The 57,377-nt window shown below is 72.5% G+C and carries 50 protein-coding genes (2 of these 50 cut by a window edge); 18 read left to right on the top strand and 32 right to left on the bottom strand.

Going from position 1 to position 57,377, the window contains the following annotated elements; translation table 11 throughout:
* The 4 genes from FHS29_RS32220 to FHS29_RS32205 form a co-directional block, all read right to left on the bottom strand.
* On the bottom strand, positions 1 to 172 hold the 5' portion of the coding sequence (locus FHS29_RS32220) for a succinate dehydrogenase/fumarate reductase iron-sulfur subunit (RefSeq protein ID WP_184697467.1). Its footprint begins 578 nt before the window's first position; the window shows 172 of its 750 coding nt (coding positions 1-172); the start codon lies at positions 170 to 172; its stop codon lies off the left edge, out of view.
* A 1-nt stretch (position 173) separates the two neighbouring features.
* On the bottom strand, positions 174 to 2,066 hold the full coding sequence (locus tag FHS29_RS32215) for a fumarate reductase/succinate dehydrogenase flavoprotein subunit (protein ID WP_184697464.1): 1,893 nt from the start codon (positions 2,064 to 2,066) through the stop codon (positions 174 to 176).
* A 10-nt stretch (positions 2,067 to 2,076) separates the two neighbouring features.
* The gene (gene sdhC / locus FHS29_RS32210) at positions 2,077 to 2,838 is read right to left on the bottom strand and encodes a succinate dehydrogenase subunit SdhC (protein WP_184697461.1); all 762 of its coding nucleotides are present in this window, start codon (positions 2,836 to 2,838) and stop codon (positions 2,077 to 2,079) included.
* Between the two features lie 188 nt (positions 2,839 to 3,026).
* Positions 3,027 to 3,317, bottom strand: a complete 291-nt coding sequence (locus tag FHS29_RS32205) for an Rv0250c family protein (protein WP_184697458.1) — start codon at positions 3,315 to 3,317, stop codon at positions 3,027 to 3,029.
* Between the two features lie 222 nt (positions 3,318 to 3,539).
* Here FHS29_RS32205 and edd point away from each other — a divergent pair, with 222 nt between their 5' ends.
* The 3 genes from edd to FHS29_RS32190 all read left to right on the top strand — a co-directional run bounded on the left by edd (position 3,540) and on the right by FHS29_RS32190 (position 6,842).
* On the top strand, positions 3,540 to 5,405 hold the full coding sequence (gene edd, locus FHS29_RS32200; RefSeq protein ID WP_184697455.1) for a phosphogluconate dehydratase: 1,866 nt from the start codon (positions 3,540 to 3,542) through the stop codon (positions 5,403 to 5,405).
* On the top strand, positions 5,402 to 6,022 hold the full coding sequence (eda, locus tag FHS29_RS32195; protein ID WP_184697453.1) for a bifunctional 4-hydroxy-2-oxoglutarate aldolase/2-dehydro-3-deoxy-phosphogluconate aldolase: 621 nt from the start codon (positions 5,402 to 5,404) through the stop codon (positions 6,020 to 6,022). The genes edd and eda overlap by 4 nt, the downstream gene beginning before the upstream one ends.
* A gap of 106 nt (positions 6,023 to 6,128) precedes the next feature.
* Complete coding sequence (locus tag FHS29_RS32190; protein ID WP_184697450.1) at positions 6,129 to 6,842, top strand: YqeB family protein; 714 nt, start codon at positions 6,129 to 6,131, stop codon at positions 6,840 to 6,842.
* A 121-nt stretch (positions 6,843 to 6,963) separates the two neighbouring features.
* Here FHS29_RS32190 and FHS29_RS32185 read toward each other — a convergent pair whose 3' ends face one another.
* The 4 genes from FHS29_RS32185 to FHS29_RS32170 form a co-directional block, all read right to left on the bottom strand.
* Complete coding sequence (locus FHS29_RS32185) at positions 6,964 to 7,497, bottom strand: regulatory protein RecX (protein ID WP_184697820.1); 534 nt, start codon at positions 7,495 to 7,497, stop codon at positions 6,964 to 6,966.
* Between the two features lie 851 nt (positions 7,498 to 8,348).
* Positions 8,349 to 9,389, bottom strand: coding sequence for a recombinase RecA (gene recA, locus FHS29_RS32180; protein WP_184697447.1), 1,041 nt, complete (start codon positions 9,387 to 9,389; stop codon positions 8,349 to 8,351).
* Between the two features lie 172 nt (positions 9,390 to 9,561).
* Positions 9,562 to 9,756 carry a DUF3046 domain-containing protein gene (locus tag FHS29_RS32175; RefSeq protein ID WP_184697444.1) on the bottom strand — a complete coding sequence of 65 codons (195 nt, stop codon included), beginning with the start codon at positions 9,754 to 9,756 and terminating at the stop codon, positions 9,562 to 9,564.
* Between the two features lie 10 nt (positions 9,757 to 9,766).
* On the bottom strand, positions 9,767 to 10,228 hold the full coding sequence (locus FHS29_RS32170; RefSeq protein ID WP_184697441.1) for a cupin domain-containing protein: 462 nt from the start codon (positions 10,226 to 10,228) through the stop codon (positions 9,767 to 9,769).
* 71 nt (positions 10,229 to 10,299) lie between these two features.
* Here FHS29_RS32170 and FHS29_RS32165 point away from each other — a divergent pair, with 71 nt between their 5' ends.
* Positions 10,300 to 11,154: a LysR family transcriptional regulator gene (locus FHS29_RS32165; protein ID WP_184697438.1), complete on the top strand. Its 855-nt coding sequence runs from the start codon at positions 10,300 to 10,302 to the stop codon at positions 11,152 to 11,154.
* Positions 11,155 to 11,263: 109 nt separating this feature from the next.
* Here FHS29_RS32165 and FHS29_RS32160 read toward each other — a convergent pair whose 3' ends face one another.
* A complete protein-coding gene (locus FHS29_RS32160) occupies positions 11,264 to 12,505 on the bottom strand; it encodes an MFS transporter (protein ID WP_246441084.1) in 1,242 nt (413 codons plus the stop codon).
* 49 nt (positions 12,506 to 12,554) lie between these two features.
* Complete coding sequence (locus FHS29_RS32155; RefSeq protein ID WP_184697435.1) at positions 12,555 to 14,459, bottom strand: Hsp70 family protein; 1,905 nt, start codon at positions 14,457 to 14,459, stop codon at positions 12,555 to 12,557.
* A 374-nt stretch (positions 14,460 to 14,833) separates the two neighbouring features.
* Here FHS29_RS32155 and FHS29_RS32150 point away from each other — a divergent pair, with 374 nt between their 5' ends.
* The gene (locus FHS29_RS32150; protein ID WP_184697432.1) at positions 14,834 to 19,405 is read left to right on the top strand and encodes an ATP-dependent helicase; all 4,572 of its coding nucleotides are present in this window, start codon (positions 14,834 to 14,836) and stop codon (positions 19,403 to 19,405) included.
* A 236-nt stretch (positions 19,406 to 19,641) separates the two neighbouring features.
* Here FHS29_RS32150 and FHS29_RS32145 read toward each other — a convergent pair whose 3' ends face one another.
* The 3 genes from FHS29_RS32145 to FHS29_RS32135 all read right to left on the bottom strand — a co-directional run bounded on the left by FHS29_RS32145 (position 19,642) and on the right by FHS29_RS32135 (position 22,089).
* On the bottom strand, positions 19,642 to 20,637 hold the full coding sequence (locus tag FHS29_RS32145) for a 1-aminocyclopropane-1-carboxylate deaminase (protein ID WP_184697429.1): 996 nt from the start codon (positions 20,635 to 20,637) through the stop codon (positions 19,642 to 19,644).
* Positions 20,624 to 21,277, bottom strand: coding sequence for a GntR family transcriptional regulator (locus tag FHS29_RS32140; RefSeq protein ID WP_184697426.1), 654 nt, complete (start codon positions 21,275 to 21,277; stop codon positions 20,624 to 20,626). Before FHS29_RS32140 ends, FHS29_RS32145 begins: the two co-directional genes overlap by 14 nt.
* A 101-nt stretch (positions 21,278 to 21,378) precedes the next feature.
* A complete protein-coding gene (locus FHS29_RS32135) occupies positions 21,379 to 22,089 on the bottom strand; it encodes a VOC family protein (protein WP_184697423.1) in 711 nt (236 codons plus the stop codon).
* A 24-nt stretch (positions 22,090 to 22,113) separates the two neighbouring features.
* Here FHS29_RS32135 and FHS29_RS32130 point away from each other — a divergent pair, with 24 nt between their 5' ends.
* Positions 22,114 to 23,700: an alkaline phosphatase D family protein gene (locus FHS29_RS32130; RefSeq protein WP_184697420.1), complete on the top strand. Its 1,587-nt coding sequence runs from the start codon at positions 22,114 to 22,116 to the stop codon at positions 23,698 to 23,700.
* Positions 23,701 to 23,704: 4 nt separating this feature from the next.
* Here FHS29_RS32130 and FHS29_RS32125 read toward each other — a convergent pair whose 3' ends face one another.
* Positions 23,705 to 24,466 (bottom strand): maleylpyruvate isomerase N-terminal domain-containing protein, encoded by a 762-nt coding sequence (locus FHS29_RS32125; RefSeq protein ID WP_184697417.1) that lies wholly within the window; start codon positions 24,464 to 24,466, stop codon positions 23,705 to 23,707.
* Positions 24,463 to 24,888: an SAV_6107 family HEPN domain-containing protein gene (locus FHS29_RS32120; RefSeq protein ID WP_184697414.1), complete on the bottom strand. Its 426-nt coding sequence runs from the start codon at positions 24,886 to 24,888 to the stop codon at positions 24,463 to 24,465. Before FHS29_RS32120 ends, FHS29_RS32125 begins: the two co-directional genes overlap by 4 nt.
* 181 nt (positions 24,889 to 25,069) lie before the next feature.
* Between FHS29_RS32120 and FHS29_RS32115 the strand changes: the two genes are divergently transcribed.
* The gene (locus FHS29_RS32115; RefSeq protein WP_184697411.1) at positions 25,070 to 25,570 is read left to right on the top strand and encodes a YbaK/EbsC family protein; all 501 of its coding nucleotides are present in this window, start codon (positions 25,070 to 25,072) and stop codon (positions 25,568 to 25,570) included.
* Complete coding sequence (locus FHS29_RS32110) at positions 25,567 to 26,127, top strand: GNAT family N-acetyltransferase (protein ID WP_184697408.1); 561 nt, start codon at positions 25,567 to 25,569, stop codon at positions 26,125 to 26,127. Before FHS29_RS32115 ends, FHS29_RS32110 begins: the two co-directional genes overlap by 4 nt.
* A 67-nt stretch (positions 26,128 to 26,194) precedes the next feature.
* Here the strand turns inward: FHS29_RS32110 and FHS29_RS32105 are convergent, their stop codons facing one another.
* Together FHS29_RS32105 and FHS29_RS32100 are read right to left on the bottom strand one after the other, a co-directional pair.
* Positions 26,195 to 26,818, bottom strand: coding sequence for a CHAP domain-containing protein (locus FHS29_RS32105; protein WP_184697405.1), 624 nt, complete (start codon positions 26,816 to 26,818; stop codon positions 26,195 to 26,197).
* Between the two features lie 98 nt (positions 26,819 to 26,916).
* Positions 26,917 to 28,623: a DUF885 domain-containing protein gene (locus tag FHS29_RS32100; RefSeq protein WP_184697400.1), complete on the bottom strand. Its 1,707-nt coding sequence runs from the start codon at positions 28,621 to 28,623 to the stop codon at positions 26,917 to 26,919.
* A 104-nt stretch (positions 28,624 to 28,727) separates the two neighbouring features.
* On the opposite strand from FHS29_RS32100, the gene FHS29_RS32095 reads away from it, so the two are divergent.
* Both FHS29_RS32095 and FHS29_RS32090 read left to right on the top strand, forming a co-directional pair.
* A complete protein-coding gene (locus FHS29_RS32095) occupies positions 28,728 to 29,378 on the top strand; it encodes an LppM family (lipo)protein (RefSeq protein ID WP_184697396.1) in 651 nt (216 codons plus the stop codon).
* 77 nt (positions 29,379 to 29,455) lie between these two features.
* Complete coding sequence (locus FHS29_RS32090; protein WP_184697393.1) at positions 29,456 to 29,890, top strand: carboxymuconolactone decarboxylase family protein; 435 nt, start codon at positions 29,456 to 29,458, stop codon at positions 29,888 to 29,890.
* Positions 29,891 to 29,932: 42 nt separating this feature from the next.
* Here the strand turns inward: FHS29_RS32090 and FHS29_RS32085 are convergent, their stop codons facing one another.
* On the bottom strand, positions 29,933 to 30,817 hold the full coding sequence (locus tag FHS29_RS32085) for a methylenetetrahydrofolate reductase (RefSeq protein ID WP_184697390.1): 885 nt from the start codon (positions 30,815 to 30,817) through the stop codon (positions 29,933 to 29,935).
* A gap of 105 nt (positions 30,818 to 30,922) precedes the next feature.
* On the opposite strand from FHS29_RS32085, the gene FHS29_RS32080 reads away from it, so the two are divergent.
* The 3 genes from FHS29_RS32080 (at position 30,923) to mptB (ending at position 35,300) form a co-directional block, all read left to right on the top strand.
* Entirely contained in the window at positions 30,923 to 31,993 is a 1,071-nt protein-coding gene (locus FHS29_RS32080; protein WP_184697387.1) for a polyprenyl synthetase family protein, read from the top strand.
* A 2-nt stretch (positions 31,994 to 31,995) separates the two neighbouring features.
* Positions 31,996 to 33,489, top strand: a complete 1,494-nt coding sequence (gene crtI / locus FHS29_RS32075; RefSeq protein ID WP_184697384.1) for a phytoene desaturase family protein — start codon at positions 31,996 to 31,998, stop codon at positions 33,487 to 33,489.
* 347 nt (positions 33,490 to 33,836) lie between these two features.
* Positions 33,837 to 35,300, top strand: coding sequence for a polyprenol phosphomannose-dependent alpha 1,6 mannosyltransferase MptB (mptB, locus tag FHS29_RS32070; RefSeq protein WP_184697381.1), 1,464 nt, complete (start codon positions 33,837 to 33,839; stop codon positions 35,298 to 35,300).
* 165 nt (positions 35,301 to 35,465) lie between these two features.
* Here the strand turns inward: mptB and FHS29_RS32065 are convergent, their stop codons facing one another.
* Positions 35,466 to 35,831, bottom strand: coding sequence for an Rv2175c family DNA-binding protein (locus FHS29_RS32065; RefSeq protein ID WP_184697815.1), 366 nt, complete (start codon positions 35,829 to 35,831; stop codon positions 35,466 to 35,468).
* 131 nt (positions 35,832 to 35,962) lie between these two features.
* Between FHS29_RS32065 and FHS29_RS32060 the strand changes: the two genes are divergently transcribed.
* Complete coding sequence (locus FHS29_RS32060) at positions 35,963 to 38,050, top strand: Stk1 family PASTA domain-containing Ser/Thr kinase (RefSeq protein WP_221456954.1); 2,088 nt, start codon at positions 35,963 to 35,965, stop codon at positions 38,048 to 38,050.
* 322 nt (positions 38,051 to 38,372) lie between these two features.
* Here the strand turns inward: FHS29_RS32060 and FHS29_RS32055 are convergent, their stop codons facing one another.
* Positions 38,373 to 39,761, bottom strand: a complete 1,389-nt coding sequence (locus FHS29_RS32055) for a class II 3-deoxy-7-phosphoheptulonate synthase (RefSeq protein ID WP_184697375.1) — start codon at positions 39,759 to 39,761, stop codon at positions 38,373 to 38,375.
* Positions 39,762 to 39,825: 64 nt separating this feature from the next.
* Here FHS29_RS32055 and FHS29_RS32050 point away from each other — a divergent pair, with 64 nt between their 5' ends.
* A complete protein-coding gene (locus FHS29_RS32050; protein ID WP_184697372.1) occupies positions 39,826 to 41,121 on the top strand; it encodes a DUF2891 domain-containing protein in 1,296 nt (431 codons plus the stop codon).
* Between the two features lie 209 nt (positions 41,122 to 41,330).
* On the opposite strand, the gene FHS29_RS32045 is transcribed toward FHS29_RS32050, so the two are convergent.
* From FHS29_RS32045 to FHS29_RS32035, 3 genes are all read right to left on the bottom strand, one after another.
* Entirely contained in the window at positions 41,331 to 42,356 is a 1,026-nt protein-coding gene (locus tag FHS29_RS32045; RefSeq protein ID WP_184697368.1) for a 6-phosphofructokinase, read from the bottom strand.
* 78 nt (positions 42,357 to 42,434) lie between these two features.
* The gene (locus FHS29_RS32040; protein WP_184697366.1) at positions 42,435 to 42,947 is read right to left on the bottom strand and encodes a polyadenylate-specific 3'-exoribonuclease AS; all 513 of its coding nucleotides are present in this window, start codon (positions 42,945 to 42,947) and stop codon (positions 42,435 to 42,437) included.
* 22 nt (positions 42,948 to 42,969) lie between these two features.
* A complete protein-coding gene (locus FHS29_RS32035; RefSeq protein WP_184697363.1) occupies positions 42,970 to 43,701 on the bottom strand; it encodes a lysophospholipid acyltransferase family protein in 732 nt (243 codons plus the stop codon).
* A gap of 202 nt (positions 43,702 to 43,903) precedes the next feature.
* On the opposite strand from FHS29_RS32035, the gene FHS29_RS32030 reads away from it, so the two are divergent.
* Complete coding sequence (locus FHS29_RS32030) at positions 43,904 to 44,371, top strand: hypothetical protein (RefSeq protein ID WP_184697360.1); 468 nt, start codon at positions 43,904 to 43,906, stop codon at positions 44,369 to 44,371.
* Between the two features lie 56 nt (positions 44,372 to 44,427).
* On the opposite strand, the gene FHS29_RS32025 is transcribed toward FHS29_RS32030, so the two are convergent.
* From FHS29_RS32025 to FHS29_RS32000, 6 genes are read right to left on the bottom strand one after another with little or no spacing between them, the layout of a single operon-like run.
* A complete protein-coding gene (locus FHS29_RS32025; protein ID WP_184697358.1) occupies positions 44,428 to 45,399 on the bottom strand; it encodes an ROK family protein in 972 nt (323 codons plus the stop codon).
* Positions 45,393 to 45,764 (bottom strand): hypothetical protein, encoded by a 372-nt coding sequence (locus tag FHS29_RS32020; protein ID WP_184697354.1) that lies wholly within the window; start codon positions 45,762 to 45,764, stop codon positions 45,393 to 45,395. The genes FHS29_RS32025 and FHS29_RS32020 overlap by 7 nt, the downstream gene beginning before the upstream one ends.
* Positions 45,765 to 45,769: 5 nt before the next feature.
* A complete protein-coding gene (locus tag FHS29_RS32015; RefSeq protein WP_184697351.1) occupies positions 45,770 to 46,960 on the bottom strand; it encodes an ArsA family ATPase in 1,191 nt (396 codons plus the stop codon).
* Complete coding sequence (locus FHS29_RS32010; RefSeq protein WP_184697348.1) at positions 46,957 to 47,394, bottom strand: SRPBCC family protein; 438 nt, start codon at positions 47,392 to 47,394, stop codon at positions 46,957 to 46,959. The genes FHS29_RS32015 and FHS29_RS32010 overlap by 4 nt, the downstream gene beginning before the upstream one ends.
* 27 nt (positions 47,395 to 47,421) lie before the next feature.
* Positions 47,422 to 48,210: a metallophosphoesterase family protein gene (locus FHS29_RS32005; RefSeq protein ID WP_184697345.1), complete on the bottom strand. Its 789-nt coding sequence runs from the start codon at positions 48,208 to 48,210 to the stop codon at positions 47,422 to 47,424.
* Between the two features lie 10 nt (positions 48,211 to 48,220).
* Entirely contained in the window at positions 48,221 to 48,637 is a 417-nt protein-coding gene (locus tag FHS29_RS32000) for a polyketide cyclase / dehydrase and lipid transport (RefSeq protein ID WP_184697342.1), read from the bottom strand.
* Between the two features lie 76 nt (positions 48,638 to 48,713).
* Here FHS29_RS32000 and FHS29_RS31995 point away from each other — a divergent pair, with 76 nt between their 5' ends.
* Positions 48,714 to 50,522 (top strand): AMP-dependent synthetase/ligase, encoded by a 1,809-nt coding sequence (locus FHS29_RS31995; RefSeq protein WP_184697339.1) that lies wholly within the window; start codon positions 48,714 to 48,716, stop codon positions 50,520 to 50,522.
* Between the two features lie 259 nt (positions 50,523 to 50,781).
* Positions 50,782 to 53,790 carry an AfsR/SARP family transcriptional regulator gene (locus FHS29_RS31990; protein WP_184697336.1) on the top strand — a complete coding sequence of 1,003 codons (3,009 nt, stop codon included), beginning with the start codon at positions 50,782 to 50,784 and terminating at the stop codon, positions 53,788 to 53,790.
* Between the two features lie 68 nt (positions 53,791 to 53,858).
* Here FHS29_RS31990 and FHS29_RS31985 read toward each other — a convergent pair whose 3' ends face one another.
* The 3 genes from FHS29_RS31985 to FHS29_RS38350 all read right to left on the bottom strand — a co-directional run.
* Entirely contained in the window at positions 53,859 to 54,989 is a 1,131-nt protein-coding gene (locus FHS29_RS31985) for a glycosyltransferase family 4 protein (RefSeq protein ID WP_184697333.1), read from the bottom strand.
* Positions 54,990 to 54,998: 9 nt separating this feature from the next.
* Positions 54,999 to 56,264 carry a hypothetical protein gene (locus FHS29_RS31980; RefSeq protein ID WP_184697330.1) on the bottom strand — a complete coding sequence of 422 codons (1,266 nt, stop codon included), beginning with the start codon at positions 56,262 to 56,264 and terminating at the stop codon, positions 54,999 to 55,001.
* 138 nt (positions 56,265 to 56,402) lie between these two features.
* On the bottom strand, positions 56,403 to 57,377 hold the 3' portion of the coding sequence (locus FHS29_RS38350; RefSeq protein ID WP_184697327.1) for a C40 family peptidase. It continues 57 nt past the right edge of the window; the window shows 975 of its 1,032 coding nt (coding positions 58-1,032); its start codon lies beyond the right edge, outside the window; its stop codon occupies positions 56,403 to 56,405.

Raw genomic sequence — 57,377 nt, 5'->3', positions numbered from 1 at the left:
ACTTGCCCGCCTTGCAGTTCCACCGCACGGCCAGATCCGCCGTCTGCGTCGCCTGGAGCCGGTGGATGATGTCGAGGACGACCTCGCCCTCGTTGACCTCCACGGTGAAGTCCTCCAGGCCTCCCCCGTCCGCATCACCGCGCCACACCCTGAAGTGCCCCTGGTAACCCATGTCAGCCCTCCAGCTCTTCGGCGGTCAGGTACTTCTGCAACTCGGTGAACTCGAACAGCTCCAGCAGGTCCGCGCGGATCGGGACCTGCGCCTCCTCCGCCACCGTCACGCCGTCACCGGAGGCCCTGCACACCAACAGCTTCCGCCGCCAGTCGGCCTCCATCCGCGGGTAGTCGTCGCGGGTGTGGCCGCCGCGCGACTCGGTGCGCAGCAGCGCCGCGCGGGCCACGCACTCGCTGACCAGCAGCATGTTCCGCAGGTCCAGCGCCAAGTGCCAGCCGGGGTTGAACTGGCGGTGCCCTTCCACGGTCAACGACCGCGCGCGGCGCTTCAGGTCGTCCAGCCGCTTCAGCGCCTGGTCCATCTCGTCCGCCCGGCGGATGATGCCGACCAGGTCGTTCATCGCCTGCTGCAACTCCATGTGCAGCGTGTAGGGGTTCTCGCCGCCGGTGCCCGAGAACGGTGCCAGCGCGACGCGTTCCGCTTCCACCACGGCCTCGTCCGAGCACGCCGGCCGTTCGGAGAGGCTCGTCACGTACACCGCGGCGCCCTCACCCGCGCGGCGCCCGAACACCAGCAGGTCGGACAACGAGTTGCCGCCCAGGCGGTTCGAGCCGTGCATGCCGCCGGACACCTCGCCGGCCGCGAACAGGCCCGGCACCGACGACGCCCCGGTGTCCGGGTCGACCTGCACACCGCCCATCACGTAGTGGCAGGTCGGCCCGACCTCCATGGGCTGCGCGGTGATGTCGACGTCCGCCAGCTCCTTGAACTGGTGGTGCATCGACGGCAGCCGGCGCTTGATCTCCTCCGCCGGCAGCCGGGTCGACACGTCCAGGAACACGCCGCCGTGCTCCGAACCGCGCCCCGCCTTGACCTCCGAGTTGATCGCCCGCGCCACCTCGTCGCGCGGCAGCAGCTCGGGTGGGCGGCGGTTGTTGTCCGGGTCGGCGTACCAGCGGTCGGCCTCGTCCTCGCTGTCCGCGTACTTGTCCTTGAACACCTCGGGGATGTAGTCGAACATGAACCGCTTGCCCTCGGAGTTGCGCAGCACCCCGCCGTCGCCGCGGACCGACTCGGTGACCAGGATCCCCTTCACCGACGGCGGCCACACCATGCCGGTCGGGTGGAACTGGATGAACTCCATGTTGATCAGCGACGCCCCGGCGCGCATCGCCAGCGCGTGGCCGTCCCCGGTGTACTCCCACGAGTTCGACGTCACCTTGAACGACTTGCCGATGCCGCCGGTCGCCAGCACCACCGCCGGGGCCTCGAACAGCACGAACCGCCCGGACTCGCGCCAGTAGCCGAACGCGCCGGCGACCTTGCCCGGTTTCCCTCCCGCGCCGCCCTCGCCCTGCACCAGGTCCGTGACGGTGAACTCCTGGAACACCTTCAGCCGCGACTCGTAGTCACCGGTGTCCGCGAAGTCCTCCTGTTGCAGCGAAACGACCTTCTGCTGCAACGACCGGATCAGCTCCAGCCCGGTGCGGTCGCCGACGTGCGCCAGGCGCGGGTACTCGTGGCCGCCGAAGTTGCGCTGGCTGATCCGCCCGTCCTTGGTCCGGTCGAACAGCGCGCCGTAGGTCTCCAGCTCCCACACCCGGTCCGGGGCCTCGCGGGCGTGCAGCTCGGCCATCCGCCAGTTGTTCAGGAACTTCCCGCCGCGCATGGTGTCCCGGAAGTGCACCTGCCAGTTGTCGCCCGCGTTGACGTTGCCCATGGCCGCGGCGATCCCGCCCTCGGCCATCACCGTGTGCGCCTTGCCGAACAACGACTTGCACAGCACCGCCGTGCGCATCCCGTGCTCCCTGGCCTCGATCGCCGCACGCAGGCCGGCGCCACCCGCGCCGATCACCAGCACGTCGAACGAATGCCGTTCCACCTCGGGCAAGTCCAGCTCCTCAGTTGATGATCCGGAGGTCGGTGATCGTCCCGGAGGCGACCAGCGCGACGTAGAGGTCGGTGACGCAGACGAAGATCAGCGACGCCCAGGCCAGCTGCATGTGGCGGGCGTTCAGCTTGGAGATCCGCGTCCACATCCAGTACCGCACCGGGTGCTTGGAGAAGTGCTTCAACCGCCCGCCCGCGATGTGCCGGCAGGAGTGGCAGGACAGCGTGTACGCGCCCAGCAGCGCCACGTTCACCAGCAGCACGATGTTGCCCAGCCCGACGCCGGTGCTGAACGCGTAGGCGGCGTCGTAGATGTTGATCAGCAACAGGATCGAGGCCGCGTAGAAGAAGTAGCGGTGCAGGTTCTGCGCGATCAGCGGGAAGCGGGTCTCACCGGTGTACTTGGCGTGCGGTTCGGCGACCGCGCACGCGGGCGGGGACAGCCACGCTGCCCGGTAGTACGCCTTGCGGTAGTAGTAGCAGGTCACCCGGAAGCCGAGCAGGAACGGGATGATGACCACCGGCGGGGTGAGGAACCCCGGCAGTTCGGGCAGCGGACGGCCGAAGTGCGCCGCCGCCGGGAGGCATTCCTCGCTCAGGCAGGGCGAGTACATGGGCGTCAGGTAGCGGTACTCGTCCACCCAGTAGTAATCGCCCATGAAGGTGCGCACCGCCGCGTAGATCGAGATCAGCAGCAGACCCGCGAACGTGACCAGCGGCGGTAGCCACCAGCGGTCCGTGCGCAACGTGCGCTGGGCGATCTGCGCCCTCATACCTCACCTCGGTTCCACTTCGTTGTGGTGGGAACGGTCGGGAAATCGTTGTGGCGGCCGGTCGGGGAGTCGTTGTGGTGGGGCGTTCGGGAGTCGGTCGGGGAGTCGTTGTGGCGGGAGCGGTCGAACCGCGCGGGAAAACCGAAACCGGCCCCCGCGTCGAGTCGCGGGGGCCGGCCTGCGGTCGTTCACGTGTGGCGGTAGCCGCCGAGACCTTCGTCGTCGGCGTCGTGCCAGAGCTTCGGGTCGTAGGGCGTGTCCGGGACGACGACGACCTCGCGTTCGACTCTGGGCGCCTCGCGCTGCCGTGGTGTGCTGTCCAGGTCGAGCAGCTCGGTCGCGTCGATGTCCATCCGCTCGACGTCGTTCGCCAGCCGCTGCACGGCGGCGACGTCGCCGTAGCGCGAGCGCAGGGAACCTACGCAGTGCCGAAGCTGGCCGAGCGTTCGACGCAGCTCCACGATCTCCGAGGACGTCATGGCAGCACCTCCCTTGGGGGTCCGTGTGCCGACTCTGCCTGTTCGGAGCGCTTGTGACAAGCACCACAGGTCTTCGCGTCGCGTCTCAGTGTCTGAATCGTTTTTGTGGCGATCATGCGTCGTGACATAGTGTGGGTGCTGTCACGTCCGTACGTGCGACGCCAGCGCTGTCGTCCCACCGGGCCCACCACGGCCCGTGATCACCACCGGAGACAGCGAACCATGAGCGTGCATCCCGTCGTCGCCGGAGTGACGGCTCGCATCGCCGCCCGCAGCGCCGCCCGCCGGTCCCACTACCTGGAACAACTCGCCGAAGCGCACGCCGAGGGCCCGGTCCGCCGCGACCTCGCGTGCAGCAACCTCGCGCACGGTTTCGCGGGGATGACCGGCGGCGACAAGGAAGCGCTGCGCGCGCTCCGTCGCCCGAACGTGGCGATCGTGTCCGCCTACAACGACATGCTGTCCGCCCACCAGCCGATGCACGAGTACCCGGCGTGGATCAAGGACGCGGCGCGCGCGGCGGGTGGCGTCGCCCAGTTCGCCGGCGGTGTGCCCGCGATGTGCGACGGCATCACGCAGGGCCGTGCGGGCATGGAGCTGTCCCTGTTCAGCCGGGACGTCATCGCCATGGCCACCGGCATCGCGCTGTCCCACGACATGTTCGACTCGACGCTGCTGCTCGGCGTGTGCGACAAGATCGTGCCGGGCCTGCTGATCGGCGCGCTGTCGTTCGGCCACCTGCCCGCGATCCTGGTGCCCGCCGGCCCCATGCACTCGGGGCTGCCGAACTCGGAGAAGGCCCGCGTGCGGCAGCTGTTCGCCGAGGGCAAGGCGTCCCGGGAGAACCTGCTGGAGGCCGAGGCCGCCTCGTACCACAGCCCCGGCACCTGCACGTTCTACGGCACGGCCAACTCCAACCAGCTCGTGGTGGAGGTGATGGGCCTGCACCTGCCGGGCGCGAGCTTCGTCCCGCCGGGCACCGCGCTGCGGCGCGCGCTGACCGAGGAGGCCGCGCGCCGGGCGGTGGCGATCAGCCGTGGCGACGAGTACACCCCGATCGGGCACGTGGTGGACGAGAAGTCCGTGGTCAACGGCGTGATCGCGCTGCTCGCGACCGGCGGCTCGACCAACCACAGCATGCACCTGGTGGCCGTCGCGTCGGCTGCGGGCATCGAGCTGAGCTGGGACGACTTCGCCGACCTGTCGTCGGTGGTGCCGCTGCTGGCCCGCGTCTACCCCAACGGCGGAGCGGACATCAACCACTTCCAGGCTGCCGGTGGCGTGCAGTTCCTGATCGGCACGCTGCTCGACGCGGGGCTGCTGCACGCCGACGTGCGCACCGTCGCCGGTGACGGGCTGGACCGCTACCGGCAGGAGCCGACGCTCGTGGAAGGCGTGCTGACCTGGCGGGACGGTCCGGGCCGCTCGCTGGACACGGACGTGCTGCGGCCGGCGTCGGACCCGTTCGCCGCCGACGGCGGGCTCCGCATGCTGTCCGGCAACCTGGGCCGCGCGGTGATCAAGGTGTCCGCGGTCAAGCCCGAGCACCGGGTGGTGCAGGCGCCCGCGCGGGTGTTCACCTCGCAGGAGGCGTTCAGCGCCGCGTTCCAGGCGGGCGAACTGGAGCGGGACGTCGTAGTCGTGGTGCGGCAGCAGGGCCCGCAGGCCAACGGCATGCCCGAACTGCACAAGCTGACGCCCGCGCTGGGCGTGCTGATGGACCGGGGGTTCCGGGTCGCGCTGGTCACCGACGGCCGGATGTCGGGTGCGTCGGGCAAGATCCCGGCCGCCATCCAGCTCACCCCGGAAGCCGCCGTCGGCGGTCCGCTGGCCCGCGTGCGCGACGGGGACGTGCTGCGGCTCGACGCCGAGACCGGCACGCTGGAGGCGTTGGTCGACCCGGCCGAACTCGCCTCCCGCGACCTGGTGGACTTCCCGCCGGACGCGCAGGCGTGGACCGGTACGGGACGCGAACTGTTCGCCGCCCTGCGCCGCTCGGTCGGTCCCGCCGACCGGGGCGCGAGCGTGTTCGGACCCATCGCGGCCTCGCACTTCGCGGGCCGCGCGAACCAGGAGGTAACCCGGTGACCACCAGCGCGGATCTGCTGGAGCTGTCCCCCGTCATCCCGGTCGTCGTGCTGGACGACGCCGATCAGGCCGTGCCGCTGGCGCGGGCGCTGCTGCGCGGGGGCATCCGCGTCATCGAACTGACCTTGCGCACGCCCGCCGCGACGGCCGCGATCGAGCGGATCGCCGCCGAGGTGCCAGACATCGTGCTCGGGGCGGGCACGGTGACCGCGCCGGAACACGCCGAGCAGGCGGCCAAGGCCGGGGCGGCGTTCCTGGTCACGCCCGGTTCGACGGATCGGGTGCTGAACGCGGTGGAGGACACCGGGCTGCCGTTCCTGCCGGGGGCGGCGACGGTGTCCGAGGCGATGCGCCTGGCCGAGCGCGGGCTGACGGCGCTGAAGTTCTTCCCGGCCGAGGCGGCGGGCGGCGTGGACTTCCTGAAGTCGGTCGGCGGCCCGCTGCCCGGCCTGCGCTTCTGCCCGACCGGCGGCATCTCGGTGCAGACCGCGCCGCGCTACCTGGCGCTGCCGAACGTGGGCTGCGTCGGCGGGTCCTGGCTGACGCCGAAGGACGCGCTGGCGGCAGGCGACTTCGACCGGATCGAGGCACTGGCCAGGGCTGCCTCCGCGCTCTGACGCTCAGTCCCCGGACCGCTCGGACCGCCCGCGCTGTGCTTCCGGGCGGTTCGGGCGCCGTCCTGGTGCGATAGGTTGACCGTCGCACTTGGGGAGGGTGTTGGGGATGAACGCGCGACGAACCACCGTCGTCACCGAGCCGGGCCGGCAGGTGGCGCTGGTGTGGGCCGGTCTCCCGGTGTTGGGCGCGGCCGTGCTGTGGGGTGTGCAGGCCGGCGCGGACTGGGTGGTGTCGCTGCCGTTCGCGCCACTGCACGGGCCGTTCGAACTGGTGGCGTCCATCCCGGAGCCGCAGGCGACGTTCGGTGCCATCGGCTTGGGCCTGCTGGTCGGGTTCGTGGTGGCGTTCATGGCTGCGGCAGAACGGCTTTCGGTCGAGATCGCCGACGAGTCGGTCATCCTCAACCGCGGCGGCACCGAACGCATGCTGGACCGCACGCAGGTGTCCGGGGTGTTCCTGGAGGGCAAGAAACTGGTGGTGCTCGGCCTGGGCACCGAGGAACTGGCGCGGGAGACCTCGGACCTGCGCGGCACCGACCTGGCGGACGCCTTCCAGCGGCACGGCTACCCGTGGCTGACCGAAGACCCGTACCGCGGCGAGTACCGGCGGTGGGTCGACGACATGCCCGGCCTGCCACCCGGTGGGAACGCGTTGCTGCGGGCTCGGGCCAAGGCGTTGAAGAAGAACGACACCGAGGACGCGAACCAACTGCGCACCGAACTGGCCCGGCTCGGCGTGGTGGTGCGCGAGGACCGCAAGCGCCAGTTCTGGCGACTCAGCAGCCACGACCAGGCGAGGATCGACCCAGACGGGCGTTAGGCAGGACCGGCCCGAGACAGCTCCGAGCAGCGTTAGGCAGGACCGGTCCAAGACAGCTCCGGGCGGCGGTGGGCAAGGCCGACCTGGGACAGGCCCGGGCGATACGCGGGGCCTTTCCGGTCTAGTCCGGCAGGTAGTCGTCCAGCGGCGACTCGATCTCCGCGTTGCGCAACTCTTCCCGCACCACCCGGTAGGCCATGCCTTCGGCGTAGCCCTTGCGCGCCAACGCCCCCACCAGCCGACGGATCTTCACCTGGTCCTCCAGCCCGGACATCGTCCGGAGCTTCTTGCGCACCAGCTCCCGCGCCCGCTCCTGCTCGGCCTCGTCGTCCACCGCGGCGACGGCCTCGGCCACCACCTCGTCCGCGACACCCTTGCGCCGCAGCTCCATCGCCAACGCCCGCCGCCCGAGCCCCTGGTACGTGTGCCTGGACCGGACCCAGACCTCGGCGAACGCGACGTCGTCGATCAGCCCGGCCCGGTCGAACTTGCCCAGCACCAGTTCGGCCGTCTCCTCGCGGATGCCCTTGCGCAACAAGGCGTCCTTGAGCTCGACGCGGGTCCGGGCACGCGCGGTGAGCAGGGCGTAGCAGATGTCGGCCGCCTTGCGCTGCTCCTTCGCGGGGTCGACCGGCTTGGCAGTCTCGGTGTCGATATCGGTGTCGGTGTGCTGATCGGCGTCGGTGTCGGTGCACCCGGCACGGTCGGCAGTCCGGGCAGAACCCCGCCGTCGACCACCGGACCTGCCCCGGCGGGCACCGCCCTCCGCACCGGCCCGCCCACGACGCCCCTCAGCCGCGAACGGATCCGCCGCCACCGGCGCACCACCACGCGCACCGGCCACCGGAACCGCTTCACCGGAAGCACCCCGGAGGTGGCCGAGTTCGCCGAACAGATCGCTCCCGGACCCGCCGTCGGCGAGATCACTCCCGGACTCGCTGTCAGCCGGAGTACCCGCACCCGGAGCGCTCTCGATCGGGGCGCTCTCGCCAGAAGCAATTCCACCCGAAGCGATTCCATCCGAAACGCGCCCGCCCACAGCGATCTCACCCGAAGCGGTCTCATCCGAAGCGGTCTCGTCCGGTGTGATCTCGTCCGGTGTCGTCTCGACTGGCGTGAAATCGGCCGGAGCGGTCTCGGTGGCCCGGCTTGTCGGCGCGACCGGCACGGCTTCACCGGAGGCGTTCCTGCGACGGCCCAGGGTCTCGAACGGATCGTCGTCCGCCGAGGCACCGGCGCGGCTGCCCTCCGAGACGACCCGGACGGCCTCGCCGGAAGCACTCCTGAGCCGGCCCCAGGCCTCGAACGGGTCCTCGTCCGCCGAGGCCTGTTCCGAAGCCGCCACCTGTTCCGGAGTGGCCGCCCGTTCCCGGTCCGCCTCCCTCGAAGCGGGCCGTTCCCGATCCACTTCCGCCGAAGCGGCGGCATCCCGGTCCACGGACTCGAACGGGTCGGCCGAAGGGTCGCGGGGTGTCCCGCGACCACGGCCGCCTTGCCCCGCCACTGCTAGAAGTCGACCGGCGCGGGTGCCGTGTCGTCGGCGTCGAGCGTCGCACCGATGCCGAGCTTGTCCTTGATCCGCTTCTCGATCTCGTTGGCCACGTCGGGGTTCTCGCGCAGGAACTTGCGCGCGTTCTCCTTGCCCTGGCCCAGCTGGTCGCCCTCGTAGGTGTACCAGGCGCCCGACTTGCGCAGGATGGCCTGGTCCACGCCCATGTCGATGAGCGAGCCCTCCCGGCTGATGCCGTGGCCGTAGAGGATGTCGAACTCCGCCTGCTTGAACGGCGGGGCGACCTTGTTCTTCACGACCTTGACCCTGGTCCGGTTGCCGACCGGCTCGCCGCCGTCCTTCAGCGTCTCGATCCGGCGCACGTCCAAGCGCACCGACGCGTAGAACTTCAGCGCCTTGCCACCCGTCGTGGTCTCCGGCGAGCCGAACATCACGCCGATCTTCTCGCGCAGCTGGTTGATGAAGATCGCGGTGGTGTTGGACGTGCTCAGCGCACCGGTGATCTTCCGCAGCGCCTGGCTCATCAGCCGCGCCTGGAGGCCCACGTGGTTGTCGCCCATCTCGCCCTCGATCTCGGCCCGGGGCACCAGCGCGGCCACCGAGTCGATCACCAGGATGTCCAGCGCGCCGGAGCGGACCAGCATGTCCGCGATCTCCAGCGCCTGCTCGCCGGTGTCCGGCTGGGACACCAGCAGCGCGTCGGTGTCGACGCCCAGCTTCTTCGCGTAGTCCGGGTCCAGCGCGTGCTCGGCGTCGATGAACGCCGCGATGCCGCCGTTGCGCTGCGCGTTGGCCACCGAGTGCAGCGCCACCGTGGTCTTACCGGACGACTCCGGGCCGTAGATCTCCACCACGCGGCCGCGCGGCAGGCCGCCGATGCCGAGCGCGACGTCGAGCGCGATCGCGCCGGTGGGGATCACCTCGATCGGGGCGCGGCCTTCCTCGCCGAGCCGCATGACCGAGCCCTTGCCGAACTGCTTGTCGATCTGGGCCAGGGCCAGTTCGAGGGCCTTGTCCCGGTCGGGTGCCTGTGCCATCTGGAGTCCACCTCGGTTTGTCTTCTGGGTCGCTGAGCGATGTCGGGGCCGACGTTACGGGCGGGGTACGACATTTCTCGGCGGGGATCGGGTCACCTGCGGGGTTTCGTCACCCGGTCGTGTCGGGGACTATAGCCGAACAGGTGTTCGACCACCGGGTCGACACGCCGGCTCACCGCCGGTGTTCCGGCACGTCGAACGCGTCGCAGACGGCCAGCCAGATCTCCTTGGCCGGCACGCCGTCCTCCAGCGCCTGGTCCGGGGTGCGCCCGCCGAGCGCGGACATCACGTGGTCCCTGGCCACCATCTCCGCCCTGACCTGGCCGAACTCGTTCGCCATCAGCTTGCGGAACACCGTATTGCGCATCGCGACCAGGCTAGCGCGCCGCTTTCCAGGCCGGGCTGTCGACGTAGTGGTTGTCGTAGAGGTCCTGCGACGCGCCGATCTCCGCCGGGTCGGCCAGGCCGCGCTGCACGCGGTCCAGCAGGCGGTAGTAGTCGAACCGGCCCATGCCGGGCGTGAAGACGAACAGGACGTCGGCGTCCGCGCCCTTCAACGCGCCGAACGCGTGCGGCACGCGGGGCGGCACCACGAGGAAGTCGCCGCGTTCCAGCGTGATCACGTCCTGGTCGAGCAGCACCTGGAGCGTCCCGTCGAGCACGAAGAACAGCTCCGACGCACGGGTGTGGAAGTGCGGCGGGGCGCCGTTCGCGCCGTCGAGGAAGGTGGAGCGGTTGCCGGTCAGCCCGTCCAGGTCGGCGAGCAGGGTGACGACGGCGGCGGGGTCGGCGGTGAGCTTCTCGGCCTTGTCGGCCCGCACGAGCAGTGTGTTTCCCATGAGTAAGACGATCGCTCGGATCAGCGCGCCCAACAACGACGGAGATCGTATCGAACGATAACCTGTGCGTTATGGAACGGCGGGACATCGAGATCTTCCTGGCCTTGGCCGAGGAGTTGCACTTCAGCCGCACCGCCGAGCGCCTGCACGTGTCGCAGGCGCGCGTCAGCCAGACCGTCAGGCAGCTGGAACGCCGCATCGGCGCGCCCCTGTTCGAACGCACCAGCCGCCGCGTCGCCCTCACCCCGATCGGCCGACGGCTCCGGGACGACATCGCCCCCGCCTACCAGCGCATCGTGGAAGGCGTCGAACGCGCCATCGCCGCGGGCAGAGGCACCGGACTGCTCCGGATCGGGTTCGCCGCCCCGGCCGTCGCCGACCTCATCACGGACGTCCTGGACCGTTACCGGAGCCGTCACCCCGATAGCGAGGTGCGCGTCCGCGAAGCCGCCTTCGTGGACCCGTTCGCGCTGCTCAGGGAGGACGAGGTGGACGTGCTGGTGACGCTGTTCCCGGTGGACGAGCCCGACCTGACGGCCGGTCCGGCGGTGTTGCGCGAACCGATGGTGCTGGCCGTGGCCGACACACACCCGTTCACCAGGCAGGGCCACGTGACGATGGAGGACCTGGCGCGCGACACGGTCTTCCGCGCCGCCTACTGGCGTGACACGACGCCTTCGGGTCGTCCCATCGAGCGCGGACGCACCCTTACGACGTTCCAAGAGCTCATGACCGTGATCGCGAACGGCGAAGGCGTGTGCCCGTTGGGCGCGCACGCGATCGGCTACTTCTCGCGTCCGAGAGTCACGTTCCTGCCGCTGCGGGACGCACCGGAGATCGTCTGGGGCCTCGTCTGGCGCACTGCGGGCGAGACAAGCCGTGTCCGCGAACTCGCCGCAGCGGCGCTAACCTCGAACCATGGATGACCCAACGGGCCTGTCGTCGCCACTCGGCCAGGTCGCGATCATCGCCGGCCTGGTCGCCGCTCTCGTGGTCGGCATCCGCGCCTGGTGGTACCACCACCGCAAGCGCTGATCAGCGCACCCGCTGCAACGACATGAACAGGCACGCCACGAGCAGCGGCAACGCCGTGAACCCGACGAGCAGCCCCAGCGCGGCGTAGGACCACACGGTCACCACTACGCCCGCCGCGACACCGCCCGCCGCACCGCCGATGTTCATGCACAGGTCCGACAGGCCCTGCGCGGCCGGCCGGTCCGCCGTCGCGACCGACTCGGTGAGCAGCGCGGACCCCGCCACCAGGCCCGCCGACCAGCCGAGACCCAGCAGCGCCAGACCCGCCGCGAGCTGCGGCGCGTCGTGCGAGGGGGCCATACCCGCGATGCCGGACGCGGCCACCACCAGCGCCGAGCCGATGGCCAGCACGGGCACCCGGCCCAACCGGTCCGCCATCCACCCGAACAACGGGCTGGCCGCGTACATCGCGGCCACGTGCAGGCTGATCACCACACCCACGACCCGCAGCGACGCCCCGGCGTGGTCCATGTGCACCGGGGTCATCGACATGAGCCCCACCATCGCCGTGTGGCACAACGTGATGCCGCCCAACGCGAGCTTCCCGCCGGCGGGCAGCGCGCGCCACACCGCGCCGGAGCCACGCGTGTCACCCACTCCCCCGGCGCAATGCGCGGGCGCCACCGGGGCGGCCGACTGCACGACCGTCAACGGGTCCGGGCGCAGGAAGCGCAGCACAGTCAGCGCGGCCAGCCCGAACAGCACCGCCGCCATCAGGTACGGACCCGCGCCGACCGGCAGGCCGAGCCGCGCGGCGATCCGACCGGCCGGGTCCGCCAGGTTCGGCCCGGCGACCGCGCCGATCGTCGCCGACCACACCACGACCGCCAGCGAACGGGCCCGCCGCTGCGGGTGCGCCAGGTCCGTCCCGGCGTAGCGGGCGGCGAGGTTCGCGCTGCTCGCGGCCCCGAACAGGACCAGCGCGGCCAGCAGCACCTGCCACGAGCCGAGCACCACGGCACACGCCGCGACCGCCGCGCCGGCCGCGCCCGCCCCGTAGCCCAGCACCAGCGCCGGGCGGCGTCCCCGGCGGGCGGCGAGCCGTGCCGTGGGCAGCGCGAACAGCGCCGCCCCGAGCACCGCGCCGGTCTGCGCGAGCCCGCCCACCGCGTCCGAGCCGGACAGCGCCGCCGCGATCAGGGTGGAGACCGCCAGGCCGGTGGTCACGCCCGCCGCGCCCAGCACCTGGCCGGCCACGAGCACGCGGAGGACCTTGCGCTGCACCACCTCGACCGTGGTCATGATCATGATCGTGCCAGGCCGAATGGCCCAGGCACAGCCTCCGTCCGGGTCAGGTGCCCGGCTGGACGACGTTCTCGAAGAAGTCCGCGACCGAGTCGGCGGTCAGGTCACCGCCGCCGCTCTTGGTCACGATGCCCAGCAGCGGCCGTTCGTCGGCGGTGAACGCGAGCAGCCCCACCCCGCCGTCCGCAGCGGCCCGGTACTTGCCCTTGAAGCCGTTGCCCGCCCACTCGGCCTCCACCATGTCCGCCTTGAGCGAGCGCACCACGGCGTCCGCGCCCTGCTGGGCGCCCGTGACGGTGTCGGTGAGGATGTACTGGACCGAGTAGTCGTCCTTGACCGAACAGCTCACCACGGTGCCCTTGATGGCGCTGATGCCCGACACACCGGCCGAGCCGCCCGCCTTGCACGTGTTGCCGTCCGGGATCTTGCCCGCGAGCTGACGCAGGCACTGCGTGAAGCCTTGGGCGTCCTTCTCGGTCTCGTTCTTGCAGTCCTGCGCGGTGGGCACGCCCTGGCCGCCGAACGCGAAGATGCCGCCCACCACGGCCAGCACGACCACGACGGCCGCGCCCACCGCGATGAGGACGTTCTTGTTGGGCTTCTTCTTCTGCGGCTGCTGCGTGCGCGGGGTGACGTTCGGGAAGTTGAACTGCTGCGGCCCGGTCTGCGGGTAGTTGACCTGATACGGCCCGCTCACCGCCGGGTTGGTCACCTGGTACGGACCGCTCACCGCGGGGTTGTTGACCTGATACGGCCCACTGACCGCCGGGTTGGTCACCTGGTACGGACCGCTCATGGCCGGGTTCTGCACGGGGTTCGGCCCGGTCACCGGCTTGGTGATCACCGTCGCCGGCTCTTTGGAGACCTTCAGCGGCTCCTTGGTGCGCGGCGTCACGCCGTCCTTGGGCACGTGGTGCGCGCCCAGCGCCACCGCCGTCTCCGGCTGGTCCAGGCTCGTCGGCACCACCCGCACCTGCTCGGCGATCATGGTCGCCACCAGCGGGATCCGGCTCGAACCGCCGACCAGGTAGATGCCCGCGAGCTGGTTCGGCGCGAGACCGGTGGAGCGGATCGTGGACGCCAGCAGCTCCACGCTGCGCAGCATGCTGGGGCGGACCAGCGCCTCCAGGTCGGAGCGGTTGACCAGCACGTCCTCGAACGGCTCGGGCATCGGCACCTCGGTGTGCGCGTGCCGGGACAGCGACTCCTTGGCCGCCCTCACGTCCTCCTGGAGCGCGCGCCGGGCGCGTCGGTCGGCCGTCGACTCGGGACGCAGCAGCCGCTGCCAGACCGCCGGGTCGCGGTGCGACACCTGGCGTCCGACGTGTTCCAGGAGGGCTTGGTCCACGTCCAGGCCGCCCAGGTCTTGCAGACCGTCCTCGGCGAGCACGGTGAAGCCGTTCTGGGTCGCGCCGACGATGGCCACGTCGAACGTGCCCGCGCCCAGGTCGTACACGGCCAGCGCCTGGCCCACCGACAGCGAGGCGTAGTGCGACGCCGCCGCGACCGGCTCGGGCACCAGCACGATGTCCTTGTCCACGCCCGCGAGCCGGGCGGCGGACAGCAGCACGTTGCGGCGGGTCGGGCCCCACTGGGCGGGGTGGGTGAGGCGGATCTCGTCCAGCGGCTCGCCGCCCAGCTGGCGGGTGGTCTCCTCCAGCACGCGGCGCAGCACGGCGGCCAGCGCGTCGGCGACCGGGACGACGTTGTCGCCGAGCAGCAGGGCGCCGTCGTCCACCCGGCGCTTGGGGTTGGGCTCGAACCGCGACGGGTCCAGCCGGGCGCGGCGCTCGGCGTCCCGGCCGACCACCAGCGAGCCGTCCTCTTCGCAGTACACGGCCGAGGGCATGGTGGCCGACCCGTCCACCTCGACGACCCTGGGCGGCCTGCCGTGCGCCGCGAGCACCGCGACGGTGTTGGAAGTGCCCAGGTCAACGGACAGGACGCGCACGACCACCCCTTAGCTCTCCGAACCGGGGTGATCCTGTCACAGCCCCCTCCCCCACGAGACCGTGTCCGCACTACACACCCCACACCCCCTCACACCCTCTCGACCCCACCCACCTCCCACCCCTCCGGCCCAACCCCTCACACCTCACACCCCCACCCCTCCGACCTAACCCCTCACCTCATCCCTCCCACCTAACCCACCGACGCGGCCCCACCGCGAGGTCGCGTCGGTGGTTCGCACCCCGTTTTCCGTCGATCACGCCCTTCGATCGACGGAAAACGGGGTGCGAACCACCGACTTCCAGGCGACCAAGCCGCCGCCTGCGAAGCAGCGGCAATCAGACACTGTCGTACCCCTGGGTCAGTATGGACGGCATGGATGTCCTGGCCGCTTTCTCCTCCGCGACCCGGCAGTGGTTCGCCGGGGCCTTCGCCGCGCCCACGGCGGCGCAGGCCGGCGCGTGGGAGGCGGCGGCCGCGGGCGAGCACGCCCTCGTCATCGCGCCGACCGGCTCGGGCAAGACGCTGGCCGCGTTCCTCTGGGCGTTGGACAAGCTGGCGTCGAGCCCTCCGCCGGACGATCCCAGGCACCGCTGCCGGGTGCTCTACGTCTCGCCGCTGAAAGCCCTGGCCGTGGACGTGGAGCGCAACCTCCGAGCGCCCTTGGCGGGCATCCGGCAGGCCGCGCACCGGCTGTCCCTGCCCGAACCGCAGATCACGGTCGGCATGAGGACCGGCGACACCCCGGCGGACGAGCGGCGCGCGTTCGCCCGCCGGCCGCCGGACGTGCTGGTGACCACCCCGGAGTCGCTGTTCCTGATCCTCACCTCGTCGGCGCGCGAGTCGCTGCGCGGCGTGGAGACGGTGATCATCGACGAGGTGCACGCGGTCGCGGGCACGAAGCGCGGCGCGCACCTCGCGCTGTCCCTCGAACGGCTGGATTCGCTGCTCGACGGCGGACCCGCGGGGCGCCCCGCCCAGCGCATCGGGCTGTCGGCCACGGTCCGGCCGGTGGAGGAGGTGAGCGCGTTCCTGGCCGGTGGGCGTCCGGTGAAGGTCGTGCAGCCGAAGACCGCGAAGACCATCGAGGTGCGGGTGGAGGTGCCGGTCGAGGACATGTCCACGCTCGGCGAGCCGACCGGCGAGGTGTCCGGCCCGGCGTCGGGCGCGGAGCAGCGGTCCTCGATCTGGCCGTCGGTCGAGCAGCGGGTGCTGGAGCTGGTCCGGGAGCACCGCTCCACGATCGTGTTCGCCAACTCGCGCCGGCTGGCCGAACGGCTCACCGCCCGGCTCAACGAGCTGGCCGAGGAGGCTGCCGAGGAGGCGCCGGAGCCGGAGCGGTTCCCGGCCGAGGCGATCGGGCAGTCGGGGCTGACCACCCAGCGGTCGGCGACCGTGGCCCGCGCGCACCACGGCTCGATGTCGCGCGAGCAGCGGACCGCGGTGGAGGAGGAGCTCAAGTCCGGGCGGCTGCCGTGCGTGGTGGCGACGTCGTCGCTGGAGCTGGGCATCGACATGGGCGCGGTCGACCTGGTGGTGCAGATCGAGGCCCCGCCGACGGTGGCGTCCGGGCTGCAGCGCGTCGGCCGGGCCGGGCACCAGGTGGGCGCGGTGTCGCGCGGGGTGATGTTCCCGAAGTTCCGGGGTGACCTGGTGTCCTGCGCGGTGGTCGCGGAGCGGATGCGGGACGGCGCGATCGAGGCCGTGCGGTACCCGCGCAACCCGCTGGACGTGCTGGCGCAGCACGTCGTGGCCATGGTGGCGATGGAGCCGTGGACGGTGGAGGCGCTGGCCGGGCTGGTGCGGCGGGCCGCGCCGTTCGCCGCGCTGCCGGAGTCGGCGCTGCAGGCGGTGCTGGACATGCTGGCGGGCCGCTACCCGAGCGAGGAGTTCGGCGAGCTGCGGCCGCGGATCACCTGGGACCGGGTCAACGGCGAGCTGCGCGGCCGGCCGGGGTCGCAGCGGCTGGCGGTGACCTCCGGCGGCACCATCCCGGACCGCGGGCTGTTCGCGGTGATGACACCGCCGTCGGAACGCGGTCCCGGCTCGCGGGTGGGCGAGCTGGACGAGGAGATGGTCTACGAGTCGCGGGTGGGCGACACGTTCCTGCTGGGCACCTCGTCGTGGCGGGTGGAGGACATCACGCACGACCGGGTGATCGTGGTGCCCGCGCCCGGTCAGCCCGCGCGGATGCCGTTCTGGAAGGGCGACGCGCCGGGGCGCCCGCTGGAGCTGGGGCGGGCGCTGGGGAAGTTCCTCCGCGAGGTGTCCACGATGGACCCCGCCGACGCCGCGCGGCGGGCCGCCGACGCGGGGCTGGACGCGTGGGCGACGTCGAACCTGCTGGCGTACCTGGGCGAGCAGCGGGAGGCGACCCGGCACGTGCCCAACGACCGGACCGTGCTGGTGGAGCGGTTCCGGGACGAGCTGGGCGACTGGCGGCTGGTGGTGCACTCGCCGTTCGGGGCGCAGGTGAACGCGCCGTGGGCGCTGGCGATCGCGGCCCGGTTGCGGGAGCGGCGCGGCATCGAGGTGCAGGCGGCGCACTCCGACGACGGGATCGTGGTGCGGCTGCCGGACGCGGTCGACCTGGACGGCGCGCAGGTGGTGGCGGGCGCCGACGACGTGCTGCTGGACCCGGAGGAGGTCGAGCAGGTGGTGGTCGCCGAGGTGGGCGGGTCGGCGCTGTTCGCGGCCCGGTTCCGGGAGTGCGCGGCGCGGTCCCTGCTGCTGCCCCGGCGCGACCCGAAGCGCCGGACACCGCTGTGGCAGCAGCGGCAGCGGGCGGCGCAACTGCTGTCCGTGGCGGCGAAGTACGAGAGCTTCCCGGTGGTGCTGGAGGCGATGCGGGAAGTCCTCCAGGACGTGTACGACGTGCCCGGCCTGCGTGAGCTGATGTCCGACGTGCGGGCGCGGCGGGTGCGCGTGGTGGAGGTGGAGACGTCCGGGCCGTCGCCGTTCGCGCGCAGCCTGCTGTTCGGCTACGTCGGGATGTTCCTGTACGAGGTGGACGCGCCGCTGGCGGAGCGGCGGGCGGCGGCGCTGTCGCTGGACTCGGCGCTGCTGGCGGAGCTGCTGGGTTCGGAGGCGATCCGGGAGCTGCTCGACCCGGAGGTCGTCGAAGAGGTCGAGCGCAGCCTCCAGCGGCTGGCCCCGGACCGGCACGCCCGCGACGCCGAGGGCGCGGCCGACCTGCTGCGGTTCCTGGGCGACCTGTCCGAGGCGGAGGCCTCGGCCCGGGGCATCCGACCGGAGTGGCTGACCGAGCTGGTGGCGCAGCGGCGGGCGCTGCGGGTGCGGATCGCGGGCGAGGAACGGGTGATCGGCATCGAGGACGCGGGCCGGGTGCGGGACGCGCTGGGCGTGGCGCTGCCGGTGGGCGTGCCGGAGGCGTTCACCGAGCCGGTGGCGGATCCGTTGGGCGACCTGCTGTCCCGGTACGCGCGAACACACGGGCCGTTCCCGGCGATGGAGGCCGCGGCGCGGTTCGGGTTGGGCGTCGCGGTGGTGACCGGCGTGCTGGAGCGGATGGCGGCCACCGGCCGGCTGGTGCGCGGCGAGCTGCGCCCCGGCGGCACCCACACCGAGTACTGCGACGCCGACGTGCTGCGGCGGCTGCGGCGGGCGTCGCTGGCGCGGCTGCGGTCCGAGGTGGAGCCGGTCGAACCGGCCGCACTGGGCCGGTTCCTGCCGAGCTGGCACGGCGTGGGCCGCAGGCTGCGCGGCGCGCCCACGGTGGACGACGTGTACTCGGTGGTGGAGCAGCTGGCGGGTGCGCCACTGCCCGCGAGCGCCGTCGAGTCGCTGGTGCTGCCCGCCCGGCTGCCCGGCTACACCCCGGCGCTGCTGGACGAGCTGACCGCGTCCGGCGAGGTGACGTGGACCGGCTGCGGCTCGCTGGCGGGCGGGGACGGCTGGATCGCGCTGGCCCCGACGGACGTGGCCGACCTGCTGCTGCCCGACCTGGTGCCGGAGGCGATGCCGGAGTCGTCGCTGCACACCGCCGTGGTGGAGGCGTTGGCGGGCGGGGCGCTGTTCTTCCGGCAACTGGTGGACCGGGTGTCGTTGCAGGGTCCGACGACCGACGGCGACGTCGTCGGTGCGCTGTGGGACCTGGTGTGGGCGGGCGTGGTCACCAACGACACGCTGTCGCCGCTGCGCGCCTTGGTCTCCGGCGGTGGCGCCGCGCACAAACCCCGCCGCACCGCACCGCGCGGCCGGTACGCGCGGATGCGGACCGGCCGGCCGGACATGCCCAGCCGCACCGGACCGCCGACCGTGGCCGGGCGCTGGTCGCTGGCCGTGGTGCCGGTGTCCGACCCGACGCGGCGCGCGCACGCCAGGGCGGAGGCGTTCCTGGAACGGCACGGCGTGCTCACCAGGGGCGCGCTGGACACCGAACGCGTGACCGGCGGGTTCAGCGGCGTGTACCGGGTGCTGCGGGCGATGGAGGAGTCCGGCCAGGTCGTGCGCGGCTACGTGGTCGAAGGGCTCGGCGCGGCGCAGTTCGCGGCACGCGGCGCGGTCGACCGCCTGCGCGCGCTGTCCCGCCCGCCCGGCCAGGAACACATCGGCACACCGGAGGCCGTGGTGCTGGCCGCCACCGACCCGGCCCAGCCGTACGGCGCGGCGCTGCCGTGGCCCGACCCGTTGGGCGAGGGCAAGCACCGGCCGGGGCGGAAGTCCGGGTCGTTGACCGTGCTGGTGGACGGCGTGGCGGCGCTGTACGTGGAACGCGGCGGGCGTTCGCTGCTGTCGTTCAGCGAGGAGGACGACGTCCTGCACGCCGCGGCACAGGCCCTGAGCCGCGCGGTGCGCGACGGCTGGCTCGGGCAGCTGGCCCTGCAACGGGCGGACGGGGAGGTGGCTCTGGGCTCACGGCTGGCCGGCATCCTCCAGGAAGCGGGCTTCCGCGCCACCCCGAAGGGCTTGCGGCTGCGGGCTTAGCCGGCTTTCCCGGGGAGATCCGACTCAACCCCTTGGACCACACCGGTCCCAGCCCTCACCGCTTCGCGCAGGCCGGTGCAGCTCGTCTGCTCGCGCGCCCCCTCCGCACAGGCCGGCACAGCGTGACTTTCTCACTCACCCGCCCCGCGCAAGCCCGGCCGCACCCGCCTCCGCACAGGCCGGTAGAGCCAAGTCCTGCCTCCCGGGCAGCCGCATCGGACCCGGAGCTGCCGGCGTCAGCGGAACAGGCTGCTGTAGGCGTTGAGCGCGGGCTGGCCGCCGAGGTGTGCGTACAGGACGGTCGAGTCGCGGGGGATCTCGCCGGAGGACACGAGTTCCACCAGGCCCGCCAGCGACTTCCCCTCGTACACCGGGTCGGTGATCATGCCTTCCAGGCGTGCACCAAGCTTCATCGCGTCCACGGTGGACTCGCCCGGCACGCCGTAGATGCCCTCGTGGAAACGCTCGTCGAGCACCACGTCGGTCTCGCGGACCTCCACCTCCAGCAGGTTCCCGGTCCTCTGCGCGATGCGGGTGATCTGGTCGCGGGTGTCGCACGGCTCGGCCGACGCGTCGATCCCGACGACCCGACGGCCGCTGCCCGCGAACCCGGCCACCATCCCGGCCTGGGTGCTGCCGGTCACCGAGCACACCACGACGGTGTCGAACCGGACGCCCAGCTCGGCCTCCTGCCGTTCCACCTCGGCCGCCCACCCCGCGAACCCGAGACCGCCCAACGGGTGGTCCGACGCGCCCGCCGGGATCGGGTACGGCTTGCCGCCGGACGCACGGACGTCCTCGATCGCCTGTTCCCACGCGGGTTTCACGCCGATGCCGAAGCCCGCCTGCACCAGCCGGACGTCGGCGCCCATGAGCCGGCTGAGCAGGATGTTGCCCACCCGGTCGTAGACGGCGTCCGGCCAGTCCACCCAGCTCTCCTGCACCAGCACGCACTTCAGCCCGGCCCGCGCCGCCGCCGCGGCGACCTGCCGGGTGTGGTTGGACTGCACGCCACCGATCGACACCAACGTGTCGCACCCGGTCGCCAGCGCGTCCGCCACCAGGTACTCCAGCTTGCGCGTCTTGTTGCCGCCGTAGGCCAACCCGGAGTTGCAGTCCTCCCGCTTGGCCCACACCGACGCGCCGCCGAGGTGCCGGGTCAGCCGTTCCAGCGGGTGCACCGGAGAAGGGCCGAAGGTCAGCGGGTACCGCGCGAAATCACCCAGCGCCATGTGGGTCCTCCTCCGACAACTCGGCCAGCGTGGCCCAGTTCCGCTCCACCAACCGCGCCGCGAGTTCGGCGTCGGCCACCGCGCAGGCGGCGATGATCTCCTCGTGCATGGCCACCGAGTGCCGGCCGGGCGGCGTGGCCAGCCGCAACCGCTCCAACCGCCGCACCAACGGCGTGTAGCGCTCGATCGTGGCGACAACGGCGAAGTTCCCACTCCCCCGCACGGCGACGTCGTGGAACTCGTCGTCCGCCGCCAACGCCGCCGCCACGTCCCCCGCGGCCAACGCCGTGGCGAACCGCCCGTTGGCCGCTCGCATCGCAGCCAGGTCGGTCGGACCCATCCGGGGCACCGCGAGCCGGACCGCCAGAGCGTGCATCGCCTGGACGACCGCGTGCGCATCCCGAACCGGCGCGGTGTCCAACGGTGTGACCCGCGTGTAGCTGTGCGGCTTCGACTCGACCAGACCTTCGTCGGCCAACCGCGCCAGCGCCTCCCGAACCGGCGTCCGCGACAGCCCCAACCGCTCGGCCAGCGCCACGTCCTTGATCGCCGCGCCGGGCGCCAGGTCGCCGCCCAGGATCGCCTCGCGAATCGCACTCAGCGCCTGGTCGCGATACAACGCCCGACTGATATATTGCATTCCGGCGACCCTAGCCCGCTCGCAGCGCGATGACCAGCACGTTGTGGACGAATCGCCGGCGGAACGGATCACCGCTGCCGACCCGGCTTCCGCAACGGGATTCAGCGCGGGGTCAGGACGCAGAACTCGTTGCCCTCCGGGTCGGCCAGCACCACCCACTCGACCGCCCCTTGGCCCACGTCCGCACGCACGGCCCCCTGCGCCTCCAGCCGGACCACCTCCGTGGGCAGATCCCCGTCCGCAGGCGGCACGACGTCCAGGTGCACCCGGTTCTTCACCGCCTTCGCCTCGTCGACCCGGACGAACTCCAACCAGAACGCCGACTCCTGGCGCAGCGACGCGAACTCCTCCCCCGCACGGACCACCGGCAGCCCCGTGGCGTGCGACCAGAAAGCAGCCAGCGCGGACGGGTCCACGGCGTCGACCACCACAGCCGCCACGGGACCGACGTCCGAGTACTCGGCACGCGGCTCCAGGACGCAGAACTCGTTGCCCTCCGGGTCGGCCAGCACCACCCACGGCACGGTTCCCTGCCCGATGTCGACCGGTCGCGCTCCCAGTTCCCGCGCCCGCGCCACCAGAGCGGCCTGGTGCTCCGGAGACGTCGAATTCAGGTCCAGGTGCAGGCGGTTCTTCACCGACTTCGGCTCGGGCACCGGCACGAACACCAGGTCCGTGCCGGCACTCAGCGTCACGTCCACCTCGTCGGCGCTCTCCCCGGTGACCGGCCGCGCCAGCAGTTCCGACCAGAACCGGCCCAGTCGGACCGGGTCGGCGGCGTCCACGACGACGTCGTGCAACCTCGTTCCCATGATGCGAAGGTAACGTCTGCGCCCATGGCCGCACTGGTGCTTGGTCCCGTACTGCGACATGTCGACGCCACGTCGGCCACCGTCTGGGTGGAAACCGACGCGGCTTGCGAGGTGACCATCGCGAATCACCGTGCCGCGACGTTCCAGGTGGGTGAGCAGCACTTCGCGCTGGTCGTGGTGGAAGGGCTGGAACCCGGCACCAGCACGCTCTACGACGTGCGACTGGACGGTCACGTGGTGTGGCCGGAGGCCGACTCCTCGTTCCCGCGCCCCCGCATCCGCACCGGGAAGGTGAAGCAGCTGGTGTTCGGGTCCTGCCGCGCCGCCAAGGCGGGCGGGCCGAACCAGCAGGCGGCGGACAAGCTCGGGCCGGACGCGCTGGACGCGTTCGCGCTCCGGATGAAGGACTGGCCCGAGGAGCGCTGGCCGGACGCGCTGCTGCTGCTCGGCGACCAGGTCTACGCGGACGAGCCGACGCCCCGGGTCAAGAAGTGGCTGGCCGAGCGCAGACCCGAGCCCGCGGGCGAGGTGGTGTCGTTCCGCGAGTACGCCGAGCTCTACCACGAGTCGTGGGCCGACCCGGAGATCCGCTGGCTGATGTCCGTGCTGCCGACGTCGATGATCTTCGACGACCACGACATCCGGGACGACTGGAACACCTCCCGGGTGTGGCGGGCGGAGATGGCGGAGAAACCGTGGTGGCGCAAGCGGATCCGGGCCGGGCTGGCGTCGTACTGGGTGTACCAGCACCTGGGCAACCTCGCGCCGGACGAACTCGCGCGGGACGGGCTGTTCGTCAAGGTGCAGGCCGCCGGGGGCGACGTGCAGGGGCTGCTGGAGGACTTCGCCGAGCAGGCCGACCGGGAGGTGGAGGGCCGCAAGTCCACCCGGTGGAGCTACCGGCGCGACTTCGGGCGGGTGCGGCTGCTCGTCGTGGACACCCGCAGCGGCCGGATCCTGGACGGGCCGGAGCGGCTGATGGTCGGCCACGAGGAGTTCGACTGGATCGAGCGCAACGCCGAGGGGGACTTCGACCACCTGCTGATCGGCTCGTCGCTGCCGTGGCTGATGCCGCACGCGCTGAGCCACTTCCAGTCCCTCAACGAACGCGCCGCGGAACGCCCCGGACGGCGCGGGCGGATCGCCGAGAAGGTGCGCCAGGTGGGCGACCTGGAGCACTGGCCCGCGTTCCGCGCGTCGTTCGAGCGGATGGCGCGCTTCATCCACCGCATCGGCAGCGGCGAGTCCGCGCCGGGCACCATCTGCGTGCTGTCCGGCGACGTCCACCACAGCTACGCGGCCCGCGCCGAGTTCCCCCGGCCGATCCACTCCCAAGTGCTGCAACTGGTCTGCTCGCCGGTGCACAACGACCCGCCGTGGATCTTCCGCCCGGTGTTCCGGCTGTTCTGGTCCGGTCCGCTGGCCCGGCTGCTGCGCCGCCGGGCCGACCGCGCCGGCGTGCCCGCCGACCCGGTCTCGTGGACCAAGATCAGCGGACCGCACTTCGGCAACTCGGTGGCGGTGCTGGAGATCACCGGCCGCAACGCCCGCTACCGGCTGGAGACCGCCGGCCCGGACGGCCTGGCGGAGAGCGCCGACCTGACGCTGTGACCCGCTACTTCGTCGCCAGCCGGAGCAGTGCCCACAGCTGGGCGATGGCGTCGTGGTCGCCGGTGGTCCGCACGTCGCGGTCGGGGATGCGGCCCCACAGCCAGCGGTAGACCAGCACCGGGGGGCCGGTGACGTCGCCGTCCGCCGACTCCGCTTCCTCCGGTGACGCCTGCCACGCCGTGGACGGTTCGGGGCCGGTGCGGGCGAGCCACGTGCGGCGGGCGGTGCGGATCGCCACCGTGCCCTCCCGGGTGCCGCGCACGCCCAGCACGTCGAGCCGGTGGCCCAGCCACAGGGACAGCACCTCGTCCGCGCCGTCCTCGGCGATGTCGTCGGGCACCGGGTCCAGTGGCAGACCGGCCGCCGACTGCACGTCCATCCGGTGCACGGTGGACTCGTGCGCGAGCCGGCGGGCCCAGAACCCGCAGGTCCGCTCCTGCGGCCACCACGTCTCGCACGGGTCGTCGGCCTCGCGTTCGGACAGCGCGTCCACCAGCGGCTCGACGCCTTCGCGCAGGTAGTCCGACAGCGTCTGCCCGTGCGCCGGGTCCTGTTGCCAGGCAACGGGTTGCCGCCCTTCGCGGACCCACGCCGTCACCATCCGGTACATGCTGCCCACGTGCCGCGCGGTCTCGCCCAGGTTCAGGCCCGGGCACGCCGGCACCTGGCGTTCCGGGCGCTGTCCGTGCGCCGACGCCGCCAACAGCTCGGCTTCCGCCGCCACGGTCTCGATCAGCCGGTCGTAGTCGACCAGTCCCCTGCTCACAGTCTGCCCTCGTACATGATCTCGTCGACCAGCTCGGTGAACTGCGCCGCTTGGCGCACCAGGTCGTCGGCACTCCGTCGGTTCACCTGCCGGGTGATGCCCGCCTGCACCGCCGCCCGCGCCGCGGAGCAGGACGCGAAGTACGCCGCCCACTCCCGCAGCTCGGGGGCCAGGGTCGGCAGCAGCACCCACACGCTGGTCGGCTTGGCCCGCCCCCGGTGGGGCCTGCCGCGCGACGCCAGGACGGCCGCGGCAGCCCGCATCGCGCCCAGGTAGGCGGTGGTGAACCGGTCGGCGGGCTCGGTCGCGTGCTCGGCTTCGCGCACGCAGTCGCGGGCCTGGGCGAGCAGACTGACGGCCGACGCCGGCGGCAGGGGCAACGGCACCCGTCGGGTGCTGGGGAAGTCGGTCGAAGTCGACATCGGCGGCCTCCTCGCGGCGTCGGGACAGCGACGACCGCCGCGGGGAGACGGCGGCACTTGGTGGTGGGGCGCTTCCCCCGCCCCACCACCAAGGCATAGCTCGAACAAGTGTTCGAGCCTGATCAGCGTAACCCGTGAACCCGGCACTCCTCAACCCGGCCGCACGTGGTCTCATGAACGGGTGAGCGCACTTGACCACCCCGGCATCCGCAAGGTGGCGGCGGGCCTGTCCGAGGCGGGCCACCACGAGGCAGCGAACGGGATCCGCGTGCTGGCCGACGCCGTCCGCACCGCCGCCGAGGCGGCGCAGGCGGTGGGCGTGCCGGTCGGAGCCATCGCGAACAGCCTGGTGTTCAGCGCGGTGCGGGACGGCGCGGCCGGTCCGCTGCTGGTGCTCACCTCCGGCGCGCACCGGGCGGACACCGACCTGCTGGCCGGGCTCGCCGGGGCGGACCGGATCGAGCGGGCCAAGCCGGACTTCGTGCGGGAGCACACCGGCCAGGTCATCGGCGGGGTCTCCCCGATCGGCCACCCCGCGCCGATCCGGACGTTCGTGGACGTCGACCTGGAGCAGTACGAGGTGGTGTGGGCCGCCGCCGGGCACCCGCACGCGGTGTTCCCGACGACCTACGCGGGCCTGGTGGAACTGACCGGCGGCACCCCGGCGCGGGTCGCCCGATGACCGCCGCGCCGTCGCAGCGGCTGGTGGAGCTGTCCGCGCGGGAGCTGAACTCCCGGCTCGGCGAGGCCCTCGCGCTCTACGTCAGCGCGATGAACTACCCGGCGGGCACGGCCGAGCAGCGCGCGCCGATGTGGTTGGCGCACATGCTGCGCGACGGCTGGCGGTGCGTGGTGGCGCTGGGAGAGGAGGACGAACTCGTCGGCATCGGCTACGGCTACCGGGGTTCGGTGGGCCAGTGGTGGCACGAGCAGGTGCGGCACGGCCTGACCCTGGTCAACGGGCCGAACGCGGTCGAGGAGTGGATGCACGACTACTTCGAGCTGACCGAGCTGCACGTGCTGCCGAGCGCGCAGAGCCGGGGCATCGGCGAGGGACTGCTGCGCAGCCTGCTGGCGGGCGTGCCCACGTCCCGCGTGCTGCTGTCCACCCCGGAGGGCCCCAGCAAGGCGTGGCGGCTGTACCGGCGGCTGGGGTTCACCGACGTGCTGCGGCACTACCAGTTCACCGGCGACCCGCGTCCGTTCGCCGTCCTGGGCCGCACCCTGCCGCTGGACTGAGGCCCGGTGGCGCGGGAACGGCAACGGGCGGCCGTCCCGCGACGACCGCCCGTGATCCGCACAAGAGCTAGAACGGCGAGACGAAGCCCGACACCTTGAGGCCCGCGCCCGTGTTCAGCTCGGAGAGCTTGCGCCACTTCGTGTAGGCGACGCGGTCGCTCACGTTGCCCTCCACGGTCCGCACGTGGGTGGCCTTGAGGCCGGTCCGGTCGTAGTTGACCTCCACCACGACACCGACGTGCGCGACCATCGACGGGTAGTTGCCGTAGACGATGGCGTCGCCCACCTCCACGTCCCGGTCCGCCAGCGGCTTCCAGCGGCCGTTGCCCTGGCCCCACTTCTGCCAGTAGGTGGCCCAGTGCCCCTGGTCGACGGCGGGCGCGCCGGGCGCGGCCCGCATCGACGGGCGGTCCGGCACACCGGCCTTGGTCCACGCCCAGTTCACGAACACCCCGCACCACTCCACGGGACGCCGCACGGCCGGGTCGATCTCCTGGTACCGCGTCGGATAGCCGTTGGAGCCGTTCTCCCGCGCCCCGATCTGGCTGAACGCGTAGTCCACGATCTGCTGCCGCACCCGCCACTCGGCCGGGTCGGAGATCTCGTCCTGTGCCCCCGCCGGAGCCGTGCAGAACAGCAGCGCGCCCACCGTGACGACACCCACGGCGGACCGCCTGAGACGTCTGGCCATCCGTCCCCCTCACTCGTGCCCGCAGCATATGCAACAGAAACCCCGGTGACGACGCCGTGAAGGCAGTCACCGGGGCACTGTTCCGCCCGTTCGGGCGCTCACAGCTCCGCGAGGCGCTCCCGCAGCGTGTCCAGGCCCATCGCGCCCATCTCCAGCGCGTCCTTGTGGAACGCCTTCAGGTCGAACGCGGCACCGTGCCGGGCCTTCGCGTCGTCCCGCGCCGCCAGCCACAGCCGCTCGCCGAGCTTGTACGACGGGGCCTGGCCGGGCCAGCCCAGGTAGCGGTCGATCTCGTCGCGCACGTGCGCCGGGTCGGTGATGGTGCGGGTGAGCATGAACTCCAGGCCCAGGTCCGGCGTCCAGCGCTCGCCCTCGTGGAAACCCGTCCCCCTCGGGATCTCCAGCTCCAGGTGCATGCCGATGTCGATGATCACGCGGGCCGCGCGGAACAGGTGCGCGTCCAGCATCCCCAGCAGGTCGCCGTCGTCCTCCAGGTAGCCCAGCTCGCGCATCAGGCGCTCGGCGTAGAGCGCCCAGCCCTCGCCGTGACCGGACACCCAGCACATCAGCCGCTGGAAGTCGTTCAGCTTCTCCGCCTGGTAGACGGCGGTCGCGACCTGGAGGTGGTGGCCGGGCACGCCCTCGTGGTAGACGGTGGTGACCTCGCGCCAGGTGGAGAACTCCGTCTTGTCCGCGGGCACCGACCACCACATCCGGCCGGGGCGGGAGAAGTCCGGGGTGGGGCCGGTGTAGTACGCGCCGACACCACCGCCGGGGGGCGCGATCCGGCACTCCAGCCTCATCAGCTCGTCCGGCAGCTCGAAGTGCACGTCCCGGACGTCCAGCAGGGCCTTGTCGGACAGCTGCTGCATCCACGCCTGGAGGCCGTCCTGACCCTGCACCCGGTAGCGCGGGTCGGCGTCCAGCACGGCGGCGGCCTCGGCGAGCGTCGCGCCCCCGGTCGCCCGACTGCCGCCTCCGGCTCGGGTGATCCGGTTCGCCACCTGCTTCATCTCGGCCTCGATGCGGGTGAACTCGGCCCAGCCCCACTCGTAGGCCTCGGCCAGGTCGAGCCGCGCGCCGGTGAAGTACCGCGACCACAGCCGGTACACGTCCTCGCCGACGGCGTCCTTCCCGGGGGCCTTCGGCGCGAGGTCGTCGCGCAGGAACGCGGCCAGGTCGGCGTACGCCTCGGCGGCGGCCTGCGCGCCCGCCTCCAGGTCGGTGCGCAGCGCGGTGTCCGCCGGCGCGCCCTCGACCAGGGAGGCGAAGTACGACTTGCCGCCGGACCGGCCCGACCAGGTGTCGCACTGCTCGGCGACCCGGCTGACCTGCCGCAGCGCGGCGACCTTGCCCCGGTCGGCGGAGTGAGCCAGGCCGGTGCGCAGGTTCGCCACCGCGTCCGGCACGGCCGCGAGCCGCTTGGCGATGGTCGCCCACTGCTCGGGGGTGTCGGTCGGCATCAGGTCGAACACCTCGCGCAGGTTCTGCACGGGGCCCGCGATGACGTTGAGCTCGCCCTCCCTCAGCCCGGCCCGGTGGAGCTCCACGTCCAGGCCGACCCGCTCCAGGAACACCGACTTGGCGGCGGCCTCGGACGCGTCGGCGGGCTGGGCGGCGGTGATCTCCGCGAGGGCCCGCTCGGACAGTTCCCGGCGGGCGCGGTGGCCGTCGGGCGAGTAGTCGGTCAGCTGGTCGTCGTAGCCGGGGGTGCCGATGAAGGTCGCCGTCAACGGGTCGGCTGCCGCGTAATCGGCCACGAACTGGTTGCTGATGCCGTGCACGCCGGCCGCAGTGGTTGACATGAGCCGCACGTTACCTGCGGGTCACGTCCCTCCAACAGGTATTTAGCCAGCCTCACGACCGTGTCCACCCGGTCAACTTTTGACCCTGCCGGCAGGATGACCTGGTGCCCAGGGCCTCCGCGCTCCTCCTGCCGGTGTTCCTCCTCGCGGCGTTCTCGCTGACGGGGTGCGTCCGGCTGCACGCCGCGATGGCGTTGTCGCAGGACGACCGCGTCTCCGGCGAGATCGTCGCCGCCACCCCGCTCACCGACGACAACGACGCCGGTCCCCAGCTCAAGGTGCCGAACGAGCTGGCCAGCCGGGTCACCACCAAGCCCTACAAGGCCGACGCCTACACCGGGACGCAGATGGCCTTCAACGGCCTGACGTTCGACGAGGTGCGCGCGCTGTCCATGGCGACCAGTTCGACGTTCAGCCGCTACCAGCTCGGGTTCCGGCGGTCCGGCGACCTGGTGACGCTGTCCGGTTCGGTCGATTTGACCCAGGTGCCGACCGAACGCGCCGACATCCAGGTGAAGATCAGCTTTCCGGGTGAGATCATCGACACCAACGGGCGAGAGGAGGAGCCGACCACCATCTCGTGGTCACCCAAACCGGGGCAGGCGACGATGCTCGCCGCCACCCTCCGGTACGCCGGGGAGAACTCGCCCTCGTACTTCGCGTGGACCATGCTGGTCGCCGGCCTGACCGGTGGGGCGGCGCTGATCGTGCTGGTGCTGGCGATCGTCGCGCACCGCCGCAGCCTGGTCGCCTAGGGCCTCGGCGACCACAGGGCCCTGTGGCCCTGAACACGTCACATCCCGGCGGGCTGCCTCGTCCACCGGGTATGAGGATGAACTTCGCCAAGGTGGCACCCGAGGTCTACCAGTCGCTGCTCCAGATCGACGGCTTCGCCCACAAGCACCTCGACCCCGCGCTCGCGCACCTGATCAAGCTGCGCGCGTCGGTGCTGAACAACTGCGCCTTCTGCGTGGACATGCACTCGACGGACGCGATCAAGGCCGGGGAGAACCCGCAGCGGCTGTTCGCCGTGTCGGTGTGGCGCGAGTCCAGGTTCTTCACCGACACCGAACGGGTGGCGCTGGAGTTCACCGACGCCGTGACCCGGCTGGGCGAGCACGGCGTGCCGGACGAGCTGTGGGAGAAGGTCACCGCGACGTTCGACGAGCAGCAGGTCGCCGGTCTGCTGGCCCAGGTCGTCGCGATCAACGCCTTCAACCGCATCGGCGTCACGATGGACTCCGCCACCGAACGCCACCTGCGCTGAGGACTCGCCCGCCGCGATTCCTGGGGGCGGCGGGCGGGTGGGTCAGGCTCGGGCGGGGACCAGCCCGAGCCTGGCCACCACCTCCCTGGTCGCCTTGGAGCGGTTGAGCGTGTAGAAGTGCAGGCCCGGCACGCCTTCGGCGAGCAGCCGCTCCCCCATCTCGGTCACCAGGTCGATCCCCGCCGTGCGGAAGGCCGCCGGGTCGTCCGCGTACGGGTCGAGCCGCCGGGCCACCACGTCGGGCACCGGGGCGCCGGACAGCTCGACGGTCTTCGCCAGGGTGCGCGGCGTGGTCAACGGCATCAGGCCGGGCAGCAGCACGGTGTCGCAGCCCAGCGCGTCGACCCGGTCCCGCAGCCGCAGGAAGTCCTCCGGCTGGAAGAACAGCTGCGCGATGGCGAAGTCCGCCCCCGCCCGCAGCTTGCCGACCAGGTACTTCGTGTCGGTGTCCAGGTCCGCCGAACGCGGGTGCCCGTACGGGAACGCCGCCACGCCCACGCAGAAGTCGCCCAGCTCGCGGCACAGCCGCACGAGCTCCTCGGCGTAGGTCAGGCCGGACGGGTGCCGCACCCACTCGCCGTTGGGGTCGCCGGGCGGGTCGCCCCGCACCGCCAGGATGTTGCGCACACCGACCGCCGCGTACCAGCCGATCACGTTGCGCAGCTCGGCCACCGAGTGGTCCACGGCGGTGAGGTGCGCCATCGGCACCAGGGTCGTCTCCTGCGCCACCCGGCCGGTGGTGCGGATGGTGCGGTCGCGGGAGGAGCCGCCCGCGCCGTAGGTGATCGACACGAACGCCGGGTCCAGGGCCTCCAGCTCGCGGATCGCGCGCCACAGCACCAGCTCGTCCGCGGCGTCCCGCGGCGGGAAGAACTCCACGGAGAAGACGGGATTGCTCCCGTTCAGGCGTTCGAGGACCGTCTTCATGCCGTCCAGCCTAGTGCCCGTGCCGGCACGTGGGAGGGCCGGTTCACGTGATGGGACCAGCCCCCCGGTTGGGCGGGCGTCCGGGCCAGAGGTGACCATAGACGGGTGCCGCCCCACCCGTTGGACCAGGAACTGCCCAAGCACGTCGACGCAGCGCTCGCAGGCTATCTCGCCGACCGCAGGACCCTGGGCGCACGGATGGAGGAGAACTTCGGGGACGCCGTCGACGCCCTGGCCGACTTCATCCTCAACGGCGGCAAGCGGGTGCGCCCCACGTTCGCCTGGTGGGGGTGGCGCGCGGCGGGCGGCGACCCGGACAGCCCGCTCGCGGAGGCCGTGCTCACCGCGGTCAGCTCGCTGGAGCTGATCCAGGCGTGCGCGCTGATCCACGACGACCTGATGGACGCCTCGGAGACCCGGCGCGGGATGCCGACCGTGCACGTCAAGTTCACGCGGCGGCACCGCGACGAGGGCTGGCTGGGCGAGCCCGAGCGGTTCGGCCTGGCCGCCTCGGTGCTGATCGGCGACGTGGCGCTGGCGTGGGCGGACGACATGCTGTTCGCCGCCGGCCTGCCGAACGACGCGCTGCGCCGGCTGAGCCTGCCGTGGCGGGACATGCGCACCGAGATGCTCGCGGGCCAGTACCTGGACGTGCTCACGCAGGCCCGCGGTGACACCTCGCCGGACGCCGCGCTGCGCATCGACCGGCTCAAGACCGCCGCGTACACCGTGGAACGCCCGCTGCACATGGGTGCGGCGATCGGCGACGGCTCGCCGGAGCTGGTCGCCGGGCTGCGGTCGTTCGGCACCGACATCGGGGTGGCGTTCCAGCTGCGGGACGACCTGCTCGGCGTGTTCGGCGACCCGGCGGTGACCGGCAAGCCCGCCGGCGACGACCTGCGCGAGGGCAAGCGGACCCTGCTGGTGGCGCTGGGCGTGGAGTTCGGCGCGGACGTGCTGCACGAGGCGCTGGGCCGCCCGGACCTGGACGTGGCCACGGTGGACGCGGTGCGGGCCAAGCTGGTCGAGGTGGGCGCGGTGGCGGCGGTGGAGGAGCGCATCGCCGCGCTCACCGAGTCGGCGCTGACCGCGCTGGACCGGGCCCCGGTCGCCGAACCCGCCGCCGCGGAACGGCTCGCCGAACTCGCGATCAGCGCCACGAAACGGACCTACTGACCATGAGGGCGGTCACCGGCCGCACCGACCACGTCGTCGTGGTGGGCGCGGGACTGGCGGGCCTGTCCGCCACGCTGCACCTGCTCGGCGCCGGACGGCGGGTGACCGTGGTGGAGCGCGACGACGTGCCCGGCGGCCGGGCCGGGCGGCTGGACCTGGGCGGCTACCGGTTCGACACCGGGCCGACCGTGCTGACCATGCCGGAGCTGGTCGACGAGGCGTTGCACGCGGTCGGCGAGAGCCTGCGCGACCGGCTGGACCTGCTGCCGGTGGAGCCCGCGTACCGGGCGCGGTTCGCCGACGGCGGCGTGCTGGACGTGCACGCGGACGCCGACGCGATGGAGGCCGAGGTGCGCCGGTTCGCCGGTCCGGCCGAGGCCGCCGGGTACCGGGAGCTGCGGACCTGGCTGACCGACCTGTACCGGACCGAGAAGGACGCGTTCATCGGCGCGAACTTCGACTCGCCGCTGAGCCTCCTCACCCCGCACCTGGCGCGGCTGGCCGCATTGCGCGGTTTCGCCCGGCTGGGCCCGTCGGTGGCGCGGTTCCTGAAGGACGAGCGGTTGCAGCGGGTGTTCTCGTTCCAGTCGCTCTACGCGGGCGTTCCGCCGCGCAAGGCGCTCGCCGCGTACGCCGTGATCGCGTACATGGACACCATCGCGGGCGTCTACTACCCGCGCGGCGGGATGCGCGCCCTGCCCGACGCGTTGGCCGGCGCGGCCCAGGACGCGGGCGCGGACCTGCGCTACCGGACCAAGGTCGCGTGGCTGGAGCGGATCGGCGGCCGGGTCACCGCCGTGCGCACGACCCAGGGCGAACGCATCCCGTGCGACGCCGTGGTGCTCACCCCGGACCTGCCGCTGTCCTACCGCCTGCTGGGCCACCGGCCGCGCCGCCCGGTGCCGATCACCTGGTCGCCTTCGGCGGTCGTGCTGCACGCCGGGGTCGACCGCACGTGGCCGGAACTGGCCCACCACACCCTGATGTTCGGCCACGCGTGGGACCGCACGTTCGACGAGCTGACCCGCCGCGGCACGCTGATGAGCGACCCGTCGCTGCTGGTCACCAGCCCGCCGGGACAGGGCATGTTCGTGCTCGCGCCGGTCCCGAACCTGCGCGTCGGCCCGATCGACTGGCCGCGCGTCGGCCCCGCCTACCGCGACGAGCTGGTGGGGGTGCTGGAGAGCCGCGGCCTGACCGGGTTCGGCGACGCGATCGAGGTCGAGTCGCTGGTGACGCCGAGGGACTGGGCCGCGCAGGGCCTGGCCGCCGGCACGCCGTTCTCCGCCGCGCACACGTTCGCCCAGACCGGGCCGTTCCGACCGCGCAACCTGGTGCTGGACAACGCGGTGCTGGCGGGCTGCGGCACGACGCCGGGCGTGGGCGTGCCGCCGGTGCTGATCTCCGGGAAGCTGGCCGCGCAGCGGATCACGGGCTCAGTCGGCGCGAGGTGGCGGCGGCCGGCGGCGACGCGGCGGGCGCACAGCCCTCGTTGACCGCCGGGCTCCGGATCAGCCGCACAGCGGGACCGCACCGGACTGCTTCAGGTCGCCCTCCGGGCGCCGACTCGTCCGGCGTGGACGACCACGCGGCGGACCGTGATCTACGTCAGTGCGTGGCAAGCCGACCGATCTTGCCGCCACCAGGCGTATTCGCAGCCCGTAATACTCCAAGTGGTCACTCGCCCGTGTGACGATCACGTGCGAGGATCCCTCAAGGTGTTGCACGCCTGTCACGCGTGCCCGCCACAGCGTGCCGACGCGCGCCCGTGTTGTGCGACGATGTTGCCGCGATGGCCGCGACCCCGTCCCCACCCCGATCGAGCGCCGCACCTGTCGAGCCGGTGCGGTCCAGTGCTACCCCGGTACCGGACCCCGGCGGCATCCCGGTCCGCACCATCCTGCTCGGCGTCGCCGGCGTCATGCTCGTCGCGCTCGGCGGCACGGGCGCGGGCGCGATCCTCAAGCGCGACCCGCTGCTCGCCGACACGTCCCTGAGCTGGATCCGCTACGGCCACGGCCACGACCTGGCCACCGCCGTGCTCTACCTCGGCCTGGGCATGGTGGTCTGGGCCTGGATCCGGCTCGGCCGCATGGTCCACAACGGACACGTCGGCAGCAAGGCCGTGCTCACCGCGATCGTGGCGTGGACGCTGCCGCTGCTGTTCGCGCCGCCGCTGTTCAGCAAGGACATCTACAGCTACCTGGCGCAGGGCCAGCTCGCGCTCAACGGCCTCGACCCCTACCGGGTCGGGCCCGCCGTGCTGCAGAGCCCGCTGTCGGAGAACGTGAGCTGGGTCTGGCAGAACACGCCCGCCCCGTACGGGCCGTTCTTCATGCTGCTCGCGATGGGTGTCGTCGGGGCCACCAACGCCAGCGTGATCGGGGGTGTGGTCCTCATGCGCCTGCTGCTGGCCGCCGGCCTGGTGCTGCTGTGCTGGGCGCTGCCCGGCCTGGCCAGGCACCTGGGCGGGCGGCCGGCGGTCGCGCTGTGGCTCGCGGCGGCCAACCCGCTGATGCTCGTGCACCTCATCGGCGGCGCGCACAACGACATGCTGATGGTCGGCCTGCTGGCGGCGGGCTGCCTGTTCGTGCTGGACCGCAGGCACGTGCTGGGCATCGCGGTGGTCACGCTGGCGTTCGCGGTGAAGGCCACGGCGGTGGTCGCGCTGCCGTTCCTGGTGCTGGTGTGGGCACGGCGGCTCGACGGCACGCGGACCGCGCAGCTGGGCAAGGCGATCGCGGGCGGCCTGGCGACGTTCGTCGTCGTGTTCGCCGCGGCGACCCTGGTGTCCGGACTGGACCTCGGCTGGATCCCGGCGCTCAGCTCGTCGTCCACCATCGTGAACTGGCTGTCGCTGCCCAGCGCGGTCGGCGACTTCGTGCACACCGTGGTCAGCGCGTTCGTCCGGGTCGGGCCCGGCGTGTTCCTGACCGTCGCACGCGGCCTGGGGTCGCTCCTGCTGCTCTACATCGCGTGGCGGCAGTGGCGGGCGGCCGACGACGGTGGACCGGAGGCCGTGCGGCGGGCGGCGATCACCATGCTGGCCGTGGCGCTGCTGTCCCCGGCCACGCTGCCCTGGTACTTCAGCTGGGCGCTGGTGCTGGGCGCGGGCCTGGCGTGGACCGCGAACGGGCTGAAGGCCGCGGCGTTCTTCTCCACGTGGCTGCTGCTGGTGACGTTCCCGGACGGCGACACGGCGCTGTACTCGTGGGGCTACCTGCTGCTGACGGTCGCCGTGTCCGCGCTGGCGTGCGTGTCGCTGACCAAGCCGGACCCGTTGCAGCTGTCCAGCAGATACGCGTGACCGCGACGGAGTACGCGTCGTTCACGGAACTCGACAAGCACGTGCACGGGTCCGCAGCGGTCATCGGGCTGCAACAGTGGCACTACCAGGGCTGTCAGCAGCACTGACAGCCCGCGCCACATCCGGGCGACTCGTCTGGAACCGCCCGGACGTGGCTGGTCGGGACTAGAAACCCATCGCCTGGGCGCGCCGCTTCACCTCGCGGCCGCGGTCCCCGCGCAGCGCCTCGATCGGCGTGCCGGGCAGCGTGTCGTCTTCGGTGAACAGCCAACGAAGGATCTCATCGGTCGAGTAGTTGGAGTCGCGCAGCACCGTGATGGTGCCCGGCAGCCCCTTCACCACGCCTCCGGCGGCGAGGAACTGGGCGGGGACGACGAGGACACCGTTCCGGCGCTCCGCGAGCAGTTGCCCGTCGCGCAGCAACTGGTGGACACGGTTGACCGGCAAACCAAGACGCTCGCCGACCTCGGAAAGGTCCAGGACCTCCAGGTCGGGAGCCAGCACATCCGCAGCGGCAGGAATCGCACTCACGTGCGTCACGATGCCACAACGCCGGGAGCAACGCCCTGCGCCAACCGGGTGGTGGCGGTACACCCACGGGTCGACTGCCGGACACCCCCAGTTCCACCGGGCTTTGACGCGGATCCCACGCGCGGGTCGGGATGCTCCGGGCGCACGGCATCGGTCAGCTCCACCCCACCGTACGATCCACGGCTGTGGAAAGGTCGGCGACGAACGTGATCGGCGGGCTGCTCGAACAACGCTACCGAGTGGGCGCCCTGGTGGCACGCGGAGGCATGTCCACCGTGTACCGCGGTGTCGACACGCGCCTGGAACGGCCGGTGGCCATCAAGGTCATGGACCCCCGGTTCTCCTCCGACCCGCAGTTCGTGGCCCGGTTCGAGCGCGAGGCGCGCGCCGCGGCCGGACTGCACCACCCCGGCGTGGTCGCGGTGCACGACCAGGGCGTCGACGAGGACCGCGTCTACCTGGTGATGGAACTGGTCGAGGGCGGCACGCTGCGGGACCTGCTCAACGCGCGGGGCAAGCTGGACGTGCCGCTCGTGCTGACCGTGCTGGAACGGGTGCTGTCGCCGCTGGCCGCCGCGCACAAGGCCGGGCTCGTGCACCGGGACGTGAAGCCGGAGAACGTGCTGATCGGGCGCGGCGGCGTGGTGAAGGTCGCGGACTTCGGGCTGGTCCGGGCGGTGTCCACGCCGGGGATCACCAGCGACACCACGATCCTGGGCACGGTCGCGTACCTGTCGCCCGAGCAGGTCGCCAACGGCACCGCGGACGCGCGCAGCGACGTGTACTCGGCCGGCGTGATGATGTACGAGATGCTGACCGGCGCGCCGCCTTACGCCGGTGACACGGCGATCTCCGTGGCTTACCGGCACGTGAACGACAACGTGCCGCCGGTGACCGGGGTGCCCGCGGAGGTCGCCGAGTTGGTGCGGCGCGCTACGCGCAAGGAGCCGTTCCTGCGGCCGGCGGACGCCGAGGCGTTCCTGTCCGAGGTGGAGACGGCGCGCGCTCAGCTCGGGCTGGCGACCGTGGACGTGCCCACCGTCGAGGCGTCTTCCGCGCAGTTCGAGGAGCCTCAGACGGAACGCGTGCTGCCCGTGAGCGCGGGGGCCGCCGCTTACGCCGAGGCGACCGTGCCGGTGCGCAGACCGGTCCACACGGGGCCTCAGGGCACCCAGGCACTCCCTCTCGGGGTGCTGACGGAGTCCGCCCCCGCCGCTGTCCAGCACGCCGTCGTCCACCACACCGCTGTCGCGCCCCGCCCGGTGAGGCCCGCGCGCCCCCGGCGTCCGCCGAAGAAGAAGACACCCGAGCAGCTCTACGAGGAGATGCGGGCACGCAGCAAGAAGCAGTTCATCACGTGGATCAGCATCGTGGTGGTCGCCGCGATCCTGATCGGCCTGACGAGCTGGTGGCTGGCGATCGGCCGGGTCACCTCCGTACCCGACGTGATCGGCAAGGAAGAGGGCCTCGCGGTCGCCGCCATCGAGGAAGCTTCGCTGAAGTCGGCGGTGACCACGGAGAACAGCGACAGCGTGCCCAGTGGTCAGGTGCTGCGCACGGAGCCGGCGCCCGGGGCGGAGGCCACCAGGGGCGACCTGGTGCGGGTGGTCGTGTCGCGCGGCAAGCCCGTCGTGCCGCAGGTGAACCCCGGCGTCGAGGTGGCGGCGGCCGAGCGGGAACTCGCGTCGGTGGGGCTGAAGTCGCAGCTCAAGCCCGAGGAGGACGCGTTCAGCGACCGGGTGCCCAAGGGCAAGGTGGTGACGCTGAAGCCGGCGCCCGGCACCGCGGTGGACATCGGCAGCACGGTCACCATCGTGCTCAGCAAGGGCGTCCAGCCCAAGCCGGTGCCGAACGTGAAGGGCAAGACGAAGGACGAGGCGTTCGCGGAGCTGTCGGCGGCGGGCTTCGAGCCGGTCGAAGGGCCGGAGGAGCCGTCCGGCGAGGTCGATGGCGGGCGGGTGGTCCGCACCAACCCGGCGGCGGGGGCCACGCTCGGGGCGGACAAGCGGGTGACCGTGATCATCGCCGCGGACCGCGGCGTGACCGTGCCGAACGTGGAGGGCAAGAAGGTCAAGGAGGCGAAGGAGATCCTGGAGAAGGCCGGGTTCAAGGTGGACGTGCAGTTCAACAACCGCGACCGGGCGACGGTGGTCAACCAGTCGGTCCGGGGCGGGGAACGCGTTCCGAAGGGCACCCGGATCACCATCATCGCCGTTTGACGCCTGAACGAGGGACCGAGCTGACACGATCGTGTCGAACGCTCGAGTCGAACGCATGTTCGGGCTAGCGTGCAGGCATGGAAACGATCACTGCCCTCACTGCTTCGCCCTCGACACCCCGCGGCCGGGCCTCTGCCGGGCGGAGAACCGGTGGTCGGCCTCAGGCCGTTCCGCAGTTAACCGGCGCGCGCCCGCCGGGCGGCCTGAGGCCACGACTCGCCGGTGGTGCCGGCCGTCCCACCCGGTCACCGACACGACGGCGCCCCGGCGGTCCGGGACTGGGTCCAGGTCCGCCGGGGCGCGGTCGGGGTCGGTCAGGCCGTCAGCTGCGCAGCATCTCCGCGACCAGGAAGGCCAGCTCCAGCGACTGCTGGGTGTTCAGCCGGGGGTCGCAGGCGGTCTCGTAGCGGCCGGCCAGGTCGGTGTCCGAGATCTCCTGCGCGCCGCCCAGGCACTCGGTGACGTCCTCGCCGGTCAGCTCGATGTGGATGCCGCCGGGGTGCGTGCCGAGCCTGCGGTGCACCTCGAAGAAGCCCTGCACCTCGTCCACGATCCGGTCGAAGTGCCGCGTCTTGTACCCGGTGGACGACTCGTGGGTGTTGCCGTGCATCGGGTCGCACTGCCAGATGACCTGGTGGCCGGACGCGGTGACCTTCTCCACGATCGCGGGCAGCACGTCGCGCACCTTGCCGTTGCCCATCCGGCTGATCAGGGTCAGCCGGCCGGCCTCGTTGCGCGGGTCGAGCCGCTCGACGTACTCGACCGCCATCTCCGGAGTGGTGGTCGGGCCGATCTTGAGGCCGATCGGGTTGGCGAGCAGTTCGGCGAACGCGATGTGCGCGCCGTCCAGCTGCCGGGTCCGCTCGCCGATCCACAGGAAGTGCGACGACAGGTCGTACAGCTTCGGCTGGGCGCCGTTGGTGTCCAGGCGCAGCAGCGCACGCTCGTAGTCCAACAGGAGCGCCTCGTGCGAGGCGAAGATCTCCGTGGTGTGAAGGGAGGAGTCGTCGACGCCACACGCTGACATGAACCGCAGGCCCCGGTCGATCTCGGCGGCCAGCGCCTCGTACCGCTCGCCGGCGGGCGAGGTGCGGACGAAGTCCTTGTTCCACTCGTGCAGCCGGTGCAGGTCGGCCATGCCGGCCGTGGTCATCGCCCGCAGCAGGTTCATCGCCGCGCCCGCGTTCGCGTACGCCCGGATCATCCGCGACGGGTCGGGGATGCGCGCCTCGGGCGTGGTGACGAGCGAGTTGACGATGTCGCCTCGGTAGGACGGCAGGCCGAGCGCGTCGATGTTGGACGAGCGCGGCTTGGCGTACTGGCCGGCGATGCGGCCGATCTTCACCACCGGCAGGCTCGCGCCGTAGGTCAGCACGACAGCCATCTGGAGCAGCGTCCGCACGTTGGCGCGGATGTGGGGCTCGGTGTTGTCCGCGAACGTCTCGGCGCAGTCACCGCCCTGGAGGAGGAACGCCTCGCCGCGGGCCACCTCGGCGAGGTTGCCGCGCAGCCGGTCGATCTCGGCGGGCACGGTGATGGGCGGCACGCTCTCGAGCACCGCGCGCACCCGGCGCACCTGCTCCGCGTCCGGCCATTCCGGCTGCTGGGCAGCCGGGCGGCCGAGCGCTTCGTCCAGGCGCGTGCGGAGCTCGGGCGGAAGGGGCGGGAGCTCGGGAAGCGTGTCGACGGGCACGTCCACGGTCCAGTTCACGTGTTAAGGGTAGGCGGTCCACGCTGAGAGACGGGGGCGGGTTGGCCTGGGCATGATGTGCGTCATGCCCGGCACCCGAATGGACGGCACGGCGCTGGACGACGACACCGCGACCCGGCTGCTGTCGGCGGCGGTGGCGAACGTCCTGCGGGATGCCCCGGTGCACTGGACGCACGTGATCACCGACGACGCCGGCCTGGTGCCGCAGCGGGTGCTGCACCCGGTGTTCGCGGGCTCGCTCGACTGGCACTCGTGCGTGCACCAGACGTGGCTGGCGGTGCGCCTGCTGCGGCTGCGCCCGCACCTGCCGGGAGCCGACGAGGCACGGCAGGCGCTGACCGGGCTGATCACCCCGGAAGGCTGCCGGACCGAGGCCGACTTCTTCACCGGCCCGAACGGCGGCTTCTGGGAGCGCCCGTACGGCTGGGCGTGGCTGCTGGTGCTGGACGCCGAACTGCGCACCTGGGCGGCAACACCGCAGACCCCCGAGCAGGCCCCGCCGTCAATCCCGTCGTCGGCCCAAGCGTCGGTCCAGCCGTCAGCTCAAGCGTCGGCTCGGTTGCCGGCCCAACCGTCGTCGGCCCAGTCGTTGCCGGCTCCGCCGTCGTCAGCCCAGTCATCGTCGGCCCAGCCATCGTCAGTCCAGTCGCCGTCCGCCCAGCCGTCGCCGGCCCAGCCGTCATCGGCGCAACCATCGTCGGCCCAGCCGTCGTCAGTCCAGTGGTCGTCGGCGCAATCGTCGGCCCGGTTGTGGGCAGAGCACCTGCGCCCACTGCGCACCGTGCTGCGCGACCGATACCTGGAGTGGGTCTCGCACGCCCGCCTGCCGATCCGGGCGGGCACGCACGCGAACACCGCGTTCGCCACCGGGATGGTGCTCGACGCGGCGAACGCGGTAGGCGACACCGAGCTGTCACAGGCGTGCTCCGAAGCGGCGCTGCGCTGGCACCGGGAGGACCGCGACTACGGCGGCTTCGAACCGGACGCGGCGGACTTCCTGTCCCCCGCGTTGACCGAGGCCGACCTGATGCGCCGCGTGCTGCCGGACTTCCCGTCGTGGTTCGAGGCCTTCCTGCCCAACCTCGGCGAGGCGAGGTGGGAGGTCCTGCGCGAGCCCGTGCCCATCGACGACCCGGGCGACCCGTACGGCTCACACCTGGTGGGCCTGGCCCTGTCGCGGGCGTGGAACTGGCGCGCGATCGCCGCCGCATTGCCACCCGACCACCGCTACGCCGAACTGGCCCGCACCGCCGCGACCGCCCACGAGGAAGCCGGCCGCCGCCACGTCTTCGGCCACGGCTACTACGCCGAGCACTGGCTCGGCACCTTCGCGACCTATCTGAGCCTGAACGCTTTCTGACCCCGGTGGCCTCGCCCGGTCCGGTCGAGCGTGGCCCGTCCTCGAACGACGAAGGCGCTTCCGGGCGGATCAAGGGATCCACCCGGAAGCGCCTCGGGTTCCTGCGAATCACGCACCGGACCACGACGCCAGACCCTGACGCCAGGCCCGCGATGTCAGCCCCTGACGCCAGGCCCGCGATGTCAGGCCACGGCCGGGAGTTGCCGTCCTCAGCCGAAGAAGACCTCGGCCTCGGCGTAGCGCTCCAGCGGCACCGTCTTCAGCTCGGCCGTGGCCTCGGACAGCTTGACCCGGACGATGTCGGTGCCGCGCAACGCGACCATGACACCGAAGTCGCCCTCGGCGACCGCATCCACCGCGTGCAGGCCGAACCGAGTGGCCAGCACCCGGTCGTAGGCGGTCGGGATGCCGCCGCGCTGGGTGTGCCCGAGCACGACCGCGCGGGACTCCTTGCCCGTCCGCTGGGCGATCTCCTCGGCCAGCCAGGTGCCGACGCCGCCCAGGCGGACGTGGCCGAAGGCGTCCTTCTCGCCGGAGTGCAGCACCTCGGCGCCGCCTTCCGGGACCGCGCCCTCGGCGACGACGATGATCGGCGCGTACTGCTTCTCGAAGCGCCGCTCCACCCACTCGACGACCTTCGCCACGCTGAACTCGCGCTCGGGCACCAGGATCACGTTGGCACCGCCGGCCAGGCCGGAGTGCAGCGCGATCCAACCCGCGTGCCGGCCCATCACCTCGACCACGAGGGCGCGGTGGTGGGATTCGGCGGTGGTGCGCAGTCGGTCGATCGACTCCGTCGCGATGTGCACGGCGGTGTCGAAGCCGAACGTGTAGTCGGTCGCGCCGAGGTCGTTGTCGATGGTCTTCGGCACGCCGACCACGCCGATGCCGTCGTCGGTCAGGCGCTTGGCGACGCCGAGGGTGTCCTCGCCGCCGATCGCGATGAGCGCGTCGACACCCTCGTCGGCCAGCACCTTGCGGATCTTGTCGACGCCGCCGTCGATCTTGTACGGGTTGGTGCGCGAAGAGCCCAGGATGGTGCCGCCCCTGGTGAGGATGTCCTCGACCTCACGGAGCCCGATCGGCTTGGTGAGGCCTTCGACCGGCCCCTGCCAGCCGTTGCGGAACCCCACGATCTCCCAGCCGTGGACCTCGATGCCCTTGCGGACCACGGCGCGGATGACCGCGTTCAGGCCGGGGCAGTCACCACCGCCGGTGAGCACACCAATACGCATCTGCTTGACCAATCTCCTCGTGGCGTGGGTCACCCAAGACTGTCACGACCTGGATCGGTGCAGCAAGCGAGGTTCCACCTAGCGGACGGCGAATCCGCGGCGCAGCCGCTCGGCCTCGATCACCTTCCACCGGGCCAGGTTGTGGCGGGCGTCGGCGAGGGCGTCGTGCGCGTCGGCGGGCGGCGTCGGGAGGCGGGGCCGGCCCACGTCCTCCCAGCGCTGCCGCAGGTCGCGGGTGAACCGGGGCAGGCAGCGCGGCAGCGCGGGCATCGGACCCCACAGCTGGGCCAGCGCCACGTGGTCGTAGGCGGCGAACCACGCCCACAGCTCGATGTCGTCCCGGTTGGCCTTGGGGCCGCCGAGGAACTCCAGCAGGTCGCGGCGGATGCGCTCGCGGCTGCGCCACGCCTGGTCGGCGGGTGGCGGGAGCTGGTTGAGCACGTTCGCCCGCACCCACGGACCGGCTTTCTCCGGGTCGAACTCGGTCGACACGGCGTAGAACTCGCGGCCTTCCTCGTCCACCACCCCGATGGAGACGAGGTCGATCGTGACCCCGTCCTCGATGAACTCACAGTCGTAGAAGAACCGCACCGCACCAACCTTAAGGTGCGGTTCAGCCGGCCTTCGTGTCGGGCAGCCGATCGACGTCCTCGGCCGGCCGCTGGTCGCCCTGGTCCTCCTTGGCCTTGGCGGCGTACACGTCGACGTACTCCTGGCCGGAGAGCTCCATCAGGGCGTACATGATCTCGTCGGTGATGGACCGCAGCACGAACCGGTCGGCGGACAGCCCGGCGTACCGGGAGAAGTCCAGCGGCTTGCCGATCTTGATCCGGATCGGGTACGGCCGCCACATCTTGGAGCCGATGGGGTTGGCCTTGTCGGTGCCGAACATGGCGACCGGGATGACCGGCGCGCCGGACTCCAGGGCGATCCACGCGACGCCGACCTTGCCCTTGTAGAGGCGCCCGTCGGGCGAGCGGGTGCCTTCGGGGTAGATGCCGAGGAGCTTGCCCTCCCGCACGATGCGCACGCCGGTGTCCAGCGCGCCCTGCGCGGCGGACGCCGAGGACCGGTCGATCGGCACCTGCCCGACGCCGGAGAAGAACCAGCGCTGGAAGGCGCCCTTGATCCCCTTGCCGGTGAAGTACTCGATCTTCGCCGGGAACGTGACCCGCCGGGACAGCTTCAGCGGCAGGAAGAACGAGTCGGAGACGGCGAGGTGGTTGGACGCCAGGATCGCGCCGCCCTCCTTGGGGATGTTCTCCGCGCCCTCGATGATGCGGGGGCGGAAGAACAGCTTCAGGAGCGGCCCGAGAAAGATGTGTTTCATCATCCAGTAGAGCACTGCTGGGAGCGCCTCCTCGACGTGCCTTGATCCCCGGCGTCAGCGTACGGAGCCAACCGCACCAGGCACAACGAAGACCCGCATTCGGGCGGTACGGTCGCAAGTGCCACCGGCTGCCGTAATCCGCAACACAACGGCCTCGTGGGACGATGGAGCCTGGCAGAGGGACGCGCCCGCACGACCGGAGGGCTGGAGCACGCCGATGAACTCCCGACGCGACTCGACGGACGGCCCGGAGGACGTGGACGCGACCTTCGCCGAGATCGTGGCCGGCCTGGAACGCGAGGGCGTCGGCAGGACCTGGCCGGACGACGAGGCGGACACCCCGGACGACGAGGCCGAGCCCGTCAAGCCGACCCACGCGGAAGGCCACCAGGCCGTGGCCACCGCCGACGACGACCCGGACGAGGTCCCCGACGACCCGGACGACCACTTCGTCCCCCCGGAACCGCCGCCCCTGCCCGCCCTGCGACCGGGCACGATCGCCGCCCTGCTGCTCATCGTGCTGGGGGTGGTCCTGCTGGTGGTGCCCGGGCTGTTCGGCCTCGCCTCCAGGATCGGCACCCCGCTGGCGCTGATCGTGCTGTGCTCGGGCGTCGGCTGGCTGGTCCTCCGCATCCGCAACGGCCCACCGCCCGATTCGGGCTGGGACGACGGCGCGGTCCTGTGACGCGGTGGGGCCAGGCCGTCCTGTGAGGCGGTAGAGCCAGGTCGGCGGCGCAGCGGTCAGCGGCGGCCGTTGCGGGCGGTGCGCGGGGTGGCCAGTTCGCGGGCGACGGTGGCCACGCCGACGATGCCGGCGTCGTCGCCCAGCTGCGCGGTGCGTATCCGGGCCAGTGGTCGGTGGCCCGCGCCGGTCACCACTGCCGCGTACCGCTCACGCGCCTCGTCCAGGAACAACGGCGCCGACTCGGAGACGCCCCCACCGATGACGACCACCTCGGGGTCGTACACGTCCGCCACCAACGCCAGGCCCTCGCCCAGCCAACGGGCCAGGTCGGACATCGCCTGCTTCGCCAGGGGGTCACCGTCGCGCGCGGCGCCGGCCACCCGGCGGCCGGTCACGGCGCGGGAGTCGCCCAGCGCCTCGCGGGCCAACACGGTCGACACGCCGGGATGGCGGGCCAGCAGTTCCACCGCCGTCGTGGTCAGCGCCGTGCCGCTGCAATAGCGCTCCCAGCAACCGTTCTTGCCACACGGACAAGATCGCCCCTCGGGCACGAGCCGCAGGTGACCCAACTCCGGTGCGACGCCGTGCGCACCCCGGAAGACCTTGCCGTCGATGAGCAGCGCACCGCCGATCCCGGTTCCGATGGCCACCAGGGCCGCGATCCGCGCACCGCGCGCCGCACCGAAGCGGTGTTCGGCCAGCGCCGCCGCGTTGGCGTCGTGCTCCAACACCACGGGCATCCCCACGCGCTGCGAGATGCGGTCCGCGACGGGAGCCCGGCGCCACGCCAGGTGCGGGGCGAAGAGCACCGTCCGGCGGTCCTGGGCGACGAAGCCGGCCACGGCCAGCCCCACCGCCGCCACCCGGTGCCTGGCGGCGAGTTCCGCGACCGCGGCGCCGACGGCCTCCTCCAACGCCTCCTCACCGGACGGGGTCGCGGCGCGGGACGTGTCCAGAACAGCCCCGTCGGCGTTGACCACGCCGGCTCGCACACTCGTCCCGCCGACGTCGACGCCGACTGTCAGCACGGCTGCTGCTCGGAGCGCGACGACCGGACCACGGGGATGTGCTGCACGCGTGGCCTGGTCGGCGCAGTTCCCTCCGCGTCCGGGTCCGACTCCGCGGAAGCCGACGCGGCAGCCGACGCCGAATCCTCGGGCTCCGCCAACGCCGCCCGCAGCACGGCGATCAGACCGGCCACGTGTTCGGCCGCACGAGCCGCCAGCTCCGAACGGTCACCGCGCACCAGCGCCACCGCGTTGCACAACGGGCACCAGCCGCAGGTCCGGGTGTCGTGCTCGCCGTCGGCGGCGAGCTTGTGCAGCCAGGGCTGGGCGCGTTCGGCGGCGGCGTCGAGCAGCAGCCGGAGTTCCTCGGCGAGTTTCGCGTCCACGTGCCTCACCGCATCCAGAGGTCGGGGTCGGGGCGGAACCGCACCGCCAACCCGGTGTCGTCCAGTTCCGCGCCGACCACCAGGCACCGCCGCAGCAGCGACGGCAGGGTGATCAGCTTGCGCCGGCCGTCCACGGTGACCGCCAGGTCGTCGCCGACCCGCGCCAGGTCCAGTTCCGAGTCGCCGACCACCAGCGCCAGCCGCAGTTCGTACTCGTCGTCGACCCGCACGACGTCGATCAGCGGCGCGCCCGCCCCGACCCCGTCCAACGGGTCCGCGCCCCGGTACAAGTCGTCCGCGAGCTCCAGCAGCGCCGGCAGCCCGACCGGTTCCCCGGCCCGGTGCTCGACGGTCCTCATCGGCCCCAGGTCCAGCGACGCCAGCACGGCCTCCTGCTCGGTCCGGCGGGTCCGCAGCCACGTCGCCGCCGGTCCGCTCTCCGCGCCGGGGTGCGGCACGAGGCGGTTGACGACCACCCCGTCGACCCGGATGCCCTGCAACGCCAGCGCGGTCACCGTGCGGCGGGTCTCGGCGGCGACCACCCGTTCGGGGGTCAGCACCAGCCGGACGCCGGTCGACGGGGACGTCAGCAGGCCGCGCAGCTGTGCCAGGTTCTCCGCGAGGCGCCCGAGGGCGTCGGCGGTGGCGTCCCACCTCTCCGCCGACGAGCCGTTGCCCGCCAGCCCGGCCAGCAGGCCGCGCACCACCCGGCGGTGGGTGGGGAACAGCCGTTCCAGGTAGGACGAGACCGCTTCGGGCAGCGCCAGCAGCCGCAGCGTCTCGGCCGTCGGCCCGCAGTCCACGACCACCACGTCCCACGGCCCGCCGTGGACCAGTCGCCGCACCTCGGCGAGCGCGAGCAGCTCCTCCACGCCGGGCAGCACGGTCAGCTCCTCGGCGTCCAGTTCGTCCACGCCGGCGCCCGCCAGCACGGTCCGGAGGTGTCCGCGCAGCTCCCGCCACGTCTCGTCGACCAGCGCACGGGGATCGACCTGGGCGGCGTGCAGGCCGGCGTCGACCTCGGTCACGGCCGAGCCCAGCGCGATGCCGAACGCGTCGCCCAGCGAGTGCGCCGGGTCGGTGGACACGACCAGCGCCTTGCGTCCCCCGGCCGCCAGCGCGGCCGAGGTGGCGGCGGCCAGGGTCGTCTTGCCGACCCCGCCCTTACCGGTGAACAGCAGCAGGCGCGCGCTCATCCAGCGTTTTCCACCCGGCGCTTGAGCTCCTTCAGCGCGGTGTCCATGATCATCTTCTCGGCCTTGCGGCGGAACAGGCCGATCATCGGCACCACCAGCTGCACGGACAGCGTGTAGGTCACCTCGGTCGAGCCGCCCCGCGCGGTGAACGCGTAGCTGCCCTCCTGGGACTTCTGCATCTGCCCCTTGACCAGGCGCCACGAGATCCGCTGCGGCGACCACTCGTCGTAGGCCAGCACGTACTCGTCCTTGATCGGCCCCTGGTCGATGTTGAACTTGACCTGCGCCGGGTAGCCGTCCGAACCGGTCTCCAGCACCTCGGTGCGCTTCACCCCGTTGGCCCACTCGGGGTACGCGGCGAAGTCGGCGATCACCGCCACGATCCGCGAGGGCTCCGCGTCTATGACGATGGACTGGGTGGACTCGTCGGCCATGCCGGGGAGGCTACCCGGTGGTTCTCGTCACCAGCGCAACACGTGGGGCGTGCCGCTGCGCTGGAAGTGGCCGACGTTGACGCATTCGGTCCAGCCGACCCGCACCCGGCGGGCCATCGGCTGGTGCACGTGGCCGAACACCGACCACCGGGGCCGGACCCGCTCGATCGCCGCCAGCAGCGACGCGGACCCCAGCTCCGGCCGCCGCGCCACCACGTCGTAGGTCAGCTCGGCCACCGCCGGCGGGATGTGCGTGCACAGCACGTCCACCTCACCGAGCCCGGCCAGCGCCGCGCCGTACTCCTCCTCGGTGCGCAGGTACGGGTACCAGGGCGCACCGGGCCGCCGCACGAAACCGGGCGAGCGCAGCGCGCCGCCGACGAACCCGAACCGCAGGCCGCCGATCTCCGCCGACTCGCCGTCGAGCACGTGCACCCCGTCGTGGGCGAACCTCGGCCACAGCTCGGGGCTGTCCACGTTGCCCGGTGTCGCGTAGGTCGGGGCGCTCATCGCCGCGAACAGCTCGGTGTACTGCTCCAGCACGGCTTCGCGGACCACCGACGCGGCGTCGTCCAGGCTGTCCCACAGCGACCGGACGTAGTGCACGGTCTCCGTGCCCATCCGGCCGCGCCGCAGCCGGGCGAACACCTCGACCTTCTCCGCGCCGAAGACCCTGCCGAGGATGCCCTTGCCGTGGTCGTAGTAGTCGACGAAGTCGACCAGGTCCCCCAGGACCACCAGGGCGTCGGCGCCGTCACCCGCCCGGGCGAGGGCCTCCGCGTTGCCGTGGACATCCGAGACGACGTGAACCCGCACCCCCTGGAATCTACGGCAGCGCAGGCGGAACGCCCGGAGCGCGCCCGGCCTCCAAGGTCGTCTTGAGGCCCAGCGACACCTCTTTGGCGGCCAGCTGCCGGCGGCGCAGCTCCTGCCGCAGCCGCTTGGGCGAGGGCTCGCCCGGCAGGTCGGCCCGCAGGAAGTAGTGGAGCAGCGTGCCGTCGAGCACCTGCTCCAGCCACACCTCCATCGTTCCGACCAACGCGCCGGCCACCGTCCAGCGCAGTCCCTGCGCGCCCCGGTCGAGGTACACGTCCAGAATGAGGTCGGGCCAGTACCGGGTCCACGCGGAAGGGTCCGCGAAAGCGGCGGCGACCACCTCGGGAGGAACTGCGAGAAAGGTCTCGTCCACGACGTCCAAGCTCGGCACGGGTGGGAAGAGTGCCACGACACGGTTACGGAACATCCCACCGGCCTGGTGTATCGCCGGAATCACAGGCTAGGTTTCCCCACCGGTAACAAACAATCGTCCGGAGGTTGACGTGCGCGAGTTCAGCGTCCCCGCCACCGCCACTGTGGCTGCCGAGGAGAACCTCACCGACATGGTGCAGGCGAACGCGGAGCGCTTCGGCAACGCCGTCAGCTTCCGCCGGCGCGTCGACGGGACCTGGGTCGACGTGACCGCCCGCGACTTCGCCGCCCAGGTGCTGGCGGTCGCCAAGGGCCTGGTCGCGTCGGGTCTGCAGCCCGGCGAGCGGGTCGGCCTGATGTCCAAGACCCGCTACGAGTGGACCCTGCTCGACTTCGCCATCTGGTACGCGGGCGGCGTCGTGGTGCCGATCTACGAGACGTCCTCGGCCGAGCAGGTCGAGTGGATCCTGTCCGACTCGGCGGCCAGGGCCGTGTTCGTGGAGACCGACGCGCACCGCGCCACGGTCGACTCGGTCGTGGCGGGCCTGCCCGAGGTGCGCGACGTGTGGCAGGTCGAAGGTCCGAACGGGGACGCCGCGGGCGCGATCGACGAGCTGACCGCGCTGGGCGCGGGCGTGTCCGACGAGGACGCGCGGGCCCGGCGCAGAGAGGTCGGCGCGGACGACACCGCGACCATCGTCTACACCTCCGGCACCACCGGCCGCCCCAAGGGCTGCGAGCTCACGCACCGCAACCTGCTGGCCGAGGTGCGGGCCGACGTCGCCGCGTTCCCCCAGCTCATGCAGGCGGGCAACTCGCTGCTGGTGTTCCTGCCGCTGGCGCACATCCTGGCCCGCGCGATCGCCCTGTGCGCTGTGTACACGCGGGTCACGCTGGGGCACACGGCGGACGTGAAGAACCTGGTGGAGGACCTCCAGTCGTTCCGCCCGACGTTCGTGGTGGCCGTGCCGCGGGTGTTCGAGAAGGTCTACAACGGCGCCAAGCAGAAGGCGCACGCGGCGGGCAAGGGCAAGATCTTCGACGCCGCCGAGGCGACCGCGGTCGAGTACAGCCAGGCGCTGGACGCCGGCGGCCCGGGGCTCGGCCTGAAGCTCAAGCACGCCCTGTTCGGCAAGCTCGTCTACGCCAAGCTCCAGGCGGCGCTGGGCGGCCGGTGCATCGCGGCGGTGTCCGGCGGCGCTCCGCTGGGTGCGCGGCTGGCGCACTTCTTCCGGGGCGTCGGCGTGCCGGTGCTGGAGGGCTACGGCCTGACCGAGACCAGCGCGGCGGCGTGCGTGAACACCGAGACGGCGTTCCGGGTGGGCACGGTCGGGCGGCCGGTGGCCGGCACCTCGGTGCGCATCGCCGAGGACGGTGAGATCCTGGTCAAGGGCGACGTGGTGTTCCGCGGCTACTGGAACAACCCGGCGGCCACCAAGGAAGCGCTGGACGACGGCTGGTTCCACTCCGGTGACATCGGCGAGCTGGACGGCGACGGGTTCCTCAGGATCACCGGCCGGAAGAAGGAGATCATCGTCACGGCGGGCGGCAAGAACGTCTCGCCGGCCGTGCTGGAGGACCGGCTGCGGTCGCACCCGCTCATCAGCCAGTGCATGGTGGTGGGCGACGCGCAGCCGTTCATCGGCGCGCTGATCACCATCGACCCGGAGTTCTTCCCGGCCTGGAAGCAGCAGCACGGGAAGCCCGCGTCGGCGACCGTGGCGGACCTGCTCGACGACGAGACGCTGCGCGGGGTGATCCAGGCGGCCGTGGACGAGGCCAACCAGGCGGTGTCCAAGGCGGAGGCGATCAAGAAGTTCCGCATCCTGCCGGTGGACTTCACCGAGGCCGGCGGCGAGATGACGCCGAGCCTCAAGCTGCGCCGGACGGTCGTCGCGTCGACCTACCAGCAGGACATCGAAGCGATTTACGCGAACTGAGCCCGCGGCCCGGGCCGGCCGGTCTACAGTTCCCGCGCATAAGACGGGTGGCCCGCACCGGCAACGGCGCGGGCCACCCGACCCCCAGTGATCGTCATCCGCTGGCGCGGATTCGAGAAGCTTGTTGTCCCGGTCCCCCAACCGGGACGTCCCAAAGACTGCCCGAGCGCGCTGTCGTATCGCTGACGCGACGGTGACTCGCGCCGTCAGCGGCTGACCGGGAGGGGATCCGCCGGACGTTCATTCGAGGGGAACGAGGATGGGATCGGGGCCGTCGTTCGGGCTGCTCGGCCCCCTCGAAGTACGCCTCGACGGCCGTGGCGTGCCGGTCCGGGCGGGCAAGCACCGGGCGCTGCTGGCGGCGTTGTCCCTGCGTGCGGGCCGTGTGGTGGCGGTGAACGAGCTGGTCGCGTTCCTCTGGGGCGACGACCCGCCCGCCCGCACGCGGGGCACCCTCCAGACCTACGTCATGCGGCTGCGGCAGCTGCTCGGCGACCCTTCGCTCATCCGCACGACCTCCGACGGCTACCGCCTCGTGGTGACGCCCGAGCAGGTCGACGCGCACCGCTTCACGACCACCGCGGGCCTCGCCCGCCAGGCCGCGCGGCAGGGTGACCCGGCCCGCGCCGCCGACCTGTACGCGGAGGCGCTGGACCTCTGGCGCGGCCCGGCGCTCGCGGACGTCCCGTCCGAAGCCCTGCGGCACGAGGAGGTGCCCCGGCTGACCGAGCGCCTGATGGTCGTGCACGAGGAGCGCAACGACGTCGAGCTGGCGCTGGGCAACCACGAGCGCCTGGTGCCGGTGCTGCGCGGCCTCACCACCGACCACCCGCTGCGGGAGCGGTTCTGGGCGCAGCTGATGGTCGCGCTGTACCGGGGCAGCCGGCAGGCGGAGGCGCTGGAGGCGTTCCGCCGGGTGGACCGGGTGCTGGCCGACCAGCTGGGCGTCGAGCCGGGCGCGGAGCTGCGCCGGGTGCACCAGGCGATCCTGGTCGGCGACCCGGCGCTGGCCGCGCCCGCCGAACCGGCCGACCCGGACGTGCCCGACCAGCTGCCGCCGGACGTGCCGGGGTTCGTGGGGCGCGCCGAGGTGGTCGACCGGGTGGCCCGGCTGGTGGCGCCGGACGAGACCGGCACGGCGGTGCCGATCGTGGTGCTGACCGGCGTGCCCGGGGTGGGCAAGACGGCGCTCGCGGTGCGGCTGGCGCACCGGCTGCGGCACCGGTTCCCGGACGGCCGGCTGTACGCGGACCTGCGCGGCCACGCCTGCGGTCCGCCGCCGGCCGCGGTGGACGTGCTGACCAGGTTCCTGCGGGCGCTGGGCGTGCCGCCGGAGCAGATCCCGGTCGACCCGGACGAGCAGAGCTCGCTGTTCCGCTCGCTGCTGGCCGGCCGGCGGATGCTGCTGGTGCTGGACAACGCCGCCGCGCCGGACCAGGTCCGCCCGTTGCTGCCGGGCGCGGCCGGCTGCCCGGTGCTGATCACCAGCCGGGACGACCTGCGGGGCCTGATCGCGGTGGACGGGGCCCGCCGGGTGGCGGTGGACGTGCTGGCGAAGGACGAAGCGCTGGCGCTGCTGCGCCGCACCGGCCCGGCCGCCGAGGAGCTCGCCGAGCGCTGCGGGTACCTGCCGTCGACGCTGGCCATCGCCGCCGCGGCGGTGGGCGACGGCCCGGTGGCCCGCTACGTCGAACGGCTCGGCGACCGCGGGCCGGCCGAACTGGCGCACGCCGACCTGCCGCCCGCCGCCCGCCGGCTGTTCCGCCTGCTCGGCGCCGTGCCGGGGCCGGACTTCACGGCCGAGGCCGCGGCCAACGCCGGCGACCTGTCGGTGGGCGCGGCCGGTGCGCTGCTGGCCCGCCTCGCGGCCGCCCGGCTGCTCCGGGCGCACGGCGGTCGGTACTCGTTCCACGACGAGCCGGCCCGGTCCGCCGCCGGACCCGCCGAGGACGTCGCGCAGGCCCGCATCCGACTGCTCAGGTTCTACGTGGGCGCCGTGGACCAGTGCGCCGAACTGCTGTACCCGGACCTGATGCGACTGCCCGCGACCGACGGCACGGCGGTCCGGCTGCCCCGCATCGAGACCGCCGCCCGGGCCAGGGCGTGGCTGGACGCCGAACGCGCCAACCTCACCGCCGCGATCCGGTCGGCCGCCGAGCACGGCCCGGCGGAGGTCTCCTGGCGACTGGCCGACGGCCTGCGCGGCTACCTGTGGATCGGCAAGCACGTCACCGAGTGGCTGACCACCGCCCGCTACGGCCTGGACGCCGCCCACGAGCAGCGCGACCGGGCCGGCGAGGCCGCGATGCGGCAGAACCTGGGCACCCTGCACTGGCGGCTGGGCGACTTCGACACGTCCGTCGCGCACTACACGCGGGCGGTCGAGCTGCACCGGGCGTCCGGCGACCTGGCGTCCGAGGCGGGCGTGCGCGGGGCGCTGGGCCTGGTCCGGCTGGACGCGGGCGACCTGGCGGGCGCGCGCGACGACCTGGAGACGTGCCTGGCGCTGCACCGCGAGTCGGGCGGATCCCGACCCGGCGAGACGGGCGTGCTGACCGGTCTGGGCATCCTGGCGATCGACACCGGCGAGCTGGCCGAGGCGGAGGAGCTGCTGGGCGAGGCGCTCGCGGTGAGCACCGCGCAGGGCGTGCGCGCGGGCGAGATCACCGCCCGCGTCCTGCTCGGCATGACCGCCCAGCTGCTGGGCGAGCCGCGGCGGGCGCTCACGCAGTTGGCCGAGGCGCTGCGGCTGAGCCGCGAGTCGGGGTTCCGGGCGTCCACCGCCCGTGCCCTGGAGGCCATCGCGAGCGTGCGGCTGGACCTGGGCGAGCACTCGACCGCGTTGGCGTTGGCGGAGCAGGCGCTGGTGGAGCTGAAGGACGACGGTGATCAGCGGGTGACGACGAACGTGCTGGTCGTGATGGCGTCCGCGAACCGCGGCCGGAACGACCTGCGCACCGCCGACGAGCAGTTCCAGCAGGCGCTGACCAAGGCCCGGCGGATCGGGTTCCGGTTCGGGGAGGCCAAGGCGCTGGTGGGGTTGGCGGCGGTGCGGCGGCTGCGCGGCGAACCGGCCGAGGCGAAGGCGCTGTGCGACCAGGCGGTCGCGCTCACCGCGTGGCAGGGGCTGCGGATCATCGAGGGCATGGCACGGGCGGAACTCGCGGCGGTGCACTTGGCGATGGGCAACCACACGGCGGCGGCCGAGGAGGCCGAACGCGCGAACGCCATCCGGACGCGGACCGGCCACCGACCACCGCCCGCCTGAACCGCGCTCCCGGCGGGTCGCGCCGCCGGGACCGGCGACGAGTCACGATTCCGGGGCAGCCGAGCCCGTCAGCCGTCGATCAGCGTCGCCAGCCGTGCGGCCAGGTCCTCCCAGCGCCACTCGCGCGACACCCACTCCCGGCCCGCCTGCCCCATCTTCGCCGCCAGGTCCCGGTCCGCCAGCAGCCGCCCCACCTCGGTCGCGACCGCGGCCACCGACCGGCCGTCCACCACACTCCCGGTGATCCCGTCCCGCACGGTCTCCGGCGCACCCCCGGACCGCCCCGCCACCACCGGCAACCCGGTCGCCGAAGCCTCCAGGTACACGATCCCGAGCCCTTCGACGTCCAGCCCGCGCCCCCGCGTCCGGCAAGGCATGGCGAACACGTCCCCGGCGTTGTAGTGCGCGGGCAGCTCCGACCACGGCACGGCCCCGGTCGACACCACGTGGTCCGCCACGCCGACGGAAGAAGCCAAGCGGGCCAACGAATCCCGGTGCGGTCCGCCGCCGACGAGGAGCAGCGCGGCGTCCGGCACCTGCCGCCGGATCTCCGGCAACGCCCGCACCAGCACGTCCTGCCCCTTGCGCGGCACCAGGCGCGACACGCACACCACCACCGGCCGATCGCCCAAGCCGTGACGCGAGCGGATCTCCTGCCGCGCCACCGGGTCCGGCGCGAACACCGACGTGTCCACCCCGGACGGCAGGTGCTCCAGCGCCGCCATCGGACCGAACGCGGCGGCGAACCGGGACCGGGTGTACCGGCTCACGAACGTCACCACGTCCACAGTGGAACCGATGGCGCGCAACGACTGCCGGGCCGCCGGCAGCATCGACCAGCCGACCTCGTGCCCGTGCGTGCACGCCACCACGCGCTGCGCGCCCGCGTCCCGCAGCCACGGCGTGAGCAGCGCCAGCGGTGCCGCCGCGCCGAACCACACCGCCTCGCACCGGTTGGACCGCATGATCTCCGACGCCCGCCGCAGCACGTCCGGCGTGGGCAGCATCAGCGTGCCGGGGTGCCGCACCACCTCGAACGGCTGCACGGCGTCGAACTCGGGGTGCGAACCCGACGGCGACTCCCACGACGGCGCGTACACCACGAGGTCCGGCAGCCGGGAGGCCAGCGCGTGCAGGTAGGCCTGGATGCCGCCGGGGCGGGGCGGGAAGTCATTGGTCACCAGGAGGGTCCGACGCACGGCCCCACGTTACGGGAACGCCGATCGCAGGAATTCCCGCCAGCCCCGCACCAACTCCGCCACGTCCGCCCCGGTCGTCTCCAGCACCAGGGCGTCCAGCCGCGCCCCGGTCAGCGGCCCGGCCCGCGCGATCCGCCGGTACACCTCCACCAGCCCCGGCTCGCCGAGCTTCCGCGCCAGGTACAGGTTGAGCGACCACGACTCCTGGTAGGCCAGTTCCATGGTCGCGCCCCGGAACCGCCCGTCGGGCGGCAGTTCGGACGGCGGCGCGGTCTTCACCAGTGCGGCCAGCGCGGGGGCGGCCTTGCGCGGCGGCACGTCGCTGCCCCGGTAGCCCACGTAGTCCGCGAAGCCCTCCAGCAGCCACATGGGGGCCCCGTCGACGGTCTCGCCGCGTGCCGCGACGTGGGTGATCTCGTGCCGCAGCAGCACCCGCAACGACAGCGGCGACAGCACGCTCGCGCGGTCCGGGTTCAGCACCACCCGCTGGCCCTGCGCGGTGTGCGTCCGGGCATCCACCCGGTCGGCCACCGCGACGCCCGCGATCGACCCGTCCGCGAAGCCCGGCCCCACCAGCGCCTGCAACTCGCGGGCGTCGGCCGGGATCAGCACGGCGACCTGCCGCGCCCACGCCGGGCCCCACACCTCGGTCACGGTGGCCACGGCGGTGCCCAGTTCGGCCAGCACGCGGGCGGCCAGCGGCTCGCCGCCGGGGTGGCTGAGCACGAACCCGCCGGCGCCGGTCAGCACGTGGCACGGGCCGAAGTCCCACGGCCCGCGCCAGGTGCGCTTGCCGACCGGTTCCAGGGCGGTGTCGGAGTTGAGGTACCAGCGGTCGCCGCGCCGGGTGAACAGGTAGGCCATCGGCTGCGTGCTGGGCGTGGCGTCGACCCCGCGCAGCCGGTACGCGAGCCGCACGCCGGGCGCCCACGACTCGTCGGCGGCGGGCAGCCGGACGGCGGCGAGGTCCGTCCCGCCCTCGACCCGGTACTCCCACTCCCCCAGCGGCACGGCGGCGAGGTTGCGGAACAGGTCGCGCTGCCGCTGCCGGAAGTCCGGCTCGGCGTCCGGGTCCAGGTCGGCGGTGAACGCGTCCTCGTCGCGGGTCAGCACCGCGCGGGCCCGGCGGTCCAACAGGTCGCGGATCGCGTCCTGGCGCGGGTCGACGACGGCCGCCGACGGAGCCGGTGGCCGGTCCGGGGTCACCGCCAGCGCCAGCCCGCACAGGAACGACGCGGCGACCAGCGCGGCCAGCAGGACCCGGAAGCGGCTCACGCGTCTCCAAAGTAGTCGGCAGGGCCACCCCGGTGCGGGGCGGCCCTGCCGTACTGCGGTCACCTCTCGACGCGCGACGTCCCGGAGCTCACCGGCTCTTGCCGGGTGCGGAACACCGGTGCGCCCGCATCAAGGGGTTCAGCCTTCGATGCGGCGCATCGCGAAGATGGAGCCGGGGCTGTCCAGCGGCACGATCTTCACCGGCACGCCCTCGGTGGAGGCGTGCACGACGCTGCCGTTGTCCACCGCCATCCCGACGTGGTTGCCGCCGTTGTAGATCACCAGGTCGCCCGCCCGGAGCTCACCGCGGCTCACCGCACGACCGGCACCCGCCTGGCCGTTGCTGGTGCGCGGGATGGTCACGCCCGCCGAGGCGTACGCCTTGGAGGTCAGGCCGGAGCAGTCCCACAGGTCCGGGCCGGTCGCGCCGTACTTGTACCCGTCGCCGCGCTGGTCCAGCGCGAACGCCAGAGCGGCGCCCGCCGTGCCGGACGGCACCGACTTGTCCGACATGTCACCGGGGTCGGTGAGCACCTTGCGGTCGCCCGAGTTGAGCTGGTTGAGCTGCGCGCGGACCTCCTTGATCTGGTTGTCGAGGTCACCCTGGCGCTTCTTGATGTCGTCGGCGATCCGGGTGGACTCGTCGGTCGCCTTCTGCGCGCGGCTCTGCGCGTCCGCCGCCACCGCCTTCGCCGACTCGGCCGCGTTCACCGCACCGGACAGCTTGTCCAGCGCCTCGCCGTTGTCGGCGGCCAGCACGCCCAGCGCGGACATCCGGTTGAGGAAGTCCTGCTGCGAGTCGCTCACCAGCAGCGCGGAGAGGTGGTTGAACCGGGCGCCCTCGAACGACGCCTCGGTGAGCTTGTCCACCTGGACGCGGAACAGCTGCTCGTCGGTGCGCGCCTGCTCGCCCGCGGTGTTGGCCTGCGCGAGGTCCGCGTTGGCCTGGTCGAGCAAACCCTGGTTGTTGTCGCGCTGCTCTTCCGCGCGCAGCAGTTCCTCGTTGAGCTTGGTGGCCTGCTCGGCCAGCTCGTTGTACTTGTTCAGCGCATCGGAAGCCGTGTTCGGCTGAGCTCCGGCGGTCGCGGGTGAGACACCCACCGCCGCGGCGGC

Origin of the sequence: Saccharothrix tamanrassetensis (genome assembly GCF_014203665.1) — a bacterium.
Classification (GTDB): Bacteria; Actinomycetota; Actinomycetes; order Mycobacteriales; family Pseudonocardiaceae; genus Actinosynnema; species Actinosynnema tamanrassetense.
Note: the sequence above shows the minus strand (reverse complement) of the source record. Positions and strands in the feature narration are given on the sequence as shown.

Coding starts and splice junctions, on each gene's coding strand:
- sdhC (WP_184697461.1), bottom strand. CDS start 2,838: ATGAGGGCGCAGATCGCCCAGCGCACGTTGCGCACGGACCGCTGGTGG.
- FHS29_RS32205 (WP_184697458.1), bottom strand. CDS start 3,317: ATGACGTCCTCGGAGATCGTGGAGCTGCGTCGAACGCTCGGCCAGCTT.
- edd (WP_184697455.1), top strand. CDS start 3,540: ATGAGCGTGCATCCCGTCGTCGCCGGAGTGACGGCTCGCATCGCCGCC.
- FHS29_RS32190 (WP_184697450.1), top strand. CDS start 6,129: ATGAACGCGCGACGAACCACCGTCGTCACCGAGCCGGGCCGGCAGGTG.
- recA (WP_184697447.1), bottom strand. CDS start 9,389: ATGGCACAGGCACCCGACCGGGACAAGGCCCTCGAACTGGCCCTGGCC.
- FHS29_RS32175 (WP_184697444.1), bottom strand. CDS start 9,756: ATGCGCAATACGGTGTTCCGCAAGCTGATGGCGAACGAGTTCGGCCAG.
- FHS29_RS32170 (WP_184697441.1), bottom strand. CDS start 10,228: ATGGGAAACACACTGCTCGTGCGGGCCGACAAGGCCGAGAAGCTCACC.
- FHS29_RS32165 (WP_184697438.1), top strand. CDS start 10,300: ATGGAACGGCGGGACATCGAGATCTTCCTGGCCTTGGCCGAGGAGTTG.
- FHS29_RS32160 (WP_246441084.1), bottom strand. CDS start 12,505: ATGACCACGGTCGAGGTGGTGCAGCGCAAGGTCCTCCGCGTGCTCGTG.
- FHS29_RS32150 (WP_184697432.1), top strand. CDS start 14,834: ATGGATGTCCTGGCCGCTTTCTCCTCCGCGACCCGGCAGTGGTTCGCC.
- FHS29_RS32145 (WP_184697429.1), bottom strand. CDS start 20,637: ATGGCGCTGGGTGATTTCGCGCGGTACCCGCTGACCTTCGGCCCTTCT.
- FHS29_RS32140 (WP_184697426.1), bottom strand. CDS start 21,277: ATGCAATATATCAGTCGGGCGTTGTATCGCGACCAGGCGCTGAGTGCG.
- FHS29_RS32135 (WP_184697423.1), bottom strand. CDS start 22,089: ATGGGAACGAGGTTGCACGACGTCGTCGTGGACGCCGCCGACCCGGTC.
- FHS29_RS32130 (WP_184697420.1), top strand. CDS start 22,114: ATGGCCGCACTGGTGCTTGGTCCCGTACTGCGACATGTCGACGCCACG.
- FHS29_RS32120 (WP_184697414.1), bottom strand. CDS start 24,888: ATGTCGACTTCGACCGACTTCCCCAGCACCCGACGGGTGCCGTTGCCC.
- FHS29_RS32110 (WP_184697408.1), top strand. CDS start 25,567: ATGACCGCCGCGCCGTCGCAGCGGCTGGTGGAGCTGTCCGCGCGGGAG.
- FHS29_RS32105 (WP_184697405.1), bottom strand. CDS start 26,818: ATGGCCAGACGTCTCAGGCGGTCCGCCGTGGGTGTCGTCACGGTGGGC.
- FHS29_RS32100 (WP_184697400.1), bottom strand. CDS start 28,623: ATGTCAACCACTGCGGCCGGCGTGCACGGCATCAGCAACCAGTTCGTG.
- FHS29_RS32090 (WP_184697393.1), top strand. CDS start 29,456: ATGAACTTCGCCAAGGTGGCACCCGAGGTCTACCAGTCGCTGCTCCAG.
- FHS29_RS32085 (WP_184697390.1), bottom strand. CDS start 30,817: ATGAAGACGGTCCTCGAACGCCTGAACGGGAGCAATCCCGTCTTCTCC.
- crtI (WP_184697384.1), top strand. CDS start 31,996: ATGAGGGCGGTCACCGGCCGCACCGACCACGTCGTCGTGGTGGGCGCG.
- FHS29_RS32060 (WP_221456954.1), top strand. CDS start 35,963: ATGCTCCGGGCGCACGGCATCGGTCAGCTCCACCCCACCGTACGATCC.
- FHS29_RS32050 (WP_184697372.1), top strand. CDS start 39,826: ATGCCCGGCACCCGAATGGACGGCACGGCGCTGGACGACGACACCGCG.
- FHS29_RS32045 (WP_184697368.1), bottom strand. CDS start 42,356: ATGCGTATTGGTGTGCTCACCGGCGGTGGTGACTGCCCCGGCCTGAAC.
- FHS29_RS32030 (WP_184697360.1), top strand. CDS start 43,904: ATGAACTCCCGACGCGACTCGACGGACGGCCCGGAGGACGTGGACGCG.
- FHS29_RS32015 (WP_184697351.1), bottom strand. CDS start 46,960: ATGAGCGCGCGCCTGCTGCTGTTCACCGGTAAGGGCGGGGTCGGCAAG.
- FHS29_RS32010 (WP_184697348.1), bottom strand. CDS start 47,394: ATGGCCGACGAGTCCACCCAGTCCATCGTCATAGACGCGGAGCCCTCG.
- FHS29_RS32000 (WP_184697342.1), bottom strand. CDS start 48,637: ATGTTCCGTAACCGTGTCGTGGCACTCTTCCCACCCGTGCCGAGCTTG.
- FHS29_RS31990 (WP_184697336.1), top strand. CDS start 50,782: ATGGGATCGGGGCCGTCGTTCGGGCTGCTCGGCCCCCTCGAAGTACGC.